Source organism: Kitasatospora sp. NPDC088742 (genome assembly GCF_055584905.1).
The window spans coordinates 64,546-122,216 of sequence record NZ_JBVJLD010000018.1 but is presented as its reverse complement, the minus strand read 5'-3'; the positions used below and the strand labels follow the sequence as shown (position 1 = coordinate 122,216).

The window sequence follows — 57,671 nt, the reverse complement described above, 5'->3', positions numbered from 1 at the left end:
TTGGTGCCCTCCTCGGGGCCCCGGCAGCCCGGGCCGAGGCGGAGGATGCGGGACTCCGGGTCGTGCAGCGGACGGCCGCAGCGGCGGCACCGGAGCACCGGCGGCTCGGCTGCGGCCCGGTCGCCGACGGGGGCGGGGATCAGGGCGGGCTCCTCGGACTGCATCGGCCCAGTCTGACGGACCGTCCGCCCCGGACCACCACCGCCTCCCCCACCTCCCCCTCTGACCGGCTGCCCGGGTGACAAGACGTTTCCGCACCGCCCGACGGGCCGTTGGGAAGGGCATGACGAAGACGTGGAAGATCCTCATCGCCCTGCTGGTCGCCCTCGGCCTCGGCGGCCTCCTGGCCGCCGCCGCGGCAGCCCGGGAGTGACCCGTTCCGCAGCCCGGACGGCCCGTCCGAGGACGGGCCACCGGACGCCGCGCAGACCCGCAGCCGACTCAGTCGAGCTCTCCTCCCGCAGGACCCCCCGCTGCCGCTTCCGCACCGACCGTGTCCGCGCCGACCAGCGCGAGGACGTACTCCTCGGCCTTGACCGCAAGGTGCAGCGGCAACGGCAGACCGAGCGGATCGTAGTCATCGTGGAAGCGCAGCTGATGGGCCAGCGTGGCGTACTCGACGGGACGGTCCGCGGTCACGTCCGTCCGACCCGCCGACACCAGCGCGGCCGTGGACAGGCAGGCCTGGACGGTGAGTTCCAGGAACTGCGGGTTCCAGGCCCGCTTGGACGGCGCGGTCGGCCAGTCCGGATCGGGCACCAGTTTCAGCAGGTCCCGCCGTGCGGCGGCCGTGGCCGGAACGTCGGCCGTGCTGCCGAACACCCGGTTGTCCGGGTCGGTCTCCGGAGCGGTCCAGAGGCCCGTGGTGAGCCCCGGCACCATCCCCTTCCCGGCCGGCGCGTACCACTCGGGCACCTCCTCCCGTCCGCAGTCGTCCCGCACCAGCACCACCCGCAGGTCCGGTCCGTAGGCTGCGGCACGCTGATGGCGCCCCTGGTCCAGCGCGACCATGTCGCGGACCAGCGTGCCGTGCGCCAGCCCCGGCCAACTGCTGCGCAGGTTGCCCACATCGGCGAGCAGCACCGTAGGCCGGTCACGGGTCTGGTAGAGCACCGTCCTGATCTGTTCCGCCGTCACCACCGCCCCGGCGGAGGTGTCACGGCCGAGCCTGAGCAGCAGCTCGGAGTAGGGCACCCACGAGTTCGTCTCCTCGTCCCAGCCACGAACCGGGTGCACCACCTCGTCCGGTCGGATCCGCAGGGCGACCAGCCGCTGCTCCCGGGACCGGCCCCGGCGGTCACCCTGACACCTGATCACCCTGAGCGCCAGGTACTGCAGTTGCTCCGGGAGACCGGACACCCGGTGCTCGGGAGTGATCACCGCACCCAGCTGTCGCAGGCCGTCGAACAGCGCCTTCCTGATCCGGATGCCCAGGTCCGCAACGCCCTCCTCGGGCGGCACCAGGAACTGGCTGAGCCGACCGGCCTCGGCGCAGCCGAGCCGGATCGCCTCCTTGGGATCGGTCCCCGGCTGCCCGAAGGCCTCGGGGCCACTCAGCTCCACCAGGGCCAGGGCCCGTCCGACGGGTGCTCCCAGCAGCTCCGCGGTGGCCCGGGCACGGCGCCGCATCGCCTCGGCCCAGGCGGCCCCCCGACGGCCGTCGCCCGACGGCGCCGGGATCGGCTGCCCCAGGGCTCCGATGCCGACCAACCGGACCTTCAGCCGGACGCCGTCCGCCTCGTGTTCCCACTCCTCGGCAGCCCCCGGCCTGCCTGCCGGGAGACCGACCAACTCTTCGAGGGCAGCTGCCAGTTCCTCCTTGACCTGCTCGGACTGCCAGAGCAGGTCCAGGTGGAGCGGCCCCCCGTCCAGGACGCCCCGGAGTCGCTGACGACGGCCTGCGGCCCTGGCCGCCCCGTCCTTCTTCGCCTCCTTCGTGAGCAGGACGGGCTTGGTGACCTTCGCAGCCCGAACCAGGTCCGGCACCCGGCGCAGCTCCTCGCCCATTCCCTCCGTCACCCAGTCGTCCAACAGCGAACGTTCCAGGGGCATCAGTCCGGTCCGGACCTTGTGCACGTACCCCTTGCCGCCCGAGGCCATGGTGTTGCTGTACACCACGCCGGCCGCGACGCCGTCTCGTCCGAGCAGCCACGGCACCGGCTCGCCGACCAGCTCCTCCGCCTTGGGATAGCTCCGGCGCAGGTCCAGGTCGGGCAGCAGGTCGGCCAGGTGGCTGTGCCGCCGCCAGCCGACTCGCCCCTGGTCGCGGTCGTACCGGACTGAGCTGTCGACCAGCCGGACCCGCTGGACCGCCTGCGGCTGCCACGGAATCGGTGCGTCGACCAGTACGGTCGCCCCCTGCCCCTGGGGGAGCCAGACCGAGTCGGTCGACACCCAGCGCCGGATGCCGGTCGACACGTGCACCCTGAAGCGTTCGGCGAAGGGCACCGTGTGCACGGTGATCGTGACCGTGCCGGAGTAGTACCAGGACCGCTTGCCGACCACGTACTTCCGGGGCGGCCAGCTCACCAGCTCGGTCCCCTGCTCACGGCTGACGATCCGGAACCGGACGTCCACCCCCTGGCTGCGGAACGGCCGGGCGGCCAGTCGGGCGGCGATCCACTCCGGCAGCAAGTGGTAGAGACGCTGGTCCGGCAGGGCGGTGCCCCCGGGCGACAGGGCCGAGGCGGTCAGGTCGATGTCCTCCTGCTGCCAGGACAACTCACCGACTTCCTCCAGGAGTTCGATCGCCCGCAGCTGCTGCTCCTCGTCGCGCCCGGCCACCGAGCCGAGCACCCAGGCGTTGAGCACCGGCCGAACCACGTCCTCCGGGACCGCCTCCCTGGCGTACAGCCAGGCATCCGCGGTGCCGGACCCGACGCCACGGCCGGTCGCGACCACTCCGGGCGCCACCACCCTCAGCAGCGCGTTGAGTTGACGGATCGGCAGCCCGGTCGGCTGCTCGCCGCGTCGCAGGCGCTGTCGGTACAGCTGCTGGAGGCCGGCCCGGAGCGGCTCCGGGAAGGAGATGGTGCTGTGCGGTTCCAGCCAGGGCCCGGTGGCCGGGTCGGGCTCGTGGGCGGTGGTACGGATCACGGGGTACAACCGGGGTCTTCCCTTCGGTCGGTGCCGAGCTGCAGGCAGCGGCTGAGAGCGGCGTGCAACGGGCCGTAGAGGGCCCTGACGATGTAGCGATCGGCGGGGTCGAGTGGTGCGACCGGCCCGGAGGCCGGGCCGCCGGGTTCTGTCGTGCGGTCATCGAGGCAGTACGGGTCGAGGACGTCGACCATGCTGTGCAGCAGGCTCGTCCGCGGGGTGTCGGGTTCCGGTGGAACGGCGGCGAGGCCGGGGGCGAAGGCCGCGTCCACGAAGACGACCCGGGCCGGCACGGCGCCGCGCAGGAGCCGGCCGATCACCTGCCAGATCAGCACCATGAGATCCCAGGTGACCTGCTCGCGGTCGGCACCGAGCCTGCTCCACGCAAGGCTCCGGGCGAGCAGGCGGTGCCACTCGGCGCGCGCCGCTGCCCGGGCCGCCCGAGCCCCCTGGTCCAGTGAGGACTCGCCGGCCACCCGCTCCGCGAACTCACCGCTCGCCACGGCGCGCACCTGCCAGTCGTTGACCGCGTGCACCGCCAGTCCGAGGTCGTCCGGCCTCGGGTTCGGCCGGACCAGGAAGTAGACGGTGCCGATCGCCGCCTGCTGCTCCTTGTTGAGGATGTTGTGACCGCGCTCGACCGCGAGCAGCGGTGCCACCAGGATTTCGGCCGGGGTGTCCGCCAGGGTCTCGACGTCACCTCGGCGGAGCACCCCGGCGTGGTGCTCGTCCCCCTCGATCGGCAGGTCGTCCGGCACCGTGTGGTCGTCGTCCGAGGCGAGCCTGAGCACCCGTCCCCTCCAGCGTGGGCCGAGCCCGTGCAGGGTGTCCGCCACCTCGCGGGCCTCCTCGTAGCTGCCCACCAGGAGCAGGATGTGGCGCCGTTCGTCGGGCAGTTCGGAGAGCTCCCGGCGCAACCGGCTACCGGTTCCGTCGTCCTCCTCGGTCCCCAGGGCGGTGACCATCCGGCACAGCAGGTCGGTCCGCTGGTCCTGGTGGCTGCCGGAGACGGTGGCCGGGCGACCACCGATCTCGGCGAACTCGATCCGGAACTCGCTGAGTTCGGCGATCCGCTCCAGCTCGCGACGGTCGGGCTCGATGATCACACCGATCGGCACCGGTACGTGGTAGCGGCTGGACGTGCCGGCCCAGCTGCTGCCGGACATCAGCAGCACGTTGGTTCCGGGCCGGTTGTCGACCGTCGGCAGACCGGGCAGCAACCGGAGCAGCTCCCGGCCCATCCCACTGCACCGGAAGAACCTCAACTGACCGTTCTGGAGGCCTCCTTCGTCCCGCCCGTGGACCAGGAACTGAAACGCCAGCATGTTGCCCATCGGCTCCTCCGGCACGATCGGCCCGTAGTCCGGTGGCCGGCGGTACATCAGACTGAAGCCCAGGTTGAGTGCCACCTGCACCCTCGGCCACATCGCGTTCACCAACGCCAGCCGGGGCTCCAGCGCGCACAGCAGCAGGGTGAACTCGAACAGGAGGGCCTGCTCGTCCAACCAGTCCTCGGCCGACCTCGGCACGGTGGCCCAGGTCTTCGGTGTACGCCCCTGCGCCCGCCGGAGCTCCCGCTCAGCCGCACGCCGCGCGAGCTCGGCCTCGTGGGCGGCCTCCTTCAGCCGTAGCACGGGCTCCAGGTCAAACAGCCCGACCACGAACTCGGCAAGCCGGGGCCGGGTGTTCGCCTGATAGGTGGTCTGGAGCAACTCGTTCATCAGACGGGTGAGTTCGGGGTCCCCCGGCCTGCTCGGACTGCGGTCGCCGAACGGGTTCTCCCGGAACACCTTCAGCCGCTCGCTGAGCTCCTTCCGGGCCTTGGACCAGGCCGCGGCCACCGCCTCGCCGGACTGCGCGGCCGACGTGGACCCACCGCCGTCCGCGGTCTCCTCCCCGGCTTCCGGGTACCGCATGGCCAGCAGCCCCTCCTGAAGGTGCCGAGCACTGAAGTAGCCGGGGCTGACCCTCTTCCGTAGCCGGGGCTCACTTGCCAGCCGTGCGTACAGCCGGTCGGTGGCCAGGTTCACGGTGCTGACCGCCACCGACCAGTTCTCCACGTCCCGGTTGGACAGCTGGATCCGGCCGCCTCCGGTCAACTCGCGTCCGCGGTGCGCGTTCAGCTCGCTCACCAGATCGTCCCCGTCCACACCGTCGGCCAGCACCACGGCGGGGGCGAACATCTGGTCCAACTGGATCTGCACCCGGTCCACCTCGTCCACGATCACGAGGTCGCTGCGCCGGGCCGCCAGCTCCAGGTAACGGAGCCGCTCACCGTTCTGGGCCCACGGCACCCGGGAGTCGACCAGACCGGCCGGGGTCGCGACCCACACATCGGCGTCCACCAGCTCGCGGGCACCGTGATGACGAGGACAGCGGCTCCAGTAGGGGCAGGCCCGCCGGCGCTCCTGCCAGCGATCACCGCCCGCCGAACGCGACGCACCGGCCGAGCGCGGCCGCAGGGTGGTGCAGGGTGCGTCCGCGAAGGCGAGCAGCTCCGGCACGTCCTCCGGCCCGTCACCGGCCTGCTCCGCTCGCAGGGCGTTCACGGCGCACGAGGTGCTGAGGTACTCGAAGGCCGGGTCGTGGTGTCCGAGCAGGTTGCGATCGCCCCGTCCGGTGAGACGGCGGTGCAGCCGCTCGGCGTGCTGCTCTCGGCTCGATGCCCCGATCACCGGCGCGGCCGACTTCTGCCCCGGCCCGAGATGGAGGTTGTAGAGCCGGACCAGCTTGAGCAGTTCGGCCACGTCGCCGACCACCACGGTAACCCGGAGGCCGAGAAGCGCCAGATGTACCGTCAGGACGTCCCTCAGGGTGGACTTGCCCGCACCCACGATCCCCAGCAGGTGCTGGAGGCCCGCCACCGTGAACCTCTCGGCCGGCTCGAACCCGTCACCACCGGGGGTGGAGAAGGAGATCCGGTCCAGGCGTCCGTGCCAGTCCCGGAACTCCAGCTCGTCCATCCGGGCCGCGGTCACCAGCAGCTCGGCCTTGTCCACGGTCAACGGCGCACCCGCACCCGCTGGGAGCCGCGCCAGGTCGTGGGCGTCCGGCCGGGGTCCCGGCACCTCCTCCAACCGGACGGTGGTGGTGAAGCGGCCGAGGGCGAAGCCGTGCGGACCGGGGCCGGCCACCGGCAGCTCGCTGACCTCCCAGGGTGGGGCCTGCGCCAGCAGCCTGTCGTAGTGGACCCAACGATCGTCCGCCACCGTCAGGTTGACGATTCGACGGGCCGGAACGGCCACGTCGGGGACATCGAACCCCCGTAGGGCGACGGGCCAGCGCTGGTACTCCTGCAGGGCCTCCGCCCAGGCCGCCGGACGGGCGAGGGTCCACAGCGAGTACCTGGCCTTGCGGAGCAGATCGGCGCTCCGGGCGCCGAGTTCGGGATCCCGGGCCGCGAGGTACGGGTGGCCGCTGAACAGCGGCCAGGCCGCGACCGCCGGTTCGCCGGGCAGCAGCCGCTGCTGCAGGTGGAGGCCGAGCTCCACCTCACAGAGCGTCCGCAGCCGTTCCGGCTTCGGCTTCGGTTCCGGCGCACGGTCGTACAGCTGCCCGACCACGTCCCGAAGTGGTTCCACCGTGCTACGCATGTCCCTCCTCCTCTCCCCGGCCCGTGGCCGGCACCGTCACCAAGTGCAGGAACTCACGGACCGACAGCAGCCGGACTCCGGCCGGAAGCCGGTCCTCGATCAGTCGGCGGACTCCCTCGTACTCACGGAGCGTTCGCTCCGGCACCACCACCAGGGCCGTTCCCTCCTGCCCGGTCCGTTCGGTCGACGCCCAGGCCCCGAGCACCGTGGGCTGGGCCCGGTCGTGGATCCGCCACACGGCGGTGCGCGCGTCCGGCAAGCCGACGCGGTACCAGCCGGGCTGGTCGTCGACCGGCCCCGACCGGACCTTCAGCCTGGCCAGCGTGCGGCGCACCCGGCGCTCGGTCCGGCCCGACGCACCGGCGAGCAGCAGCCGTAGCTGAGCGGCCAGCACGCGTGCGCCGGCGGCCGGGAAAGTGTCCACCGGCCCTCCCAGCGGGCAGCTACCGCTCTCGCACCAGAGCAGCCGTCCCTTCGCCGCCAGCGCGGGAAGCCGGCAGTTCGCGCACCGGACCGCCGCCCCTTCGGCCCCCGGGCCGGGTGGGAAGGGCTCGTAGAGCTGACCCACCCGCCGCCAGATCACGGTCGCCCTCGGATCGATCCGCAGTCGCTGGATCTCCGACTCGGTCAGCACCGGACGGTCCGCCAGGAAGTCCCGGCACTCGCCGAATCCGAGGGGCCCACCGCGGACGGTCTCGTTCAGCCGCGCCAGGGCCCGGCGCTCCAGCAGCCCCTCCGCCGAGGCCGCGGCCAGCTCGAAGCAGCTCCGGGTCGGCCGACGCACCACCGGGTCCAACAGCCTGGTGCCCGGCCGCAGGACTCCTGGTGGAAGGGACAACGGCCACTCCTCCACCGGCCGCCGAGCACACCAGTCGAGCAGACCGGGGACGCCGGAGGGCAGCTCCCGGTCACGCCGCACCGCGTGCAGCACCATACGGTCCAGGGTCAGCTGGACCTCGGGCGGATAGGGCAGGGAGAACGAGCCGGAGCCGGCCTCGCCGTCCAGCACCAGGACTGCCCGGGCCACCGCTCCGAGCAGTTCGAGGTCGGACGACCGGTCAGCCGCCCTCACCGCGCCACCGCGCCGCTGATCCGGGCCGAGCACCAACGTCCGACCTCACAGCGGGAGCACTCCGTACCCGGCTTCGCATCGAAGCGGTCGTCGGCGTGCCACGGACCGACGCCGCTCCTCAGCACCTTCTCGGCCGTCTCCAGGACCTGCGGGGAGAGCGGATCGAGGATCTCCAGGTCCACCCCGTCCGGACGCAGCGTCTCCAGTTCCACCCGGCTCCGGTACGGGCTGCCGCCCAACTCACCACGGGCCAGCAGCACGACCGCCACGGCCAGTTGGGGGAAGGCCAGCAGTGGATCCCGGTCCCGGCGGTGAGTGGTCGTGGTCTTGGTCTCCCGCCACACCCAGGAGTCGCCGTCCAGGTAGAGCAGGTCGGGCTCGGCCAGCACGACCAAGTCGGCCGCCGTGTCCTCGAAGACCAGCTTCGGCTCCGACCTGGCACGCCACTCGCCGGCTGTCCGCCGCGGGCAGACCTTCGCGTGATGGCGCAGCATGGCGGTGGCCACCTCGCGTTCCCCATCGGCGAGTTCGTGGCCACCGGTGTCCCAGTCCGCCGCGATCCCAGGCCCGCACGGCCCGCCCCCGTCACCACCGTGGCGACCGGCGAGCCAGGCGTGTACCGCCCGACCGCGCTCGGGGGCACCGGCGTACTCCACCGAACGGTCGACCGGGAGCATCCGCGCCCGCAGGTAGTACCGGGCCGGACAGGCCGCGTGGGAGCGGGCGTTGGTCGCCGACCAGCTCCGCCGGGGCCGCTCGCGGTCCTGGATTCCGAGCAACCCCGGTGCCTTCGGCAGCGCGGGGCAGACCATCGAGTAGGCGCACCCGACGCAGGCCGTACCCGGGCGGTACTCCTCCGCCTCCAGCAGCGCCGCCAGGGCCGGCCGGCCGTGCTCACGGTAGAGCGCCAGGGCAGCGTCCCGATCACCGTCGAACAGGACGTCGGTCTTTCCGTCGGCCATGCCGAACTGCACGATCCGCACCCGCTGTGCGCGCGAGGAGGCCTCGCCCTCGGCCACGACCAGGGCGGCGAGGGCCAGTTCGGCGGGGCTCTTCTCCCTGGAGCCCGAGCGGTTCACCGGCCACCGCAGCTCCCGCACCGCGCCGTCGGGCGAACGGAAGCACCGGCCCCACACGGTGATCTGGACCCGCCGCACCCCGTGCTCGTCCGGCTCCCGCAACTCGTGGTCGTAGACCCAGGGCTGACGGACCGGGACGAGGCCGCCGTCCTGCGGGAACGCTCGCAGGTACCCGGCCACGGCGTGATCGGTCCAGTTTCGGACCCCGTCGTGGAGCCAGGTCCTGCGAATGCCACTGCCCCGCTCGATCCGGTCCAACTCGTCCATGAACGGACCATTGGTGAAATCGTTCAACTGTTCCCTTTTGCGGGCGGGCCGCACGGTGGGGGAAAGGCCGCGCGCCTTCATCGAGTCAGCGGCCGGGCACCGGTACTTCGCCGGGCCGAACATTCCCACGGACACCTTGACGACGGCGGGATCTCCCGTTACTCCGCCGAGGTGATGCCAGGCTGCCATACTGTCCGGACCTTTCTCTCGTCGATGGGGTGGTTGTGCGAGCTGGGGATCTGATCGGCGGCCGGTATCGGCTGCACGAGAAGCTGGGCAACGGAAATCAGGGTCAACTGGTACGTGCCACAGATGAGTTGACCGGGCGACAAGTGGCTGTGAAACTCCAGGCCCTACGGACCTTCGAGTCGACCACCTACTACCGGGAGCTCGGCGACGACCTGGAGTACGAGGGCCAGGTGGGAAAGGCTCTTTCCGACATCGACGGGCTCATCTCGCCTGGCCTGTCAAAGGACCACGCCGGCAGCCGCTATCTGGTGATGGACCTGATCGAAGGTGTGTCCCTGGCCCACCTGATGAGGGACCGGGCACCGTTCGGCGCCGACGTGCTGTCCGCCGTGCTCGGTCAGCTGTGCGAGACCGTCACCGAGATCCACGGCCGTGGCTACGTGCACCGCGACATCAAGCCGGAGAACATCATGGTGCGCTCCGACGGTCGGGTCCTCCTCATCGACGTCGGCATCGCCACCCCTGCGGGCCTCTGCGAGAGTCCGGCCGGCACCGCCGGCTACGCGGCTCCGGAGCAGTATCTCCGAGCCGAACTGACCGGACAGGCCGACGTCTTCGCACTCGGTTGCGTCCTGCTCGAGGCGGGCACCCTGAACCTGCCGTACGAAGGTCACATCGGCCAGCGTCTGACCCCTGGGACACGTCAGTACCCCGAGGGCTTCCGGACCAGCATGAACGAGGAGCTGTACACCCTCGGCCTCGCCATGATCGCCTGGGATCCGGCCGAGCGGCCGAGCGGCGCCGCCCTGGTCCGCGAGTACCTCCAGCCGCTGCTGCCCCGGCGCGGGGAGCCGGCCAATCCGAAGGCCCCGAAGCCCGACCCGACCGCCTGGTACCGGGACTGAGCATCCCTCACTCCCCTCCTTCCAGTGCGGCGAGCCGGTCAGCCGCCTCCTCCGCCTGCTCCCCCAACCCCAGCCGCCTGAACAGCTCCTCCCCACGGCGGAGGGGCTCGACAGCGCCTCCCGTGTCTCCCGCCGCCATCAGCGCCTCCCCGAGCAGGACCCTCGTCCGGGCCTCGTTCCGGGTGTAGCTGAGCGTCCGGTACCGCTCGGCCGCATCCGCGTACCGCTCGGCTGCACCCCGGTGATCCCCCTGCCCGGCGCTGATCCGTCCGAGTTGGACCAGGGCGTCCGCCAAGCCGTTGGTGTCCGTGGTCGAGCTGAACAGCACCACCGCGCTCTCCAGGTAGTCCACGGCCTTCCGGGGCTTGCCCAACTGGCCCCAGACGTACCCCAGACCGCTCATCGCCCCGGCCTCCGCGACCGGGTTCCCCAACTGGTTGAACGTCATCACGGTGCGCTCGAAGCTGCTCAGCGCCTCCTGCAGCTCCCCGTGCTCGCTCTGCAGGATGGCCAGGGCCTTGAGGCCGAACGCCTCCCCGGCGGCATCCCCGCCGTCCTTGCTCAGCCTGATGGCCCGGACCAGGTTCGCCTTCGCCAAGCTGTACTGCCCCTCTCCCAGACCGCGCCGGGAACCGGCCAGCAGCCGCATCATCGTGGCCTGTTCGGCCAGGGTCGCCTCGGGCTCGGCCATCTGCTTGACCCGCTCCAGGTTCTGCACGGCGTCCCCGTGACGGTTCCGCCGCCACTGGTAGGTGACCAGCACCATCGAGAGCAGCCAGGCGTACCGGTTCAGACCCTCCTCGCCGGCCAGCCGGATAACCTCCTGCAGGCCCGGGTACTCCCGGTCGAACCAGTCCATCGCCTCGCCGGCTCCCAGCAGCTCCACGGGTTCGAGGCCGGCCGGTGGCGTACCGATCGGCAGTGACCGCCCCGGCACCAACTGCCGGTCACACCACCAGGCCTGCTGCAACGACAGCTCCAGGAGCCGCTCCAGCACACCCCGACGCTCCTCCGGCGTCCGCTGCCCGGCCAGCTCCACAGCATGGTCCCGGACCAGATCGTGCAACTGGTACCGGTCGTACTCCGGGCAGGAGAGGAGGTGCAGGTCCATGAGCTCCCGAACTGCGGCGGCCACGCCCGGCCGTTCGCCCTCCGGGGTCAGCCCGGCGAGCGCGTGCAGCCCGGCGGCCGACCCCGGATGCACGCCGAGCCTCCAGTACAACTGCTGCGCGGCGTGCGAGAGTCGGCGATGGGTGCTCCGGAGCGCCGTCCGCACGCCGGTCGACTCGCCCCAGATCTCGAGCGAGTCCAGCCGTCGGCCGGGCGCGCGCATCGACCTCCCGAGCTCCTGAAGTCCGGGATCACTGATGCCGTGAAAGCCGGAGGCGAGCACCGAGAGCGCCAGCGGCAACCGGTCGCACCGCTCGGCGAGCTCAGCGAGCAACGGCCCGTTCCTGCGCACCATTCCGGGGTCGAGCGGCCGGGTCAACATCCGGACGGCCTGCACCGGAGTCAACGGGGTGACCTCGACCAACCGTGCCTGCTCCCGTGCGACCAACCCTCCGAGCCGCCGGCGACTGACCACCAGCGTCGCGCAGGACCGACCACCCGGCAGCAGCGGACGCACCTGGTCGGCACTCACGGCATTGTCCAGGACCACCAGTACCGCACGCCTCGCCAGGGCGGACCGGTAGCTCCCCACCATGCCCTCCAGGGTGCGGGAGGCGGGATCGACCCCGAGGTCGTGCAGGAACCTGGGCAACACCTGGGCCGCGTCCAGCGGCTCCCCGTTCGCGGTGAACCCCTGGAGGTCGGCGTACAGCGTCCCGTCCGGAAACGCCTCGTCCTCGACCCGGACTCCCCAGCTCGACGCAGCCGTGGTCTTCCCGACCCCGCCCGGGCCGACCAGAACGGCCAGCCTCGTCTTCTGCCCCAGCAGCGCGTCGTCCAACTGCTGGTAGGTCCCCCGGAGTCCCACCAGATCCGGTGCCACGAAGGGGAGCTGACGCTGTACCAAGGACCCCGACCGAACCGCGGTCAGCTCACGGTAGACGGCCTCCAACCGCCGGCTCGGAACGTTCGGCCAAGCGCTGTACACCTGCCTGATCCCGGCCCGGTCCTCCCCCATGAGCCGCAACTCGACCTCGAACAGCGACTCGTCCGACGGCCACCGCGCACGCAGCCACCCCATCCGTGCCGCCACCTCCTCGACCACCCCGGCACGCATCTCCGCGTTCAGCCAGCGCACCCATCCCTCGCGCCGCTCGTCCTCCAGCCTCCGCCTCCACTCGTCGAATGCCCCCGGCAAACCGTCGAGTGGCACTTCCCCCCACCCTTCGAGCTCCGTTCGCAGTTCGGCACGGGACGCCTGGTCGCCGTCACCTATCAGGCCTGCCGCCGCGCGTCGGTACCTGAACACGTCCACATCGGAATCGACTACTTCGACCCGGAACATCCCCTTCCGATTCCTCGCCGGAATGACCCCTGGAAGCCGCCTCCTCAGCGAGCGCACGTGTTCCCGGAGGTTTCCCGGGGTCCATTGGCCCCCGGGCCAGAGGTGCTCTGCGATGACCTCGTGCGAGACCTCGCATCCTTCCGAGAGGAGGGCAAGAACCAGAATCACCCTTCCGGAGGGCGGCAGTTCAACCGGAACTCTGCGGGCCATCACCTCGACGCGTCCCAACAGGCGGAACTCCACAATGCACACCTCCCCTGGTACTGGGCCCTCTCGACGTCCCCGGTCACCCGAGACGAATCATGCCATCTCCGAAATCGAGCGTCCTGACGTTCCCCTGACGTTCTGGGTCGGTGCGATGTCCGCCGCCACTGCCACACTGACCGCAGTCGGCCTGACCAATCGGCCGCGAATCACCATTTCACCTGGAAAAGGAGCACGCCATGACCTACCCGCCGCACCGCAAGCGCCGCCGCACCGAGCGTCCGAAGCCCGGCGCGCCGGCCCCGCAGCCGCACCCCACCGAGGAGGAGGCCCCGACCACGAACGCCTGAAACGACGTCAGTGGCGGTGCGGCCGGAGCCGCACCGCCACTGATGGAGCGCCGTGGTCAGACGGAGACCAGGGTCCGTTCGGGACGGTTCTCCGCCGACTCTTCGGAGGCTGCCGCCTCCGGCTCGGTGTTGAGTTCGGTGAGCATCTGCCGGGTGAAGCCGAAGAAGTAGGTGGCGAGGAAGCCGACCAGGTAGCCGGTGAACAGGCCGCCCGCATAGACCGCGACGGTGGCGGCCAGGCTGCCCTCGCCCTGGAGGAGCGGGAAGAGCGCCCAGCCGGAGGGGCCGATGGCGGTGGAACCGACCGCGGTGCCCAGCTGGTTGAAGAGACCGACGAAGGCACCGCCGGCCGCGCCGCCCACGCAGGCGGTGACGAAGGGGCGGCCGAGCGGGAGGGAGACCCCGTGGATCAGCGGCTCGCCGACGCCCAGGAAGCCGGCCAGGAGGGCGGACTTGATGGTGGCCCGGATCGAACGGTTGTGGCGCAGTGGTTCGGGGTCGGGGTCAGACCGCGAGCAGCGCTGCGCGCAGGTGACCGTGGTGTTCGGTGAGGAGGCGGGCGGCGGTGGGCCCGTCGACGTCGGCGAGCACCACCAGGACGGCGTTCTTGACCTCGCCGCCGGTGGCGGCCAGGGCGGCCTCGACGGTGGCGTCGTCGGCTCCGGTGGCCTGGGCCACGATCCGCCGGCAGCGGGCGCGGAGCTTCTCGTTGGAGGCCCGCAGGTCCACCATCAGGTTCCCGTAGGTCTTGCCGAGCCGGATCATGGTGACGGTGGAGAGCAGGTTGAGCACCAGCTTCTGGGCCGTGCCGGACTTCAACCGGGTGGAGCCAGTGAGGAGTTCGGGCCCGACCACCACCTCGACCGGGTGCTCGGACGCGGCGCCGAGCGCGGAGTCCGCGTTGCAGGAGAGCCCGATGGTCAGCGCGCCGAGACGGCGGGCGTACGCGACGGCGCCCACCGCGTAGGGGGTGCGGCCGGAGGCCGAGATGCCGACCACCACGTCATCGGGGGTCAACTCCAGTGCGGCCAGGTCGGCTTCGGCCAGCTCCACGCTGTCCTCGGCGCCCTCGACCGCCGTGACCATGGCCTCCCGGCCGCCCGCGATCAGGCCGACCACCTGGCCGGGCGCGGTGTTGAAGGTGGGCGGGCACTCGCTGGCGTCCAGCACGCCCATCCGCCCGGCGGTCCCGGCGCCCGCGTAGACCAGCCGCCCGCCCCGGGCCATCCGCTCGGCGGTGGCGTCGATCGCGGCGGCGATCTCCGGCAGCCTCCGGGCCACCGCCTCGGCCACGGTGCGGTCCTCGCCGTTCATCAGGGTGGCGATCTCCAGGGTGGAGAGCCGGTCGATCTCGGCCAGTTCGGGGCGGAACGCCTCGGTGGCCAAGGTCTCCAGCTGGGCCCGGAGTTCGGCGTAGGGGGCGCTGCCGGTCCCGGCGGCGGGCTGACTGGTCATCGGGAACGGCCTCTCTCGGGGGCGGCACGGCCATGACGGGCGGGCGCTCACCTCTGAAGATACCTACCGGAGGGTGACCGGCTGGGTGCGGTAGCCGCGCAGGACGAGGCGGTCGGTGCGGGTGCGCATCCCGGCCGGGGCCAGGCGGGGGAAGCGGCGGAGCAGCTCGGGCATCGCCAGCGCGGCTTCCTGGCGGGCGAGTTGGGCGCCGAGGCAGAAGTGGGCGCCGGCGCCGAAGCTGAGCGGCTGGCTGTCGGTGCGGTACGGGTCGAAGCGGTCCGGGTCGGCGTAGCGGGACGGGTCCCGGTTGGCCGCGCCGATCAGCAGGAAGAGGGCGGTGCCGTACGGGGTGGGGACGTCGCCGGCGGTCAGCTCGTCGCTGAGCGAGATCCGGGAGGTGAGCTGCACGGGCGAGTCGAAGCGCAGCACCTCGTCCACGAAGCCGGCCGGGCTGAGGGCGCCGGTGCGCAGTGCCTCGCGCTCGGCGGGGTGCTCGAAGAGCAGGGCCAGGCCGTTGCCCAGCAGGTTGGTGGTGGTCTCGAACCCGGCCACCAGGAGCAGCACCAGATTGGCCAGCAGCTCCCGCCCGGATATCCGGCCCGGGTCCTCGGCCGCGACCTGGACCAGCGCGCTGACCAGGTCGCCGGTCGGCTCCTTGGCCCGACGGGCGGCCAACTCGGTGAAGTAGCCGGAGAGTTCGTCCGCCGCCCGGTCGGCGGCGGTCAGCTCCTCCTCGGAGACCAGCAGCTCCAGCGCCGCCGTGAGGTCGGAGGCCAGCGGGCGGAACCGGTAGCGGTCCTCCTCCGGCACCCCGAGCAGCTCGCAGATCACCCCGACCGGCAGCCGGAAGGCGAAGGCGTCCATGAAGTCCACCGGCTCCCCGCCCGCGCCCGCCTCCGCCAGCTCGTCCAGCAGCCCCGTCACCGCCGCCCGGACGGCCGGCTCCAGCGCGGCCACCCGGCGGGCGGTGAAGACCGAGGCGATCAGCGAGCGCATCCGGCTGTGGTGCGGGGCGTTGGTCTCCAGGACCGAGCGGCTGAACAGGGTCTTGGAGCTGTGGTCGAGGAAGCCCTCCTCCCAGCGCTCGCGCAGCACCGCGTCCGGGACGTGGAACGCGGTGGAGCGCAGCACCTGGTTGACCTCGCGGTAGCCGGAGACCAGCACCGCGTTCTCCCCCGCGGCGGCGGCCGGCCCGAGGCCGTGCGCCATCCGGTAGAGCGGGTACGGGTTCGCCCGGCCCTCCGGGCCCAGCAGTTCACCGATGATCTGTTCGCCGTCCATGGACGCCCCTCCCCCGGTTCGACCGTCTGCACGGCTCAACCGGCGTACGCGGCGGCGAGTTCCCGGCGCGCGGCGGTGGGCTGGGTATGTTGGGCTCCATGGAGATCTGGATCAACCCGCGCTGCACCAAGTGCCGCGTCGCCGTCAGTGAGCTGGACGCCGCCGGGGCGGAGTACACCGTCCGCCGGTACCTGGAGGACCCGCCGAGCGCCGCCGAGTTGGAGCAGGTGCTGGAACGGCTGGCACTGGAGCCCTGGGACATCACCCGGACCGACGAGGCGGTGGCCAAGGAGCTCGGCATGAAGCAGTGGGGCCGCACCCCCGGGGACCGGGACCGCTGGATCGCGGCGATGGCCGAGCACCCGATCCTGATCCAGCGGCCGATCATCACCGCGGACGACGGCCACGCGGTGGTGGCGCGCACCCAGGAGGCCCTGGACTCGGTGGTCCCCAGGGGCTGACGGCCCCACCGGGGGGACGGCCCCTAGTGCCGGGCACGGCACTAGCGACGGCGGAACTCCCGTACCACGGCGCCCGGTTGCCAGATGCGGATGCGGAGTTCGTCGCCCTCGACCTCGGTGAGGACGACGGAGGTGGGTTCGAGGCGGAAGGCGTGGAAGGGGCCGGGGGCGGCTTCGGGGAGGTCGGCGAGGTAGGCGGTGAGCTCGGCCTCGTCGGTGATCTCGCGGGCGGTGCCGGAGACCTTGGCGTCGCCGCCGGCCATGCTGGAGTCGCCGGGGTGACTGTGCAGGGCGAACCGCCCGTCCCGCTGGAGGTCCAGGGCCTTCACCGCGCCGTACATCGAACCGATCGTCAGATCGGCGCCGCCGAACCGCACCTCGGTCCCGCTCACCCTCGGCGCCCCGTCCTTGCGGAGGGTGGCCAGCACGTGGTGCCGGTTGGCCTCGAAGCGGGCCCGGACCGCCGGCGCCAGATCGGGCGCCTCCTGCTCGAAATCCTGCCAGGTCGTCATGGTCGACAGTGTCCCAACGCTCCGCTGACGGTCCGGCCTGCGACACTGCCCGCATGACCGAGAGCTACGTCGCGTTCCTCCGGGCGGTCAACGTCGGCGGCCGGACGGTGAAGATGGAGCGCCTGCGCGCCCTCTTCGCCGATCTGGGCCTCGCCGAGGTCCGCACCTACATCCAGACCGGGAACGTCTTCTTCACCACTGACGAGACCGACCGCGCCGCCCTCACCGGCCGCATCGAGCAGCACCTGGAGCGCGAACTGGGCTTCCCCGTCCCGGTGATGCTGCGCACCGTGGACGAGGTGGCGGCCGTGGTCGAGGCCGATCCCTTCGCCGCCGTCGAGGTGACCCCGGACGTCCGCCTCTGCGTGGTCTTCCTCTCCGAACCGCTCCCCGAGGACCTCGAGTTCCCGGTGCGGGACCCGAAGGGCGGCTGGGAGATCCTCTCCGCCACACCGGGCGCGGCCTTCACCGTCTTCCGCCTGAAGAACGGCCGCCTTTCCGGAGATCCGGCCAAGTCCTTCCCCAAGTCCTACCGGGGCCAGGGCACGTCCCGCTTCTTCCACACCACCGTCAAGATCCTCGCCGCCGCCCGCAAGGCCTGACCGCTCCCGGCCCGGCTCAGTGCGGGAACTGGCGGGGCGGCCGCTGGGCGGGGAGCTCGTCGCGGAACTCCTCGATCACGGTGCTGATCTGACGCATCAGCACGGTGCGCTCGATCCGGTCGAGGTAACGGTTGCGGGCGGCCAGGGCCTCGACGGTGACGGTGAAGTACATCGTCATCAGCGGGTTCACGAAGAGCTTGGTCCCGTTGGTGCGGTCGGTGAAGCGGACGTCGCCGAACTCGCCGCGCAGGGCGGCGGCGACCGAGCCCTGGACGATGCTCGGGTGTTCGGGGCAGGCGGCCCTGGCGTGCTCGACGGCGTCGAGGTAGAGCTGCCCGGAGGTGCTGCCGCGGGTGAGGGAGAAGGCGCCGAGGTAGCCGCCGTCGCGGTCGAGGGCGGCCAGGTTCTCCAGCACCAGGGAGTGGTTGACGCCGTGGTAGTTGTCCACCCCGAAGCCCAGGCAGGCGACCAGCCGGGTCGCCACCTCGGGCATCCCGGCCACCGCGGCGAGGCTGGCCATGTCCTCCTCGGGGGTGCCGAGGCCGGACTCGTCGCCGCACATCAGGATGTCGGTGCCGCCGTCCACCAGCACGATCGCATCGATGTCCAGGTGCCGGACCAGCGCCCGGTACGCGGCCCGCAGCGGCTTGACGCCGACCGAGCCGAAGGCCCAGACGGTGTCGGGGAGTCCGTGCAGCCGCAGCCAGCGGGCCAGCGTCCGCTCGGGGAAGTACCGTTCCGCCGAGGCGGTGTCCGGGGTGATCCTGGCCAGTTCGGGGGCCTGCCAGACCTCGTTGGGCAGGCCGTAGAGGTGGCTGAACGACAGGTTCGCCAGGTGCACCTCGTGCCCGGCCTCGCGCAGTTCCAGGGCGAGCGGCAGCCCGGCGTAGACGTCGAAGCCTCCCCCGGCCCCGGCCACCAGCACTCGCCGGGCATCCTTCAGACGACTCATCAGCAACGGCTCGAACGACATCCGCGCATCGTAGGCCACCGCCCCGGTCGGCCACGCCCCGGTCGGCCACGCGGCGGACGGTTACGGGCGCGGGCCCCAGAGCTCGTCGGTGCAGCGGGCGTAGGTGTCGCGCCAGTGCGGCCAGTGGCGGGCGGTGGTGTCGTCGCAGTCGGCGAGCAGCTGGTCCACCTGCTCGGGCTCGACGCCCTCCAGCAGCCAGGCCAGCGCGTCCGAGCTGCCCGGGCCGTCGGCCGCGCGGATCAGGTCGAGCAGCTCCGGCAGCGTGCCCATCCGCGAACCGGCCGGGAAGATCCCGTCCATCCGGGGCAGCAGCTGCCGCTCCTCGATCCGCAGGTGGGTCTCCAGCCGGGCGGCCAGCTCCTCCACCGCGTACGCCACCGACCAGCTGCTGGCGGGGTCCCGGGTGGCGATCCGCACCAGGGTGGTGACCCGGGTGAAGGAGTGGTCGAGGTTGTGGTGGTCGGACTCCAACCAGTTGAGCAGCAGCCGCAGTTCGGGGGCGAAGCGGCGCAGCAGCGGCCAGAGCCGGCTGTCCTGCTGCTCGTGGTGGCAGGTGAGCATGGCGGTCAGGAAGTCCCAGTGCCGCTGGATCGCCTCGGCGGTGGCGGTGTCGTCGGGCTGGAGCAGCCGCAGGGCGTTGGGGATCCGGGCCAGGTCGCGGCGGAGTGCGGCGTGCACCAGGCGCAGCCCGGCGAACGGGATCGCCTCGGCGGAGGGCTGCGTCTCACGCGGCGCGCCCGCCTGGGCGGGGACCTTCGGGGATTCGACGGGCAGCAGGTGGCTGGGCATGGCACTCTCTTCACGACTGGCTGAGACCGGGCCGGTCGGGCGCCGCACTGGACGGCGCCCCGGCATGGTCTCCAGGGTGCTGACAGCTCATCAGGGTCGAATCAATGTCTGATTGACGCGCAGGTCAGCGACCTGACGGTGGTTCAGCACCCGCTCCGCTCAGTCGGTCTCGGGCCCGGCCAGGTTCTTGGAGAGCCACTCCAGGGTCACCGGGATCATCTTCTTGAAGTCCGAGGTCAGGTGCTTGCCGCCGGGCTGCTCGTAGTACTCGACCGTGGTGGGCGCCGCCGCCTTGGCGACCCAGTTCTTCACCAGCTTGATCTCGTACGCGTTGGCCCCGCCGGCCGTGGCGAGCATCCGCACGTCGGCCTTGGCGCCCGCGATCAGCTGGTCGGGACTGTTGGCCAGCCGCTCGGCGTCGTGGCCCTTCCAGAGCGGGGAGTCCGGGTTGAAGTAGCCGTCGATCGGGACGGCGGCCTTGAACACGTCGGGGTGCTGGAGCGCCAGCTTGGCGCTGCAGAACGCACCGGTGGAGGCGCCCATCAGGCCCCAGCCGTCCCGGCCCTTGACGGTGCGGAAGTTGGCCTTCACGAAGTCCGGGATGTCCTGGGCCATCCAGGTGCCGATCTTGGGCTGGCCCGGGATGTCGCTGCACTCCAGCGCCTTGGACTCGCTGGTCTCGAGGTTCTGCACCGGCATCACCAGGATGAACGGGTGCGCCTTGCCCTCCTTGGAGAGCTGCGCGCCGATCTCCTGGATCGGCAGCTGGTTGTCCGTCCAGGTGTTGTAGCCGGCGCTCTGGCCGCCCGCGTACAGGGTGAGCACCGGGAAGCCGGTCTTGGCGAACTTGGGGTCGTTGTACTCCGGCGGCAGCCAGACCCAGACCTTGCCGCTGACACCGGACTTGGCGCCGGTCAGGGTGGTCATCATGATCGGGCCGGCCGCGGTGTCCCGGACCTTCTTCAGGTCGGCCGCCGGACCGGCCGGCATCAGCACCTTGCTCGGCTTCGGCGGCGGGGTCGGGCTCTGCGAGGCGCTCGGGCTGCCCGAGGAACCGTCCTTGCCGCCGCTCTTGCCGTCCTGGGCGGGCGGTGCCGGGGTGCTGCCGCAGGCGGCCAGGCCGGCGGCCAGGCCGAGGACGCCGACGGCTGCCAGGACGGAACGGGCGGGCTTCAGCAACAAGGTCTTCTTCTCCGAGCGGTCGATCGCCCGGGCGGCTCCGGACGAGGGCCCCGGGGTGGGGCCGGGCCGGGCTGCTCCTGCGGCCACCGGAGAGGTGTCCGGAGCGCCGACCCTGGTCGGCGACCCGCGCCCGGCGGGGCAGGTGTGCCGTCCGTGATCCTACGACGCGGGTCCGATGGAGGCCGGTTGCGATCTTCCCGCCCCGGCCCCGGCCTTCCCCCCGTTCGACGGGGGACACCCCCGCCGGTCGGCGGGGGTCGGACCGGGTTCGAACGGCCCGGACCCGCCAAGGGCGCCAACCCGGCCGACCGGGCGCGGAGTTGACGTGACGAGGCTCACACCGCCGGGCGGGAGCAAGGTCACACCCGAGCGGTACGGGAAGGCGGGCGGGTCAGAGCTGGGAGCGGAGCAGGCCGAGCGCGGTGAACGGCTCGGTGATCACCCGCTCCAGCACCGGCACCGCCGAGGAGCGCACCAGCGTCCGCGAACCGAACACCGCCGGCAGGATGTCGTCGGCCACCGCCAGACCCCGGTGGCTGCGGCGGCCGACCTCGGTGCGCAGCTCGTCCAGGTACTCCTCGGCGACCAGGATTCCGCCCGCCAGCACCACCTTGCTCGGGTTGAGCAGGTCCACGATCCCGGCCACCGCGCGGCCGACCTGACGGGCCCGGGTGCGCAGCAGCTCCTGCGCCCGCTCGTCGCCGCTGCCCGAACCGGCCGGACGGGCCAGCGCGATCAGCCGCTCCAGGGCCAGCGAGTCACCGCCGTCCGAGTCGTCCGCCCGACTCCGGTGGGGCAGCACCCCGAGCTCCCGGGCCCGGGCCACCAGGGCGGTGTCCGAGGCCGTGACGACCAGACAGCTCGCGCCGCAGACCGGGCAGCGCGGGGCGTCCGGGTCGTCGGTGGCGAGCAGGTGCTCGATCGCCCCGGCGGCGGCGCCCGGGCCGCGGTGCACGGTGCGGTCCACCACGATCGCGGCGCCCAGCACGTTGCCGATCATCACCAGCACGAAGTCGTCGGTCTCCCGGCCGGCGCCGAACCAGAGCTCGGCCCGGGCGATCGCGCGCACCGTCTGCTCCAGCACCACCGGGCCGGGCAGCCGGCCGTTCAGCAGCTCCAGCAGCCTGACACCGTGCCAGCCCAGCGGGCCGTGCTCCACCACCAGACCGCGCGCGCCGTCCACCCAGCCGCCGACCGTCACGCCCGTGCCGACCAGGCGTCGCCCGTCCAGACGGTCCTTCAGGAACGCGTCGACGCCCTCGACCGCCTGCTCGACGATCCGCTCCGGGGAGAGGTCCGGCAGTTCGTGGTGCGGGAGTTCGCGCTCGGCCACCACACTGCCGTCCGGGCCGACCAGGCCGAAGGTGGTCCGCAGCAGGCCGATGTGCAGGCCGAGCGCCACCACGTGGTCCCCGTCCAGCGCCAGCGGCACCCGGGGGCGGCCCTGGGTCGGCTCCACCGGGGCCAGCTCGGTGAGCAGTTCCGCCTCGATCAGGGCGGCGGTCAGCTTGGTCACGCTCGGCGCCGAGATCCCGGTGTGCCGGGCGATCTCGGCCCGCGACACCGGGCCGTACGCCAGCACCGCGCGCAGCACGGAGGAGGCGTTGCCCTGCCGCATCAGTTCGGCGCGCTGTCCCGAGGTGACCAGGCCCGTCGGCCGGCCGTCCTGCTTCTCCACTGTTCTCCCTGCTCTCCCTCCCGGACACTGTAGCGATCACCCCGGGCGGGCCCTGTGGCGCGCGTCACCTCCCCGTACGTCCCGCCAAGCCGGCCGCCCCTCCCCCGACGCGCCGCTGTCCGCTCCCACCAGAGACTTTCCGTCCCTCCGTGCGCGATCATCGAGGCCCCTCACCTCGCCCGGGAGTTCAGCCATGGATCAGCAGGTCGCCGTCGTCACCGGAGCCGGCAGCGGGGTCGGCCGCGCCGTCGCCCTCGAACTCGCCGCCCACGGCTGGCGGCTGGTCCTCGCCGGCCGGCGGGCCGAACCGCTCGACTCCGTCGCCGCCGAGACCACCGCCCCCGCCCTGGCCGTCCCCACCGACGTCACCGACCCGGCCGCGGTGGACGCGCTCTTCGCTGCCGCCGTCTCGGCCTACGGCCGGGTCGACCTGCTCTTCAACAACGCCGGCAGCTTCGGCACCCCCACCCCCGTCGAGGACCTCAGCGTCGCCGACTGGCGCGCGGTGGTCGACCTCAACCTCACCGGTGCCTTCCTCTGCGCCCAGGCCGCCTTCCGCCAGATGAAGCGTCAGTCCCCGCAGGGCGGCCGCATCATCAACAACGGCTCCATCTCCGCCCACACCCCCCGCCCCCACTCCATCGCCTACACCGCCACCAAGCACGCCGTCACCGGCCTCACCAAGTCCCTCTCCCTGGAAGGCCGCCCCCACCACATCGCCTGCGGCCAGATCGACATCGGCAACGCCGCCACCGACATGACCGCCGCCATGTCCACCGGAGTCCGCCAGGCCGACGGCCGCACCGCCCCCGAACCCACCATGTCCGTCACCGACGTCGCCCGCACCGTCCGCCACATGGCCACCCTCCCCCTGGAGGCCAACATCCAGTTCGCCACGGTGATGGCCACCACCATGCCGTACATCGGCCGCGGCTGACGGACCGTCGGAGACGGAACCGGCCGCCCCTCCCCCGTGCGCTGGGGGTGGGGCGGCCGGCCGTTCTCGGGGAGGGTGTCAGGGGCGCCAGGTGTCGTTCAGGGTGAGGGTGCCGCCGGCCGGGACGGTGGCGGTGCGGTTGGTGCCGGACTCCCAGGTGACGGTGCCGTTGGACTCCTTGCGGATGTACTTGTACTCGAAGGAAGTGCCCGCCGGCATGGGGACGTTGAGTTTCCAGACCGGGTAGGTGGCGGAGGAGAGCGGGAGGGCCTTGGAGGTGTCCCAGACGCCGAGGGTGGTGGTGTTGCCGACGACGTAGATGTTCTGGCCGAAGACGGTGGTGGCGTTCACCGCGAAGGCGGCGGCGGTGGCGGTGGTCGGCGAGGGGGTCGGGGTGGGGGTGGCGGTGCTGCCGCCCCTGGCGCCGACGTGGAGGGCGACGGCGTCACCGGCGCCGATGGTGGCGGTGAACTTGCCGTCCGGGCCCACGGTGTAGCTCGGGCCGGAGCAGGCGGAGCCGGCGAAGTCGCCGTGCTGGACGTCGCAGTAGGTGCCGGCCGGGAGCGAGGTCTGGAAGGTCTGGGTCAGCGGGCCGCTCTCGCGGTTGATCGCGACGTAGCCCTTGTCGCCGCGGCCGAAGCCGATCGCGTTGCTGCCGTTGGACCACCAGTTGACCAGGCCGGTCCCGGCCACCGCGTTGCGGAAGCCGACCATGTTGGCCACCTGCCGCCAGGCGTGGGTGCAGTTCCAGCCGTCGGTGTAGCAGGAGTTGACGGTGCCGCCGTTCGGCGGGCCGGCGTCGTGGTCGGTGAAGGCGTACCCGGAGTAGACGTTGGGCGAGCCGTAGGGGTGGGCCAGCATGAAGACGTTGGCCAGGGTGTAGGCGGAGCCGTCCTTGTAGGTGAGGGTGGAGCCGTTGCGCTCGGTGTCCCAGTTGTCGACGAAGGTACGGGCCTGGGAGCTCGCCAGCAGACCGTTGCCCCAGGTGGAGAGGTCGGAGATCCGGCCGCCGTTGAAGGCGCTCTTCAGCCAGGTGCCGGAGCGGAACTCGTCCACGTCGCCGTTGCCGGTGTACTCGGACGGCTGGACGGGCTCGCCGGAGCCGTAGATGACCTCCTGCGCCCAGTAGGCGTTCGGGTTGCTCATCTTCGCCTTGATGCCGGCCAGGTCGGCGGCGGCGATGTGCTTGGCGGCGTCGATCCGGAAGCCGTCCACGCCGAGCGAGAGCAGGTCGCTGAGGTAGTTGGCGATGGTCTGCTGGACGTACGCGGAGCCGGTGTTGAGGTCGGAGAGGTTGACCAGTTCGCAGTTCTGCACGTTGGAGCGGTCGCCGTAGTTGGAGATCGCGGTGCGGCAGGAGTGGAAGTCCTGGTCCTGGTAGAAGCCGGGGTAGTTGTACTTGGTGTAGTTGGTGCCACCGGTGCCGGTGCCGGAGCCGGCCGACATGTGGTTGACGACCGAGTCGGCGATCACCTTGACGCCGGCGGCGTGACAGGTGTTCACCATCGCCTGGAACTGGGCGCGGTCGCCCAGCCGTCCGGCGATCTTGTAGCTGACCGGCTGGTAGGAGGTCCACCACTGCGCGCCCTGGATGTGCTCCTGGGGCGGGGAGACCTCGACGTAGCCGTAGCCCTTGGGGCCGAGGGTGTCGGTGCAGGCCTTGGCGACGGAGTCGAAGCGCCACTCGAAGAGGGTGGCGGTGACGTCCTTGCCGCCCGGCGGGGTGGCCTGGGCGGTGGGGGCGAGCGAGAGCCCGGTGGCGAGCGAGAGGACCAGGGCGGCGGACGCGCCGAGGGCGCCGGCCGCGCGGCGGGGCGAGCTGGGGGAGGTGACCACGGTGTCTCCAGGGGGCTGGGTGGGGCAGCCTGGGACCGTCCGGACAGCACCGATGGCGTGACGCACCGTCAGTGCACGCACGGATCGGACGGGGTGGGGGCGTTGGGGCTGGGGGAGCCCCTTGCTGCAAGACCGTTGAAACTTGCTGGAAACTTGCAACGCGCTGAACCTACGACCGCCCCACCGGACCGTCAAGACTCCCGGAGGACACGGATCGGTCACCTGATCGGGTCTCGGCCAGATCCCCGCGTTCCCGTTGACGCGCGGACCCCGCCACCGCTTCGATGATCACCGTCCGCACCCGTTCCGTCACCGACCGGAGAGTGCCCCGCCCATGAGGATCCGTCAGGCCCTGCTGGCCATCGGCATGACCGCGACCCTGTTCACCGGCAGCGTGCTGGTGGGCACCACCACGAGCACCGCGGCGACCGCCACCACCTCCGTCTGCTCCACGGAGGACTTCCACGGCGACAAGCGCCTCGGCCCCGAGCAGCTGCCGACCACCGGCGCGGTCGGCCGCCAGCTCCGGGGCTACCAGCGCACCGGCGGCCTCGGCGAGCAGCGGTTCCTGGACACCTACTACGACGGCGCCACCGGCTTCTGGCGCTACCCGCCCGCCGACGGCTACGTCACCCTGCCGGACGGCACCCCGCTGGAGATCCAGCAGACCCTCCTCCCCGGCCAGCGGATCGACCGCTACGGCAGCGAGTACGGCTCGTACCTGGCCCCCGAGGGCCTCCCCTACCCGAGCCGCGCCCTCCCGCCGCAGTCCCTGGACAGCGACCCGGCCGCCCCCTGCAACTACCACGTCTACAAGGTCGCCAAGTCCTTCACCGTGGACGCCGGCCCGATCGCCCCGTGGTTCGGCCAGCCCGGCCTCGGCTGGCAGTTCCAGCTCGACGCCCGGCACGTGCCCGGCTCGCCGGCCCGGCTCACCGTGCTCTGGCTGATCGACAACGGCTACCTCGCCCGCACCTGACGCCGCTCCCTGCCCGCCCGTGCGAAGTGGTGTGATACCTCTCGTCCTCCCGGAGCGTCAGGTTGCATGACGTCAGCGGGAACCACGGTCGGGCAGGGGCATGGAGTTCGAGGAGTTCGCGAGTACCAGGAGCAGACGCCTGTTCCAGATCGCGTACCTGATGTGCGGGGACTGGCATCAGGCACAGGATCTGGTGCAGATCACGCTGGCCAAGATGTTCACCATCTGGGGGCGGCTGCGGCGTGGCCGGGACGAGCCCGGGCTGGACGCGTACGCCCGCAAGGTGCTGCTGCGGATGTACCTCTCGCAGCGCCGGCTGCGGCGCTCCTCGGAGGTGGTCTCCGCCGAGCTGCCGGAGCAGCTGACGCTCGGGAGCGAGGAGTCCGACCTGCGGGTCACCCTGGTCGCCGCGCTGGCCCAACTGCCGCCGCGCAACCGGGCGGTGGTGGTGCTCCGGTACCTGGAGGACCACAGCGTGGAGTCGGTGGCCGAGCTGCTCGGGTGCTCGCAGGGCGCCGTCAAGACCCTCACCACCCGTTCGCTGGCCAAGCTCCGGGGCATCCTGGGCGCGGACCGCGAACTCCTGCTGAGTCTGTGACGGAGCCATTCATGACCAGGAGCACGGACAACATGCCGCACGACCCCGGACACGACGAGATCAGCGAACTCTTCGACGCGGTCCACCTCATCGACGCCCCGGTCGCCACCATGGTGGCCGAGAGCCGGCGCCTCGGGATCCGGCTCCGGCGCCGCCGCCGGCTGCGGATCGCCGGCGCGGCGCTCGCCGTGGCCGCACTGGCCACCGTGGCCACCCCGAACCTCTGGCAGACCGCCCCGGGCGACGACCGGGCCACCGTGGCCGCGACCCCGGCGCCGGTACCGCCCACGCCCACGGCCACGGCCACCGCCACCGCCACCGGCTCCAGCGAACCGACCGTCCCGCTCAGCCGGGAGGCGATGTTCACCCTGCTGAGCCGGATGCTGCCCAACCCGGGCGCGGCCACCCTGCTCCCCGCCGACCTTCCCAGCGCACTGGCCCGGACCCGCTGGCGCCCGGCGGACGGCTACTACGAGATCGTCGTCCGGTACACCGACTACGACGGCACGTCGGAACTGCGCGTCGCGCTGTCCCGGATGTCGGCCGAGCAGTTCGAGTGCACCAGTGACTCGACCTGCTCCCGCCACGTCCTCTCCAGCGGCGAACGGCAGTTGGTGGACGTCGCCGACCGGAAGGGCGAGCGCACGGTCACGGTCCGCCGGGAGCGGCTGGACGGCATGGCCGTCACCGTGATGGCGGGCAACTGGGTGAGCGACCCGGACGGCACCCGGCACCGGTCACGGACCGAGGTGCCGATCACGGAGGAGATGCTCTGGGCCTGGACCGGCGCCCAGGAGTGGCAGGAGCTGGTGCCCCGGCGCCTGACCGAACAGGCCGGCCGGAGCTGACGGAGCCTCAGACCGCGTCCGGGCCGCGCTCGCCGGTCCGGACGCGGACGATGCCGTCCACCGGGACGACCCAGACCTTGCCGTCGCCGATCTTGCCGGTGCGGGCGGCGGTGACGATCGCGTCCACCACCAGGTCGGCCTCCTCGTCCTCCACCACCACCTCGATCCGGACCTTGGGCACCAGGTCGATCCGGTACTCGGCGCCCCGGTAGACCTCGGTGTGGCCGTGCTGGCGGCCGTAGCCACTGGCCTCGGTGACGGTCAGTCCGTGCACGCCGTGCGACTGCAGGGCGGTCTTCACCTCGTCCAGCTTGAAGGGCTTGACGACGGCGGTGATCAGCTTCATGACTGAGGGGCCTTCAGGAAGGAGGGGGCGGAGGCCAGGTGGGCCGAGGCGGTGGCGCTGCCGTGGCCCAGGACGCCGTGATCGTACGCCGTCTCGGCGTGCACGGCGAGGTCCAGGCCGGTGAGTTCCTGCTCGGCGCTGGCCCGGAATCCGATGGCGCGGTCGATCGCCTTGCCGATCCCGTACGTCACCGCGAAGGCGTAGCCGCCGACCACCGCCACGGCCAGCAACTGCTTGCCGAGCTGCCCGAAGCCGCCGTGCAGCAGGCCGGTCGGGCCGCCGGTCATCACCGCGGAGGCGAAGACGCCGATCAGCACGGTGCCGATCACGCCGGCCACCAGGTGCACGCCCACCACGTCCAGCGAGTCGTCGTAGCCGAAGCGGAACTTCCAGCTGACGGCGTAACAGCAGACCACGCCCGCCGCCGCTCCGATCGCCAGCGCGCCGAGCAGGTCCACCGAGCCGCAGGAGGGGGTGATGGCGACCAGCCCGGCCACCGCGCCGGAGGCGGCGCCCAGGGTGGTGGCGTGGCCGTCCTTCTTCTTCTCCACCAGCAGCCAGCCGAGCAGGCCGGTGCAGCCGGCCGCCTGGGTGTTGAGCAGCACGGCGGCGGCGGTGCCGTTGGCGCCGAGCGCGGAGCCCGCGTTGAAGCCGAACCAGCCGAACCAGAGCAGGCCCGCGCCGAGCACCACCATCGGCAGGTTGTGCGGGCGCATGGCCTCCTTCTTGAAGCCGAGGCGGGGGCCGAGCACCAGGGCCAGGGCCAGGCCGCTGGCCCCGCAGTTGACCTCGACCACCAGGCCGCCGGCGAAGTCCAGCACGCCGAGCCTGGTGAGCAGCCAGCCGCCGGGTGCGAACACCCAGTGCGCGACGGGCACGTAGACCAGCAGCGTCCAGACCACCGTGAACAGCACCCAGGCGCCGAACTTGGCGCGGTCCGCGACCGCGCCGGAGATCAGCGCGGCGGTGACGATCGCGAAGGTCAGCTGGAAGGTGGCGAACAGCAGGGTGGGGACCTTGCCGGTGAGCGAGGCGGGGGTGATCCCGGCCATCCCGAGGTGGTCGAGCCCGCCGATCAGGCCGAGGCCGCCGAGGTCGGGGCCGAAGGCCAGCGAGTAGCCGGCCACCAGCCAGACCACCGTGACGGTGGCGATCGAGACCAGGCTCATCATGATCATGTTGAGCGCGCTCTTGGTGCGGACCATGCCGCCGTAGAACAGCGCCAGGCCCGGCGTCATCAGCAGCACCAGCGCGGTGCTGGCCAGCAGCCAGGCGGTGTCGCCGGTGTCCGGCCCGGCGGGGGTCTCTGCGAGCAGCATCTGCGGCCTTCCCGGGGTCACTCGACGCGCCGGGGTGGGGTTGCGCGTCGGCTGGGAGCCGAGTCTGGACGGAGCGGATTTCCGGATGCGGACGTGCGTGTTTCGGTGGCGTTTCGTGTTGCCGGGCGGTTTCCGGCTGCTCACGGACGCGCCCCGGCCCGGTGGAGCGAGCTCCACCGGGCCGGGGTGTCAACTACCGCTGAGGGTGCGTCAGCTGGTGGTGATGGAGGTGTCGTCGATCAGGAAGCTGGTCGCGAGCGACGCGTCCTCGACACCGTTGAACTTGAGGGTGACGCTCTGGCCGGCGTAGGCCGAGAGGTCGAAGGTGCGGAGCTGGTAGCTGGAGACGGCGTCCACGTTGGAGTAGGTCTTCAGCGCGGTGCCGTTCACCGTGACGGTGAGCTTGTCGTACTGGGTGGTGCCGGTCTCGGCGGTGTCGATGCGCAGGTAGAAGCCGAGGGTGGCCTTGCAGCCGGTCGGGATGGTGACGGTCTGCGAGGCGCTGTCGGTGTGGGCGGAGCCGTAACCGTTCAGCCAGGCCTTGTAGGAGCCGGTGCGGGCGGGCTTGCTGGTGCCGCTGTCGATCACGCCCGAGGTGGTGGTCCAGGTGGTGTTACCGGACTCGAAGCCCGCGTTGCCGAGCAGCTGCGCCGGGGTGCAGGTGTTGGTCACGTTGTTCACGGTCCAGGTGAAGCTGGCCGAGCCCGACTTGTTGGCGGCGTCCGTGGCGGTGACCGTCACGTTCGAGGTGCCCTCGGTGGTCGGGGTGCCGGTGATCTTGCCCGAGGTGGAGATCGACAGGCCGGCCGGCAGGCCGGTGGCCGAGAAGGTCAGCGGGGCGGTGCCGCCGCTGGCGTTGACCTGCAGGCTCACCGCGGTGTTGACCTTGGTGGTCTGGTTGCCGGGGCTGGTCACCGTGACGGTGCCCGGGTTCGGCGGCACGGTGCCGACCGCGACGCCGGCCCACGCGGTGCCGACCTGGTAGAGCTCGGTCGAGCCGGCGCCGTACAGGTCCTTGGCCGCGTTCTCGGTGGCGGTGCGGGCCTGGGCGTAGTTGGTGCTGGAGGTCATGTAGACCGTCAGGGCGCGGTACCAGATGGCCGCGGCCTTGTCGCGGCCGATGCCGGCGACGGTGATGTTGTTGACGGTCGGGCTGTTGTAGCTGACGCCGTTGATGACCTTGGCGCCGCTGCCCTCGGCCAGCAGGTAGAAGAAGTGGTTGGCCACGCCCGAGGAGTAGTGGACGTCGACGTTGCCCACGCCCGAGTACCACGAGTCCTTGGAGGAGCCGTCCTTGGAGGGCTTGTCCATGTAACGGAGCGGCGTGCCGTCCCCGTTGATGTTGATCTCCTCGCCGATCAGGTAGTCCGGCGGGTCGGCGGGCAGGTTGGCGTACCACTCGACCATGGTGCCGAAGATGTCCGAGGTGGCCTCGTTCAGGCCGCCGGACTCACCCGAGTAGGTCAGGTTGGCGGTGTTGGAGGTGACGCCGTGGGTCATCTCGTGGCCGGCCACGTCCAGGGCGGTCAGCGGGGCGTTGTTGCCCGAGCCGTCGCCGTAGGTCATGCAGAAGCAGCCGTCGTCCCAGAACGCGTTGACGTAGTTGCTGCCGTAGTGGACCCGGCTGAACGCGCCGACACCGTCGTTGCGGATGCCGCTGCGGTTGAAGGTGTTCTTGTAGAAGTCCCAGGTCGCGCCCGCGCCGTAGTGCGCGTCGACGGCGGCCGACTCCTTGTTGGAGGCGAGGCCGTTGCCCCAGGCGTCGGTGGCCTTGGTGAAGAGCGTGCCGTTGCCCGAGGTGCCGTTGTTCAGGTTGGTGGTGTACTGGCCACCGCGCGCGGTGTCCTTCATCTGGTACGTCGAACCCGACAGCGAGGTGCCGATGGTGACGTTGCCGACGAAGACGCCCTGGCCGGTGCCCTTCTTGATGCCCTCGTACTTCTGGATCAGGGCGCCGGTCTGAGCGTCCGTCACCACGTGCATCCGGGACGGGGTGCCGTCCGCCTCGACGCCGGAGACCACGGTCTCGTAGGCCAGGCGCGGGGCGCCCTCGGCGACCCAGACCACCAGGCGCGGGGCGGTGTCCAGACTGGAGCCCTGCTCGGCGGAGAGCGCGGCGGACTGCGCGGCCGGGGCGGCCAGCTTCGGCGTGGTGCTGAAGCCGGTCAGCGCCTGCGAGCTCGCCTTGTCCACACCCTTGGTGAGGCCGCCGGCGGTCTGGTGGACGACCAGGTCGCCACCGAGCACCGGGAGGCCGCCGTAGGTGCGCTCGTAGCGCAGGTGACGGGAACCGTCGGCGTCGACCACGACGTCCTTGGCGACCAGCTTCTCCTGGGCACCGAGGCCCAGGGACTGGACCAGGCCGGCACCCTGCTGCTCGGCGGAGGCGAGCAGGCTCGCCTTGCCGGCCGCGATCGGGTTGACCTGGGAGGGGGCCTGCGGGGACGCCTGCGCCATGGTGGGCACGGCCGTCACCACCAGGGCGGTGGCGGCGGCGAGCGCGGCCATCGTCACCCGGGCGTGGGTGTAGCGGGACATGCGGACTCCTTTTCCGACCGTCCGCGGGGTGCACGGGCGGTGGAGAGAACCTGGCCGCGGGGTTGCGGCACAGCGGGGGCCCCGGGCTGCCTGTGCGACGCCCGGGTCGGTGCGTTGAAAGGAGTGGTGCTTGGTAGCGCCTTGCCTGCGCTGGAACGCCGCAGCGGGGGGGTTGGGGCCCATCTCGTCGGCGGCAGGGGGAATCGTGGCAGCAAACCCTCCGTGAATGACAGATGCACGTCATGGATTGGCCGATATCCGCCCCAGGCACGCGGCCCTCGCCGTGGTGCCAACTCCCTTGGTGCGCAAGGGGCCGGCGAAAACGCTTGCCATCTTCCGGAAGCGCTTCGCATCCGGCAGATCCGCACTGAACAGCGGCAGGATCGCGGCCCGCCCGGACGGTCGGTCGGTTGCCGCCGCAGACCGTCCGTGGACCCCGAAACAGCGCCGTCCGGCGCCCGGGTGTCACCACGACGGGGCGCCAGACGGCGATTTCCAGCCATCCGACTTGACGATGACTCGTATCGGCCGCATGTCGCGCGTGTGAACGCGACGGCCGCGTGTGAACGGGCCCGCCCGCTGTGAACGGACGGGCCCCTGTGGACGCGTGGGGCCGGTCAGCCCTGGACGAAGACCGCCACCGTCCGGGCCGGCACGGTGAAGGTCCCGGTGGCCGCGTCGAAGCGGGCACCCTTCACCACCGGGTCGGCCCCGTCCGCCTGCACCCGGTGCAGGGACTGCGCGCTGCCCTTCAACCCGCCCACCGTCTGGCGCTGTTCGGCCGGGGTCGCGTTGAACACCACCGTGACGGAGCGCTCCGCGCCGGGCAGGCCGGCGCCGTCCAGGTGCAGGGTGATCACGCCGGGCTGCTCACCCGCCGTACCGGAGAGCGGGAAGGAGAGGCGGCGCTGCACCTCGGCCGCGGTGGAGAGGGCGAACAGCGGCGAGGACTGCTTGATCCGGACGAACTGCCGGTACTGCGTGGCCGCCGAGGAGATCTCGTTGCAGCCCACCCGCAGCTTCGGGTCGGCCAGCAGCTGCTTGGCCGTCGGCCACATCTCCTTGTTGTCGGCCGCCATCGGCAGCCCGCGGCCGAAACCGTTGCCCTTGGCGCAGTCCCACTCGATCGCGTTGAACCAGTCACCGGAGTCGTAGGAGTTGGCGTCCAGCGACTTGGAGCGCAGCCGGTCGCTGCCGGCCTGGACGAAGCCCGGGCCCTGGCTCAGCGCGGTGAGCGAGAGGCCGAGCGCCTGCATCCGGGCCCGGTCGGCCGGCGCGGTGGTGACGGGCAGCTTGTAGGCCAGCGCGTCGAACAGGTCCGCGTTGTCGTGCGCGTCGAGGTACTCCAGTGCCTCCCCGGGGTTGGCCGCGTAGCCGGTCGGGGCGCCGTTGTAGTCCACGCCCGCACCGGTGACGGTCCGTCCGCTGCTGTCGGTGAAGGAGTACCCCGCCAGGTTCCCGGTCAGTCCGACCTTCACCTGGTCCATCTGACGGAGCAGCCGGGCCTTCTGCTCCTCGGGCGTGCCGTTGGCCGCCGAGCCGTTCGGGTCGGTGAAGAGCCCGGACGCGAAGCCCTGCTGCGGCGCCGAGTTCAGCATGAAGTTGCCGCCGCGCACCGCGTCCCGGATCCGGTCGTTGAAGGTGGCGATGCCGGTTCCGGCCATGTTGGTCTGGGTGGCCTGGACGAAGCGGGCGTCGTTGGCCACCACGCCGAAGTTCCAGCCCTCGCCGTAGAGGAAGAGGTCCTTGCCCGAGACCCCGTCCTGGCGGCGCGTCAGCCCGTCCAGCGCGGAGCGCACGTCCAGCATGGTCTGCTTGGGGTCCAGGCCCATCAGGTCGAAGCGGAAACCGTCGACCCGGTACTCGCGGGCCCAGGTCACCACCGAGTCGACCACCAGCTTGTTCATCATGGCGTGCTCGGGCGCGGTGTCCGCGCAGCAGGAGTCGGTGGTGACCTTCCCGGTGTCGCTCAGCCGCTGGTAGTAGCCGGGCACCACCTTGTCCAGCACCGAGTGCTCGGCCTGCCCGGAGGCGGCGGTGTGGTTGTAGACCACGTCCAGCACCACCCGCAGCCCGGCCTCGTGCATCGCCTGCACCATCTCGCGGAACTGCACGGTGCGGGCCAGCCCGTTGGGGTCGGTGGCGTACGAGCCCTCCGGCACGGTGTAGTGCAGCGGGTCGTAGCCCCAGTTGTAGGCGTCTCCCGCCTGGACGGCCGCCACGCACTCCTGCTGCTTCTCGCCGTCGGCCGGCAGCGAGGCCAGGTCGCAGGCGGGGAGCTGCTGCTGGGCGCGGTTCTCCCGGATGGTGGCGATGTCGAAGGTGGGCAGCAGGTGGATGGTGGTGACGCCCGCCGCGGCCAGCTCCTTCAGGTGCTTCATCCCGGCCGACTTCGACTCGGTGAAGGCCTTGTAGGTGCCGCGCTCGGCCACCGGCACCGTGGAGTCCGCGACCGAGAAGTCCCGCACGTGCAGTTCCTGGATCTGCTGCTTCTGCGGCGGCACGGCCTGCGGGGAGCGGTGCTGGTCCCAGCCGCGCGGCTTGGTGTCACGGGCCGTCAGGTCGGCGACCAGGGAGCGGGTGGAGTCGGTGGAGAGGGCCACCGAGTACGGGTCGGTGACGGTGTTGGTGACCACCTGGCCGACGCTCGGCGCCCAGACCTTGACCTGGTAGAGGTAGTACTTGCCGTCCAGCTCCCGGGTGTCCCCGGTGAGCGACCAGACGCCGGTGGCCTCGTCCCGGCGCAGCGGCACCGTCCTCGGGGTGCCGCCGGCGGGCCCGTCGAAGAGCTGGACGGAGACCTCGGTGGCGGTCGGCGCCCAGAGCGAGAGCGTCACCCGGCGCTCGCGCCACCAGCCCCAGCCGCCTGCCTCCCGGTACACCGGGCCGAGTTGGGCCTTGGCCGCCCCGGCCGAGTACAGGTCGTCGAGCACGCCGGGGAGCTGCACGCCGGTGGCGGCCAGTGCGGCGCCGTTCGGCAGGTGCTCGGTGAAGAGCAGCTGGCTGCGGAGCGCCTCGGTGGTCCGGCGGGCGTCGCGGGCGTCCACGGTGAAGGCGCGGTACCCGGCCAGGTGCGGGTACTTCTTCTTCTGGTCCTCCGTCAGGGAGCCGGGGCTGAGCCGGATCCACTGGCCGGGCTTGCTGATGACCCCCTTGTCGACGGTGATCCCGCCGGCCGGGTCGTAGACCAGCTGGGCGCTGGTGCCGCCGTTCAGCGCGGCGTCGCCCGCGCCGTAGTTGGCGGGCACCACGACGGTCTTCGCGTCGATCCACTGGGCGCGCGCGCTGGAGAGGTCCAGCTGCGAGGAGGCCCCGGCCGACTGCGGCAGCAGGTGGCCCTCCTGACCGCCGATCAGCCAGACCTCGCGGCCGCTGGTGGCGAAGTCCAGCGACTGGTCGTTCGGCAGGTCCTTGTCGTTGCCCTTGTGGAGGATGTAGCTCAGGCTGGTCGCGCCGGGGGCCAGCGGCACCTCGAAGACGGCGCCGTAGGAGTCCTTCCGGGCGGGCGTCAGCGGATTGCCCCAGTCGGTGGGGGTGGCCGCGCCGGTCCAGTCGTGCAGACCCCAGCCGTCGTAGTCGCCGTCGGCCCGCTGGTAGTGGATGACGGCGGTGTTCGCCGGCACCGGCGTGACCGGATCGGGGTTGCTCGGGTAGACCTTCGGGTCGCCCTCCTTGACCCAGACCTCACCGGTGGAGCCGAGGTCGACGTGCCGGTCGCCGTCGGTGTCCTTGGTGCCGTTGTTCTCCACCACGAACCCGACGTCGGCCGCGCCGCTCTTCAACTTGACGTAGGCGAAGGCCCCGTAGCCGTCCCGCCCGGTGAACGCGTGCCCGGCCGGCCACGGGGTGGACTCGCCGTCGGCCAGGTCGCCCCAGGCGTACATGTTCCAGCCGTCGTAGTCGGCGTTCTTCCGCTGGTAGTGCACTACCGCGTAGGGCCGGGAGGTGGCGCTCGGCGCCGGCTTCGGCGCGGGGGTGCCGGTGGTGAAACTCCCGGTCGCGGAGCGGAGGTTGCCGCTGCTGTCGCGGACCACGGCCTTGTACCGGACCACGGTGCCGGGGGCCACCCCGGTCAGGTCCTGGGTGACCTTGTACGTCCCGTTGTCGGCCGAACCGAGCTGCTGCCAGGCCCCGTTGCCGATCTGCGCGGCGAAGGAGACCCGGTTGAAGCCGCCGCCCGGCACCTCGGCGCCGACGGTCACCGTGCCGGTGGAGCCCTCCGCCGGTGCGCGCAACGTCAGTTGGGGCGCGGCAGTGCTCTTCACCAGCTTCTTGGCGGCCCTGTGCACCACCGAGGAGTACGCCGGGACGGTGACGGTGACCTTGCGGTCGGCCCCGCTGGTGAGCTTCTCCCCCGCCGCCGGGTAGATCCGGTCGAAGTCGGCGCCGGCCGAGAAGGTGTCCAGCGTGACGGTCTTCGGCTCGGCCGAGTTGTTGACCGCGACCAGGTACTCGATCTGCTCCTTGGCGTCGATCCGGGAGAAGGCGTACACCCCGGCGCCGTCGGCAGCGTACCGCTCGACCTGCGCGCCGTCCGCCAACGCCGGGTGCTGCTTGCGCAGTTGGGCCAGTCCGGCGATGCCCTGGTAGAGCGCCCCGCCGGTGCCGTAGCGGTCGGCCGGGCCCTTGGTGCCGCCGATCACCTCGTCCGCGTTGTACGAGGCGGTCTTCGAGGCGAACAGGTCGTGCCGGGCGTCCTTGTCGCCGCCGGCGCCGGTGAAGCCCTGCTCGTCGCCGTAGTAGACGACCGGTTGACCCCGGGTCAGGAACATCAGCTCGTTGGCCAACCGGTCCTTGGCGAGCAGCAGTTCACCGCCCGCGCCCTTGTTGTCGGCCTGCAGGAAGCTGCCGAAGCGGCCCATGTCGTGGTTGCCGAGGAAGGTCGGCAGCTCGTAGGCGTTGGTGTCGGCGGTGGTGTAGCGGTAGTCCTGCGCGTACAGCTCGGAGAGCGCCCTGGCCGAGCCGCCCTGCGAGACGTACCCGCGGGCGCCCTCCTGGAAGCCGAAGTCCAGGGTGGCCTGGAGCCTGCCCTTGGTGACGTACGGGGAGGTGACGGCCGGGTCGCCGGAGTAGACCTCGCCGAACATGAAGAAGTCGTCGTTGCCCAGCTTGGCCGCGTAGCCCTTGAGCTCGGGCGCCCACTGGGACCAGAAGGCGGTGTTGACGTGCTTGACGGTGTCGATCCGGAAGCCGTCGACCCCGGTCTCCTTCACCCAGGTCTTGTAGATGTCCTGCATGCCCTTGACCACCCGGGGGTTCTGGGTGTCCAGGTCGTCCAGGCCGGAGAAGTCGCCCTCGGTGGCGGACTCGCCGACGAAGGTCGAGTTGCCCCGGTTGTGGTAGAGCGCGGGGTCGTTCAGCCAGTTGGGGGTCTTGGCCTTCTTGTCGGCCTCGGTGCGGAAGACCGGGCTGTACGGGAAGGAGTCGGCGGTGACCTTCGGCCACTGGGCGGCGGCGTCGGCGATCGCGGTCTCGTCCACCGGGCGGCCGTCGGCGTCCAGGGTCGGGTAGGCGCCGGCCGAGCGGTAGTCGTACTTCTTCTCCTTGGAGTCGACCACGTCGGCGGTGTGGTTGGTGATGACGTCGAAGAAGACCTTGATGCCCTTGGCGTGCGCCTTGGCGATCAGCTCCTTGAGCTGCTCGTTGGTGCCGAAGTGGGGGTCGACCTTGGTGAAGTCGGTGATCCAGTAGCCGTGGTAGCCGGCCGAGGCGTCCGCGCCGGTGCCCTGCACCGGGCGGTTCTCGAACAGCGGGGCCATCCAGATCGCGGTGGTGCCCAGGCCCTGGACGTAGTCCAGCTTGTCGATCAGACCCTTGAGGTCACCGCCGTGGTAGAAGCCCTTGTCCGCCGGGTCCAGGCCGTTGGCCATCCGGTCGCCGGGGATGCCGCCGGTGTCGTTGCGCCGGTCGCCGTTGGCGAAGCGGTCGGGGAGGACGAAGTAGAACTGCTCCCTGGTCAGGTCGTGCCGGTCGGCCCGCTCGGCCATCGCCCGGTCCGAGGGCGGGGCGGCCGGCCCGGGAGCGGCCACCGCGAGCGGGGCGGCCCCCAGTCCGGTCGCCAGCAGCGAGGCGGCGATCAGCGCGGCCGTCCGGCCGGGTCGCTGGTAGGGGGTCGTGCTCCGTGGGCGGCGGGGCTGGACTTCGGCCACAGCTGGGCTCCCTTGAGGCGGCTCGTCGTCGAGTGGGTGGCTGGACGCTAGCGATTGCAAAATGTTTCAGCAAGATGCAGAAATCGTTGCAGGCGCAGTCTTGACCGAACCGTTGCCTCCTCCCGGGGGCCGCGTCGACCGGCCGTACCCGAAGGGGCCACAATGGACTCCATGTCAGCCTCCGGTACCCGACCCCCTACCCCCGAAGGGGGACAGGCGGTGAAGAATCCACTACCGCAGGATGAGCAGGCAGCCACAGCACGTCTGGCAGACTTCTCGTCCATGGGGGAACCGACCGACATCCGCACCGCCGACGCCACGAGCGCCCCGGCAGCGGCCCGGGCAGGTTCCGTCCCTGGCGAGGCCCGTACGAGCCACCAGCCGGACGGAGCCACCCTGGCCGCCCAGTCCACCGGCGCCGCGCTGCGCAGCCGCATCCGGGGGCAGCGACGCTCCCCCGCCCGGCCCAGGCTCTGGTTCGAGCTCGCCCTGATCGGCATCAGCTACTGGATCTACTCGCTGGTCCGCAACGCGGTGCCCGAGCACGAGACGACCGCCCAGAAGCACGCCTCCTGGATCTGGGACCTGGAGCAGACCCTCGGCATCGCGGTCGAGCGCTCGGTCAACCACGCGGTCGACTCGGTGACCTGGCTCATCGTCGGGATGAACTACTACTACGCCACGCTGCACTTCATCGTGACCATCGGCGTGCTGATCTGGCTCTACCGCTCGCATCCGGGCCGCTACGCGGCGGCCCGCACGGTGCTCTTCCTGACCACCGGCCTGGCCCTGATCGGCTTCTACTTCTTCCCGCTCGCCCCGCCCCGCCTGATGACCGGCGGCGGCTTCATCGACACCGTCAAGGTGCACGACACCTGGGGCTCGATGGCCTCCGGCGCGGCGGCCAACGTCTCCAACCAGTACGCCGCGATGCCCTCGATGCACATCGGCTGGTCCCTCTGGTGCGGCCTGACGATCTTCTTCCTGGCCCGCCCGCTCTGGGCCCGCCTGCTCGGCCTGCTCTACCCCACCGCCACCCTGCTGGTGATCGTCTCCACCGCCAACCACTTCTGGATGGACGCCGTCGGCGGCATCATCTGCCTGGCCGCCGGCTTCGCCGCCGCCCGCGCCGTCTACCACGTCTGGGCCTACCAACTCCCCCGCGTCCCGGGCACCCCGGCGGACGACACCCCGGTCACCGTCCCCGCCGACTGGAGCGAGAAGGCCGCGGCCTGACGCACCCCGAAGGGCCCGCCCCGTCGATCAGCCGTAGAACAGGCGCTCGACGACGGAGCGGGCCCTTCGTGTGGTGCGGCGGTAGTCGTCGACCAGTTCGCCGGTGTGGCCGCTGCCGTAGCCGAGGTAGCGGGCGACGCCGGCGAGTTCGCGGGCGTCGGCGGGGAAGCTGTCGCCCGGGCGGCCGCGGACCAGCATGACCGCGGCGCGGACGCGGGAGGCCAGGACCCAGGCGGCTTCCAGCACCGCCGCGTCCTCCGCCGCCAGCAGCCCGGCGGCCTCGGCGGCCGTCAGGGCGGCCCTGGTCCGGGTGGTCCGCAGGGCGGGCAGCCGGTGACCGTGGATCAGCTGGAGCAGCTGGACCGTCCACTCGACGTCCGCCAGGCCGCCCCGGCCGATCTTGGTGTGGGTGGTCGGGTCGGCTCCGCGCGGCAGCCGCTCGGCCTCGATCCGGGCCTTGATCCGGCGGATCTCCACGAGGTCCTTCTCCTGCACGCCGCCCCCGGGGTAGCGCAGCGGGTCGATCAGCGCCCGGAACCGCTCGCCCAGCTCCGCGTCGCCCGCCACCGGCTCGGCCCGCAGCAGCGCCTGCGCCTCCCAGACATGCGACCAGCGCCGGTAGTAGGCCTCGTACGAGGCCAGCGTGCGCACCAGCGGGCCCTGCCGGCCCTCCGGCCGCAGGTCGGCGTCGACCAGCAGCGGCGGCTCGGTGGAGGGGGCGCCGAGCAGGGTGCGCAGCTGGTGGACGACGGCCTGGGCGGCCTTGGCCGCGTCCTGCTCCAGCGCGCCGAGCCGGGGCTCGTGGACGAAGAGCACGTCGGCGTCGGAGCCGTAGCCCATCTCGCGGCCGCCGAAGCGGCCCATCGCGATCACTGCGAGCCTGGTCGGCAGCTCGCCGTTGGCCGCCTCCCACTCGGCGGTGCAGGCGCGCAGGGCGCCCTGGAGGGTGGCCGCGTTGAGCGCGGTGAGCGCCTCCCCGGCCGCGTCCACCGCCTCGCCCGGGTCCTCGCCGAAGCGCCCGAGCACATCGGCCGCCGCGGTCCGGAACAGCTCCCGCCGCCGGACCGAGCGGGCCGCCGCCACCCCGGCGGCGGCGCTGCCGGCCCGGCCGACGGCGGCCAGCACCTCGGCCTCCAGGGCGGGCCGCCCGCGCGGCGACAGCCCGTTCGGGTCGCCGAGCATGGCGACCGCCTCGGGGGCGCGCAGCAGCAGGTCGGGGGCGAGCCGTCCGGCCGAGAGGATCCGGGCCAGCTGCTCGGCGGCGGCGCTCTCGTCCCGTAGCAGCCGCAGGTACCAGGGGGTGCGGCCGAGCGCGTCGGAGACCTGACGGAAGTTCAGCAGCCCGGCGTCCGGGTCGGCCGAGTCGGCGAACCAGCCGAGCAGCACCGGGAGCAGGGTGCGCTGGATGGCGGCCTTGCGGCTGACCCCGGAGGCCAGCGCAGTGAGGTGGCGCAGCGCGGCGGCCGGGTCGGCGTAGCCGAGCGCCTCCAGCCGGGCCTTGGCGGCGGCCGTGGAGAGGCCGATCGCCCCGGCCGGCAGCTCGGCGACGGCGTCCAGCAGCGGGCGGTAGAACAGCTTCTCGTGCAGCCGCCGGACCTCCATCGCGTGCCGCCGCCACTCCCGCTGGAGCGCGGCCACCGGGTCGGCCCGGCCCGTGGAGGTCAGCCCGGTGTCGTTGATCTGCGGGGCCAGCGAGCGGGCCAGTCGCCGCAGGTCGGCCGGGTCGGTGGGCATCAGGTGGGTGCGGCGCAGCCGGTGCAGCTGGATGCGGTGCTCCAGCGCGCGCAGGAAGCGGTACGCGGCGTCGAGTGACGCGGCGTCAGCCCGGCCGACGTAGCCGCCGTCGCTCAGCTGCGCGAGCGCCTGGAGGGTGTTGGAGCTGTGCACCCCGGGGTCGGTGCGGCCGTGCACCAGCTGGAGCAGCTGGACGGAGAACTCCACGTCGCGCAGCCCGCCGGGGCCGAGCTTGAGCTGGCGGTCCAGCTCGGTGGCGGGGATGGCGTCCACCACCCGGCGGCGCATCTGCTGGACGTCGGCGACGAAGTTCTCCCGCTCGGCGGCCTGCCAGATCAGCGGGGCGACGGCCTCGGCGTAGGCGGCACCGAGCGCGGCGTCCCCCGCCACCGGACGGGCCTTCAGCAGGGCCTGGAACTCCCAGGTCTTGGCCCAGCGCTGGTAGTACGCCAGGTGGCTGGCCAGGGTGCGGACCAGCGGGCCGTTGCGCCCCTCGGGGCGGAGGTTGGCGTCCACCGGCCAGATGGTGCCCTCGCCGGTGGTGTCGGAGCAGAGCCGCATCAGCCGGGCGGCCAGCCGGGTGGCCGCCTGGAGCGCCTTGTGTTCCTCGACCCCGTCCCGGGCCTCGGCCACGAAGATCACGTCCACGTCGGAGACGTAGTTGAGCTCCCGGCCGCCGCACTTGCCCATCCCGATCACCGCGAGCCGGCACTGCCCGGCCGCCTCCGGGTCCTCCTCCTCGGCGATCTCCAGCGCGGTCTGCAGGGTGGCCCCGGCCAGGTCGGCCAACTCGGCGCCGGTCTGCGGCAGGTCGGCGGTCCCGCTCAGGTCCCGGGCGGCGATGGCCAGCAGGCAGCGGCGGTAGGCGGCCCGCAGCGCGTCGGCGCGCGACGCCTCGCTGCTCGCCACCCGCCCGCGCAGCACGTACAGGAAGTCCTCCCGGCCGGGGTGCACGTCGCGCAGTTCGAAGGTGACCAGGGCGTGCCAGTCGCGCGGGTGCCGGGCCAGGTGGTCACCGAGCGCGGCGGAGGCGCCGAGCACCGAGAGCAGCCGGTCGCGCAGCGGTTTCGAGCTGGTCAGGGTGTCCCGCAGGGTGTGCCGCTCGGGCTCGTCCAGCGCCTCCAGCAGCCGGGCCAGGCCGAGCAGCGCCTGGTCCGGGTCGGCGGTCGCGCCGAGCGCGTCCAGCAGCAGCGGGTCCTCGGCCAGCCCGTCCAGCCAGGGCTCGGCCAGCCACCGGACGGCGGCGTCCGGGTCGGAGAACCCGCGCCGCACCAGCCGTACTTCCAGCCGACTGCTCCGCTCCGCCACTGCGGCCGCCTCCCTGTTCGCACCTGGTACGAGCGTACGGGCAGACGGTCGACGGTGCGTCAGGTGGTGCGGCGTCAGGTACTGCGGCAGCAACCTGAGCGCCTTCCGCACCGTTGGGCCCGGTGTGCGTCTCCCCTCCCTCACCGGCCTGCGGTTCTGGGCCGCCCTGCTGGTGGTGCTCTACCACCTCTCCCGCCAGCTGGGCGAGCTCCCGCTGATCAGCCCGCTGGTCTGGTACGGGCGCAGCGGGGTGACCTTCTTCTTCGTGCTCTCCGGCTACGTGCTGGCCTGGACGTACGCCGACGCCGCCGTGCCGGTGACGGTCTTCCTGCGCCGCCGGCTGGCCCGGATCTGGCCGCTGCACGCGCTCACCACCCTGCTCTCGCTGGCCGCCTACGCGGCGATCGGCACCGCCCTGCCGCTGGCCGCCGCGCTCTGGTCGCTGCCGCTGCTGCACGCCTGGCTGCCCGCGATGGCCAAGGGCGGCAACCCGGCGAGCTGGTCACTGGGGGACGAGGCCTGGTTCTACCTGCTCTTCCCCTTCCTGCTCGCACTGCTGACGGGGAGTCGGCCGGCCTCGGGGAGCACGTCGCCGAGGAAGGGGAACCCCCTGACGGGGGGTCGGCCGACGGCGGGGAAGGCGCTGCCGACGGCCGGTGGGCCGCTGACGGGGCGTCGGCTCCGGGCGGTGGCGGTGGTCTGTCTGCTGAGCGGCCCGCTGCTCTGGCTCGCCGGCGCGGCGGTCGCCGATCCGGCGCTGCGCGGCTGGCTGCTGGACTACCTGCCGCTCACCCGCACCCCGCAGTTCCTGCTCGGGGTGGTGCTCGGCCTGGCGGTCCGCCGAGGCACGCTGCCCCGGGTGCCGCTGCTCCCGGCCGGGCTGGCGGTGCTCGGCTTCCACGCCGCCCTGATCCCCTGGCACCTGGCCGTGCCGGACCGGCTCTGGTACGGGCCGTACTGCGCCTCGCAGTTGCTCTCCGCCCCGCTCTTCGCGGCCCTGATCACGGCGGCCGCCCAAGCCGACCTGCGCGGGCAACGGGCGTTCGGGCAGCGGCCGTTGGTCCATCTCGGCGAGTGGTCCTTCGCCTGGTATCTGGTGCACGAGATCGGCTTCCGCTGCTGGCTCGCGGCGTACGGGCGGCCGGCCGGCGGCTGGGCGCTGCTCGGCGTCTGGCTGCTGCTGGCGGGCGGCTCGCTGGCCGTGGCCGCCGCGCTCTTCCGGTACGTGGAACGCCCGTTGGAGCGGGCGCTCCGGGGCCGCACGCAACTGCCGCGCCCCCGCCGGGAGACGGCGGAGACGCGGCAGCGGTCGGCGGCCTGACGGGTCAGCCCTTGGGGGCCAGGCCCTCCTGCGACTCGTCCATGTTCACGTAGGCGTAGAAGACGCCCAGGTTGTAGCCGTCCTCGTCGGTGTCGACGGTGGCGGTGATGTCGGTGTCACCGTTGCGCAGGATCTTCGAGATGTCCCAGCGGTTGGAGTCGTAGCCGAAGTTGTTCCGGTTGTACGGCACCCGGACGAACTGGTCCGACGGGGTCAGCTCCTCGATGGTGGAGTTGAAGGCGTCGCCGGGGAAGTGGTTCTGGTCGGTGAACTCGGTCTTCGGGCCGTTGGTGGACTTGGCGAAGAAGGTGTCGCCGGTCCACTTGAGGTCACCGTCGTAGACCACGTAGCCGAGCTTGGCCTGGATCGGGCCGGTGGCGGGGGTGACCAGGCCGTCCAGCTTGAGGTTGATCGCCGGGCTGTTCGGCAGCTCGGGCACGAAGCCGTCCCAGAGGTGGATGTGGCGCAGCGGCTTGCAGTCGTTCTCGTACGCGACCACGATGGTCCAGCCGCCCCAACTGTGCGGCTTCACCACGGAGTCCATGTTGGCCACGGTGTAGGTGCCGTTGCCGTGCTTCTTCACCATCTCGGTGATGTCGGCCGAGGCCTGGTAGCTGCTCTCCGCCTGGGTGGTGATGTACCCGATGCTCGGCTGGTCGTTGGCGATGTTGGTGTACTGGGTGTCGCCCGGGAGCTTGAGGTAGACCTCGTCGATCTGGCTCTGCGGCAGCACCACGTCGTCGATGCCCCGGGTACCGCCCCAGTACAGGCGGGCGTACTTGACCTTCGAGCCCTCGATCAGGCCGAGGTCGGCGGAGCTGGCCGAGTAGATCTCGTCGCCCTCCGGGCCGATCGAACCGGGATCGATGTTGATGTACTTCATCTGGTACTTGTTGTTGATCGGGCGCGACCCCTCGCCCGTCCGGGCCTGCTCGCAGGGCGGCTGGGCCGGGTCGACCGGCGGCTTGGTCTCGTCGCAGGTCATCAGCGAGTTGCTGATCCGGGTGATCGAGCCGTGGAAGAGACCGTCGAACCTGGTCTTCATCGGCAGGATGTTCTCTTCGATGGTCTCGTGCGGAGCCCGGCGCTCGCCGGAGCCGGAGCCACGAGCGTCGGCGGCGGGGATCGTCATCATCTGACCCGCGACGGCTACCAGTGCCGCACTGGCGACGGCGAGTCGGCGCACGGTGCGGCGCTTCCCGGGGGCACGGCTGACGGTGGAGGGCATGGGTACCTCTCGGTTCAGGCGGCCGGGCGCGAGGCGCTCCCCCGCCGACATCTAGGGTTGACGTCACCCATCGGAACACAACTCTCCGCAACATTCTCGTCACGTACCGCCATCAGGGGGGACGGTGGCGCACCCGCGCTGACCACCCGTCAGCTCCTCACCCGACCGGGCTACCCACGACGCCCCACAGGCCCGTACCCTCACCCGAACGGACTGATCAGGACGGGGGCGTGGCAACCATGACGGGCCATCAGGAACCACCCGAGGACGCCGCGCCCCACTCCCCTGCCGACTCCGCCCACCGGCTCCCGACCCCCTGGACCAGGACCACCGGCCTGCTCGCCGCCCTGGCCACCCTCGCCTACCTGCTGTCCGTCGCCGTGACGCCCTGGCAGCCGTCGGTCCGCCCGCTCCCCCTTGCCTTGCTCGGCGCCGCCGCCGCGACCACCGCCGCCTGGGTCACCGTCAGCTGGTTCGCCCCGGCCGCACCCGCTCTCCCCGCCCGGCCGTCATGGCGCCGGGCCGCCCGCCACGCCGTGGTCGGCGGGCTCGCGACCGGCGCGGGGCTCTCACTCCTCGTGCCGTCCGGTCCCACCACCGCCCGGACCTGCCTCGGCGTCTGCCTGCTGGCCGCCGCAACCACCCTTGCCGCAAGCCGAGTTCGACAGGCCCGGACCCCGCCGGTCCCCGTCAACCGCGAGCTGCGCTGGATCTCCACCGTCTACCTGGCCGCCTGGCCGGCCGCCTGGAGCGCCTACCACCTGCTCGCCCCGGGCGACGGCCCACTGCCCCTGCCCGACCGGCTCGGGCAGCTCCTCCTCATCCCGTCCCTCGCCTCGATGGCCGTGGTCGGCCTGGCCGCACTCGGCACCGCCCTCCACCGCCTGTTCCGGCGCCACGACAACTGACCCACCAGCAAGCCTTGGCCACCTGTTCACCCCCACAACGCGCCTCGGCCCGCCCCCGCCGGCGAATACGCCGTCAGGGAGCGGGCCGAAGATCGGGCTTGACGCGAGGTCAGAGCACCTGGAGGTTCTTGCGGAGCTCGAAGGGGGTGACCTCGGAGCGGTACTCCTCCCACTCCTGGCGCTTGTTGCGCAGGAAGAAGTCGAAGACGTGCTCGCCCAGCGTCTCCGCCACGAGCTCGCTGCGCTGCATCAGGTCGATCGCCTCGCCGAGGTTCTGCGGCATCGGCTGGATCCCGAGCGCCCGCCGCTCCGCGTCCGTCAGCGCCCACACGTCGTCGTCGGCGCCCGGAGGAAGCTCGTAGCCCTCCTCGATGCCCTTGAGGCCGGCGGCCAGCGTCACGGCGTACGCCAGGTACGGGTTGCAGCCGGTGTCCAGCGAGCGGACCTCGATGCGGGTCGAGCCCTGCTTGCCGGGCTTGTACATCGGCACCCGGATCAGCGCGGAGCGGTTGTTGTGGCCCCAGCAGATGTACGACGGCGCCTCGCCACCCGCACCGGCGGTCCGCTGCGAACCGCCCCAGATGCGCTTGTACGAGTTGACCCACTGGTTGGTGACGGCGGCCGTCTCGGCGGCGTGCTTGAGCAGGCCCGCGATGAACGAGCGCCCCACCTTGGAGAGTTGGTACTCCGCGCCCGACTCGTGGAAGGCGTTGCGGTCGCCCTCGAACAGCGAGACGTGCGTGTGCATCCCGGAGCCGGGGTGCTGCGAGAAGGGCTTCGGCATGAAGCTGGCGTGCACGCCCTGCTCCAGCGCGACCTCCTTCATGACCAGACGGAAGGTCATGATGTTGTCGGCGGTGGAGAGCGCGTCCGCGTACCGGAGGTCGATCTCCTGCTGGCCCGGGGCGCCCTCGTGGTGGGAGAACTCCACCGAGATGCCCATCGACTCCAGCATGGTGATGGCCTGCCGGCGGAAGTCGTGGCCGACGCCGCGCGGGGTGTGGTCGAAGTAGCCGGACTGGTCGGCGGGGAGCGGCGGGGTGCCGTCGCCGGGGAGGTCCTTGAGGAGGAAGAACTCGATCTCGGGGTGGGTGTAGAAGGTGAAGCCGAGGTCGGAGGCCTTCTCCAGGGTGCGCTTGAGCACGTACCGCGGGTCGGCGTACGAGGGCGAGCCGTCCGGCATCATGATGTCGCAGAACATCCGGGCGGTGCCGGGAGTCTCCGAACGCCACGGCAGGATCTGGAACGTGGTCGGATCCGGCTTGGCGATCATGTCGGACTCGTAGACCCGGGCGAAGCCCTCGATCGCGGAGCCGTCGAAGCCGATGCCCTCCTCGAAGGCCTGCTCCAGCTCGGCCGGCGCCACGGCCACCGACTTGAGGAACCCGAGTACGTCGGTGAACCACAGCCGGACGAAACGGATGTCACGCTCTTCGAGCGTACGAAGCACGAACTCCTGCTGCTTGCCCATGGGGACAGTCTCACCTCTGCTCTTTACGTCCGTGTTACGCCCGGTCGTCCGCTCGTAGCGGCCCGGCAACGAATGCCCCCATCATGTCGGATCTTCGTCCGGAGTCCAGCCCGGGAGGCCGGTGATCCGGACGGAGCATCAGCCGAGGGGCTCGAACGGGTCGATCACCGGTACACCGGTCCGGGCGACATCCTTGACGTTGCGGGTCACCAGCGTCAGCCCGTGCACCTTGGCCGTGGCAGCGAGCAGACCATCGATCGTCGGGAGCGGGTCCGGCACGGTCAGCAGGGCCCAGGCCTCGGCGATCTCGGTGGTCACCGGGAGGATGCGGTCGGCATAACCGCGCCTGACGGCCGCGATCCACTCGTCCAGCCGCTCCGCCTGCGCCGGGTCACGGCGGCGAATGCGTTCCACGCCCCGTCGGATCTCGCCGATCACCAACGCGCTGGTGAAGACCGGGCCGTCACCGACCGAGCGGAGCCAGCTGGTCACTGCCCGCTCGGGGTCCCGCTTGCGCAGCTCGGACAGCACGTTCGTGTCCAGCAGATAGCCCATCAGTTCTCCCCGAGGTCAACCTGTCGCGGATAGTCGCGCTCGGCGACGATCACGTCCAGCTCGTCCGCCAAGGCGTCATCGGAGGAGGGTCCACGCTGGAGCAGGAACTCCTCGAAGGACACCTCCTCACCCTTGAGCCTGCGGTACTCCCTTATGTCGATGACGACCGCGACCTCGTCGCCGTGGCGGGTGACGATCTGTGGACCCTCCGCCTCCGCCAGGCGGAGCACCTCACTGAACTTCTGTTTCGCTTCTTGGACCTGCCATGCCATGCGAAAAACCTCCGTCTAGTCTGTCCAGACTCCACTGTAGGGCAGAAGGCACTGCAGACATAGTGTCAGTTGGACGATAAGCTGGGTGGCATGCCGAATCTCCGCCTCGCCCTCTGCCAGACCGACCCCTGGGTCGGTGCCATCGAGCGCAACTGCGAGGAGGTGGTGCGCTGGACCAGGCGGGCCGCCGAGGCCGGGGCGCAGTTGGTGGCGTTCCCGGAGATGGTGGTGACGGGGTATCCGGTGGAGGACCTCGCGCTGCGGGGGTCGTTCGTCAACGCGTCGCGGGAGGCGCTCGCCGGGCTGGCCCGGACGCTCCGGGACGAGGGGCTCGGGGAGCTTCCGGTGGTGGTCGGGTACCTCGGGCGGTCGACGGAGCCGTGGCGCGGCCGGCCTGCCGGGGCGCCGCAGAACTGTGCGGCGGTGCTACACCGGGGCGAGGTGAAGGGCCGCTTCGCCAAGCACCACCTGCCCAACTACGGGGTCTTCGACGAGCACCGCTACTTCGTCCCGGGTGACCAGCTGCCGGTGCTGCGGCTGCACGGGGTGGACGTGGCGCTGGCGATCTGCGAGGACATCTGGCAGGACGGCGGCCGGGTCCAGGCCGCCCGCGAGGCCGGGGCCGGGCTGCTGCTGGTGCTGAACGGGTCGCCGTACGAGCGCGAGAAGGACGACACCCGCCTGACCCTCGTCCAGCGGCGGGCGCAGGAGGCGGGCTGCGCGCTCGCGTACGTCAACATGGTCGGCGGCCAGGACGAGCTGGTCTTCGACGGGGACTCCCTCATCGTCGACGCACAAGGCCAAGTCCTGTCCCGTGCACCGCAGTTCGAGGAGCACCTGCTGCTCACCGACCTCACCCTCCCGGCCGCCACCACCACCCTCACCGACGGCCTGCCGCTGAACGACGGACTGCGACTGGTCCACACCGACCTGGGCGGCGCCCACGGGGGACAGGAGCGGACGGAGCGTCAGGAGCAGGCACCACGGCTGGGCGACGAGGCCGAGGTGTACCAGGCGCTGGTGGAGGGCACCCGGGCGTACGTCCGCAAGAACGGCTTCCGTTCGGTGCTGATCGGGCTCTCCGGCGGGATCGACTCCGCACTCGTCGCGGCCATCGCCACCGACGCGCTCGGCGGGGCGAACGTCTACGGGGTCTCGATGCCGAGCCGGTACTCCTCGCAGCACTCCAAGGACGACGCCGCCGAGCTGGCCCGCCGCACCGGGCTGCACCTGCGGACGGTGTCGATCGCCCCGATGTTCGACGCCTACACCGCCGCGACCGAGCTGACCGGGCTGGCGGAGGAGAACCTGCAGTCCCGGCTGCGTGGCACGCTGCTGATGGCGATCTCCAACCAGGAGGGCCACCTCGTGCTGGCCCCCGGCAACAAGAGCGAGCTGGCGGTCGGGTACTCGACCCTCTACGGCGACTCGGTCGGCGCCTACGGGCCGATCAAGGACGTCTACAAGACCCTGGTCTTCCGCCTCGCCCGCTGGCGCAACGCCACGGCGGCGGAGCGCGGCGAGCTGCCCCCGATCCCGGAGAACACCATCGCCAAGCCGCCCTCCGCCGAGCTGCGGCCGGACCAGGTGGACTCCGACTCCCTCCCGGACTACGACCTGCTGGACGCCGTGCTCGACCTCTACGTGGAGGGCGACCAGGGGCGGGACGCGATCGTCGCGCAGGGCTTCGACCCGGCCGTGGTGGACCGGATCGTCCGGCTGGTGGACACCGCCGAGTACAAGCGGAGGCAGTACCCGCCGGGCCCGAAGGTCTCCGCCAAGGGCTTCGGCCGCGACCGCCGGCTGCCCGTCACCAACCACTGGCGGCGAGGCTGACAGAACTGAGGTGCGGGGGCGGCCAGGGCTCTGCGAGCATGCACGGATGTCCGAGCGTCTCGAAGCCCTGGTCCTCCAGCACACCCACCGCGTCCCCGCTCCCACCGGCCCACAGGGCCAAGGGGCCACCGCCACCCGGCAGTTGGACGCCGCGCTGATGTCCGTTGGGTTCAAGCTCTCGGCCGAGCTGTTCGAGTACCTGTCAGGGCTGACCCACGAGACGGTGGTCACCACCGCGACCACCACCCTGGCCACCGTCCGGGAGCTGGTCGGCGACCACGTCCGGCACAACACCTACTTCGTCGACTTCCCGGCCAACGTGCCCGCCACCCGGGACTTCTGGGTGCACTGCATCACCGAGGCGCTCGCGGACGGGGCCTCCCGCGCCCGCACGCTGGAGCAGCTCAGCTTCGGCACGATCGACCTCCTGAGCCTCCCCGGCTACGGCCGCTACCAGCACGGCTACGACGAACTCCTGGAACGGCACGGCGAGTTGATCGCCGCGGCCACCGACCGGGTGACCGTGCTGCACCTGGGCACGCCGCTGCCGGAGGAGGTCACCGCGCTCTACCTCGCGCTGGCCGGCAGTGCCACCCCGCTCGGCCCGGACGGCCTGCGCGACCTCGCCGTGCTCGCCCCGCTCTGCCACGACGGGCCCCAGCCCGCCGCGATCCCGGTCCGGGAGAACCGGGCCGTGGTCAACCACGCCCGGCTGCACGCGGGTTCGGGCCTGATCCTGGACACCGTCACCGACGTGCTCCGGCTGGCGTACCTGCTGGCGGACGGCGACCCGTCGCTGACCGAGCCGGTCCGGCTGCCCTCGCTTCGCCGCCCGGTCCGCCGGGCCCTGCTGGCCGGGCTGGACGCGGTGGTGGCCGCCGCGCCCGGCAAGCTGGCGGACGTGCACGCGCACCGCGAGCAGTTCAAGCGCCTCGGCGAGCGGCTGCACCCGCACGAGTACCCGCAGTGGCCGCACGCCGCCCGGGTGTTCGCGGTCGCGCGCGGTGAGTTGAAGGCCCCGACCCTGACCGGCCGGTTCGAGGCGCTGTTGGACGAGGACAGCGTGCCCGAAGCGGCCCGGCTGCTGGCCGGCGCCGCGCCCGGCCGGCTCTTCCGGGCGCTGGACCGGCTGCTGACCGCCTGCACCGACGAGGAGCAGCGGCGGACGGTGCTGGCCGCCGCCGGGCAGGCCGCGCCGCAGGTCTCCGGCCGGGTGCTGCTCTCGCTCCGGGAGCATCTGCTGAACCGCACTCACCTGCCGTACCGCAAGCGGGTGTTCACCAACCGGCTGGGCCGTGCCTGGGTCGCCGACGACACCCGCTCCGGCCTGCCGGCGGCAGCGCGCGAACAGCTGGCCGCCCTGCTGGACGCCGAGACCCGCCGACGCCTTCCGTCCCCCGCCCACCTGCTGCTCGACCAGGCGGTGCTGGACGTCGCGGTGCCGCTCAGCGGGAAGGCCACGGCCGGCGGGTTCGGCGTGCTGCCCCGGGGTTCGGTCTCCCCGGTGGAGGGCGAGCTGCTGCGCTTCTTCGTGTACTGGCACCAGTCCAGGACCAGCACCGACTTCGACCTGTCCGCGCTGCTGCTGGACGAGCGGTACCACTCCCTCGGCTGGCTCTCGTACACCGAGCTGAAGACCGTCGAGGGCGTGCACTCCGGCGACATCACCGACGCCCGGCACGGTGCCTCGGAGTTCATCGACCTCCGGCTGGGCGCGGTGCGCGGCACGTACATCGTGCCGCAGGTCAACATCTACGACGGCGAGGGCTTCGAACAGGTCAAGGAGTCCTTCTTCGGGTACCTGCTGCGCGAGGCCGAGCAGCAGGGCCTCCCGTTCGAGGCCCGCACCGTCCGGATGAAGTCGGAGCTGCGCGGCCCGGGCCGGGTCGCCCTGCCGCTGGTCTTCCTGCGGGACGAGACCGGCACCTGGTGGGCCAAGTGGCTCCACCTGCACCTCAAGGGCAGCCCGCGCGCCAACCAGGTGGAGGGCAACCGGATCTCGGTCGCCACCCTGGTCCGCGGCACCGTGGAGCGGCGGTACCTGACGGTGCGCCACCTCACCGGGCTGATGGGCGCGGCCACCACCACCCACTGGGACGGCACCACCGTCCCGGACGGGCCGGTCACCTTCGTCGGCCTGGCCCGCCCGGAGGGGCTGCATCCGGACTCCACCGTCATCACGCCGGAAAACCTGCGTGAGCTGATCCCCGCCTGACTGCTAGCGTGTGCCACGGCGAGGCCATGGACGGGCTTCCTTCTCACTTCCTGTAAAGAACTAGCGCGTCCGCTCTCCTCGCCCTCCACACGTCAGAGCCTGAACGCGGCGGCCACCGCCCGGTGGTCGCTGCCGGTCCTCGGCAGCAGCCAGGAGTCGGTGGCGGTGAGCTTCCCCCGGCTGAGCACGTGGTCGATCCGGACCATCGGGAAGGCCGCCGGGAAGGTGAAGCCGAAGCCCTGGCCGGCCGTCTCCTGAGCGGCGGTCAGCTGCTCGGTGAGGGGCGCGAAGGCACGGTCCGTCAGACTGCCGTTCAGGTCGCCCATCAGCAGCACCCGCTCCTCCCGCTCGCTCCGCAGGGCGGCGCCCAGCGCCTCGACGCTCGCGTTCCGCGCGTCCGAGCCGAAGCCGCTGCGCGGGGTGACCCGGACGGAGTCCAGGTGGCCGTAGTAGACCGCCACCCGCCCCTTGGGGGTCTCCACCACCGCGCGGGCCGCGGTGCCGACGTGCTGGACGCCGTCCTTCTCGACGAAGCCGCCCGGCTCGATCGGATACTTGGACCACAGGCCGTCGGAGGTCGAACCGCCCAGGTAGTAGGGGTAGTCGGCGGCCAGGCCCCGCCGGTACCCGTCCAGTGCGGCCGACTCCATCTCCTGGAGGGCGATCAGGTCGGCGCCCGAGTCCTTGAGCACCTTCAGCGTGCCGGCGTGGTCGAGGTTGGCAGCCGCCACGTTGTGGCTCACCACCGTCAGGTCGCCCTTGCCGCTGCTGCCGTCCGCCACCACCCCGCCGTACGTCGCCAGCCAGACCATCCCTGGCAGCGCCGCCGCCACCAGCGCGGTGGCCGAGCGGCGCAGCAGACCGGCCAGCAGCAGAACGAGCACCAGCAGGCCGCTCCACGGCAGGAAGGTCTCGACCAGGCCGCCGAGGTTCCCGGCGTCCGGTATCAGGCCGTGCCCCACCATCACCATCGCCGTCAGCACCGCCGCGACGGCGAGCAGCCGCCCCCGCCGCCACCGGCCGCGACGCCTCCCCGGCGAGGACGGCGGGGACGACCGCTGCGGGGCACTCCCGGAGGTCCGTACCGGCGCGACCGTCTCCAGCTGGGTCATTCATCCCCCTTGTGACGTTATGTCAGCATTACGAGGGATCAGACGCGCACGAACGCCCCGAGGGTTCCGCCCTCAGTAGCGGTACTCCGCCGCGATGGCGCGGTGGTCGCTCCCGTCCGCGGGGAGCACCCAGGAGTTGGTCGGGGTCAGCCCGCCCTTGCTGAGGATCTGGTCGATCCGGGCCATCGGGAAGCCGGCGGGCCAGCTGAAGCCGAAGCCGTCCCCGGCGGCGCCCTGGGCCGAGCGCATCTGGGAGGTGACGGGGGCCAGCGAGCGGTCGTTCACGGTGCCGTTGAGGTCGCCGAGCAGCAGCACCTTCTTCACCGGCTCGGCCTCGATCGCGTCGCCGAGCGCCTGCGCGCTGACGTCCCGCCGCCCGGCCGTGAAGCCGCTGTCGAACTTCAGCCGGACGGAGGGCAGGTGCGCGACGTAGACGGCGAGCGGGCCCTGAGGGGTCGTCACGGTGGAACGGAAGGCCCTGGTCCAGCCGATCTTGATGTCCACCACCCGGGTGTCGGAGAGCGGGTACTTGGACCAGAGCCCGACGGTGCCCTCCACCACGTGGTACGGGTACGCGGCGGCCAGGCCCTTGCTGTAGGTGCGGACACCGTCCGCGGCCAGCTCCTCCAGGGCCACGATCTGGGCGCCGGAGTCGTTGAGCAGCTTCACCGTGCCGGCCGGGTCGGTGTTGGCGGCGGCCACGTTGTGGGTGAGCACGGTGAAGTCGCCGGTGCCGGTGCTCTTGTCGGTGAGCAGGCCGCCGAAGAGGTTGAGCCAGACCGCCGCGGGCAGCAGCACGGCCACCAGCGCGGTGGCCGAGCGGCGCAGCAGGGCGAGCGCGAGCAGCAGCGGGACGGCCAGGCCGAGCCAGGGCAGGAAGGTCTCCAGCAGGCTGCCGAGGTTGCCGAAGCCGTTGGGCACCGAGGAGTGGAGGACCAGCAGCAGGGTGGTGAGCAGGGCCAGCGCGGCGATGATCCAACCGCGCCGCCAGGTCCCCACCCGCCAGGTGCCGGACCGCCAGGAGCGGCGGGGCCGCCGGACCGGGGTGTCCCCGCCGTCCGCCGGAGCCACTGCCTCGTCCGCCTGCGCCATGTACCGTCCTCCGAGCTGTTCCACCGTCACGAACCGAGTCACCGGCCGAGCCACGACCGGCCGGTTTTGTCGGATTCTCGGCTCAGCCTATGACGGCATTGACGTGGGCTCGGCCGCGCCGGGTTCCGGCACGCCCCGGATCAGTGAGATTCGCCACCGGACGGCGGCACCGGGGGACGGACCGCCGCGCCCTGCAGCACCGCGTCCACCATCCGCTCGGCCAGCTTCTCGTCGTCCAGCGGGGCGTCCTCCCAGAGCAGGGTGCGGATCAGGATCGGCCCCATCACCATCTCGGCCAGCAGCTCCGGTTCGAGGTCGTCGCGCAGCACGCCCTCGTCCACCCCGCGCTGGATGATCTGCCGGGCCAGCTCGCGGCGGGGCCGGACGATCCGGTCCTTGTAGAGGGCGCGCAGCTCGGGCCAGCTCTCCAGCTGCCCCATGGCCGACCTGAGCACCCACCGGGAGCGCTTGGCCAGGCCCCGCCGGCGCATGTACTCGATCATCGCGATCAGGTCGTCGCGGACGCCGCGGCCGGTGACGACCACCGGGTCGGGGGCCTCCAGCCGGGCGAACACGTCGACCAGCAGGGCCTCCTTGTTCGGCCAGCGCCGGTAGATGGTGGCCTTGCCCACCCCGGCCTCGGCGGCGATCCGCTCGATGGAGAGCTCGATCAGGCTGGCACCGCCCTCCATCAGACGCTCCACCGCCTCGACGATCGCCTGCTCGGCCGCCTCGCTGCGCGGCCGCCCCCGCCGGGGCGCGCAGGGCGACCCGTCGGGGGCGGAAGCGTCGGTGGTCTCGGTCTGCATGGCCCCATTCTGCCCGGCGGGGCTCGAGTACCGGTCCACCGTCATGACGCAGCCTCAGCCCTTCGCCGGGGCGAGTTCGGTGGCGGGCGCGTCCGCCGCGCCCTGCGGACCGCCGGCCGGAGCGGCCGGGGCCTTGCCGGGCAGCAGGAACCAGGCGAGCAGCACGCCCACGAAGGTGACGCCGGCCGACAGGCCGGCCACCACGTGCATGGCGGTGATGAAGGAGTCCTCGGCGGGGGCGACCAGCCCGGTGGCCCCGGTCCGCTCGGCCACCGCGAGGGTGGCCTCCAGCGACTCGCCGGCCTTGTCCCGCAGCGGGGCGGGGAGTTGGGCCAGGGTGTCGGAGACGCCGTCGCGGTAGACGGTGGAGAGCACCGCGCCGAGCACGGCGACGCCGAGCGAGCCGCCGACCTGGCGGAAGGTGTTGTTCAGCGCCGAGCCGGCCCCGGCCTTCTCGCGCGGCAGCGAGCCCATGATGGCCACGGTGACCGGCGGCATCACGTGCGCCATGCCGGCACCCATCAGGAAGCCGAGCACCACCAGCAGCCAGATCGAGGTGTCCCGGCCGAGCAGCAGGTAGCCGAGGAAGGCGACCACGATCAGCGCCATGCCGCCGGCGCAGGTGGCCCGGACGCCGAAGCGGTCCACCACCAGCCGGGCCCGGGGCGCGAAGACCAGTTGGGCGACGGCCAGCGGCAGCATCAGCACACCGGCCTGCAGGGCGCTGTAGCCGCGCACGCTCTGGGTGTAGAAGACGCCGAAGAAGGAGACGCCCATCAGCGCGAAGAAGACCAGGCCGATCACCGTGACGGAGGCGCTGAACACCTTGTTGCGGAACCAGCGGACGTCCATCGCCGGGTGCTTGGTGTGCCGCTCCCAGAGCACGAAGGCGGTCAGCACCGCCACGCCGCCGAGGGTCGGGACCCAGGCGCCGGGCGCGGTGAAGTCGGCCAGCTCGCCGCCCTTGATGATGCCGTAGATCAGCGCCACCAGGCCGATGATCGAGAGCAGCACGCCGACCGGGTCGAGCCGGCCGGGGTTGGGGTCCTTGGAGTCCGGCACCAGCAGGGCCATCGCGACCAGGGCGACCAGCACGATCGGCACGTTGACCAGGAAGACCGAGCCCCACCAGAAGTGCTCGATCAGCAGACCGCCGGTGATCGGGCCGATGGCGATGGCCAGGCCGACCGCGCCGGCCCAGATGCCGATCGCCTTGGGCTGCTCGTGCCGCTCGAAGACGTTCATGATGATGGCCAGCGTGGCGGGCATCACGAAGGCGCCGCCGAGGCCCATCACCGCGCGGTAGCCGATGAGTTCACCGGGCGAGGCGGCCAGCGCGGAGAGCAGCGAGCCGAGGCCGAAGACCACCATGCCGCCGAGCAGCGACCACTTGCGCCCGAGCCGGTCACCGAGCAGGCCGGCCGTGAAGAGCAGGCCGGCGAAGACCAGGGTGTAGGAGTTGATGGACCATTCAAGGTCGCTCTGGGTGGCGCCGAGGCCGGTGGGCGCGGGCGAGGCGATGGTCTTCATCGCCACGTTGAGGATCGAGTTGTCGAGGACGACGACGAGCAGGGCGAGCACCAGGGTGCCCAGGATCGCCCAGCGTCGGCGGTGCACTGCCTCGGGGATCCGGGGCGGTGTGGCGGTGGTCATGCTTCTCCCCCATGCAAGGTTCATAACGAGACCGTGGCGTCTCGTAAATCAGCCTAGCGGGATTTTCGATACGAGACGGACCCGTATCGCAAACTCTCGGCAAAGATGCGCCTGCGCCCGGTCTTTGCGAGCAGGGGCGGGCGTGCAAGCATGGGAGCAGATCCGGGGACGCCGCACGGCGCCACGAGACGACAACCCATCAGGAGCCTGTTCCATGAACGCTTCTCCGCTTCAGCCTGCCCAGGGGTCCGCGCAGACCCTGTACGGCGGGATCACCAACCGCCGCGTCACCGTCCGGGACATCGCCGCCGCCAAGCAGCGGGGCGAGCGCTGGGCGATGCTCACGGCGTACGACGCGCTCACCGCCGGCGTCTTCGACGAGGCCGGCATCCCGGTGCTGCTGGTCGGCGACTCGGCCGGGAACTGCCACCTCGGCTACGAGAACACCGTGCCGGTGACGATGGACCAGATGGTCATGCTGTCGGCCGCCGTGGTGCGCGGCACCAAGCGCGCCCTGGTGGTCGGCGACATGCCGTTCGGCTCGTACCAGGAGTCGCCCGGCCAGGCGATGCACAACGCGGCGCGGCTGATGAAGGAGGCGGGCGTCGGCGCGGTCAAGCTGGAGGGCGGCGAGCGCAGCGCCCGTTCGATCGAGCTGCTGGTCGAGGCCGGCATCCCGGTGATGGCCCACATCGGGCTGACCCCGCAGTCGGTGCACGCGTTGGGCGGCTACCCGGTGCAGGGGCGCGGCGACGAGGCCGCGCACCAGCTGCTCCGGGACGCCAAGGCGGTGCAGCAGGCGGGCGCCTTCTCGGTGGTGCTGGAGGCCGTGCCGGCCGAGCTGGCGGCGCAGATCACCGAGCAGCTGGCGATCCCGACGGTCGGGATCGGCGCGGGGGCGGGCACCGACGCCCAGGTGCTGGTGTGGACCGACATGGCCGGGATGACGGCGGGCCGGGTGCCCAAGTTCGTCAAGCAGTACGCGAACCTGCGCTCCGTCCTGGGTGAAGCCGCCCGGGAGTTCGCCGCCGAGGTGGGCGCGGGCACCTTCCCGGCGCCGGAGCACACCTTCAAGTAGCGGTACGCACAACGCGGGAGGAGCGGGGGCCCGGCCCCGGCGCCCCGCCCCCCCCCCCCCCCCGCGCGGCGGGCGGCGCCGCCCCCCCCCCCCCCCGGGGCCCGCGGGGTGTTGCCACCCGCCCCGGGCAGCCGGGAGGGGGGGGGGCGC

General features: G+C 71.9%; 40 protein-coding genes and 1 pseudogene (1 of these 41 running past the window's edge). 13 read left to right on the top strand and 28 right to left on the bottom strand.

Annotation, left to right across the window (positions count from 1 at the left end):
- The 5 genes from ACZ6ZR_RS16785 to ACZ6ZR_RS16765 all read right to left on the bottom strand — a co-directional run.
- Positions 1-164 carry the 5' portion of a DUF6011 domain-containing protein gene (locus tag ACZ6ZR_RS16785; RefSeq protein ID WP_465642919.1) on the bottom strand. Its footprint begins 40 nt before the window's first position, so 164 of the gene's 204 nt are visible here — the first part of the coding sequence; it begins with the start codon at positions 162-164; the stop codon falls past the left edge of the window.
- A gap of 277 nt (positions 165-441) precedes the next feature.
- Positions 442-3,096, bottom strand: coding sequence for a pPIWI_RE module domain-containing protein (locus ACZ6ZR_RS16780; RefSeq protein WP_465642918.1), 2,655 nt, complete (start codon positions 3,094-3,096; stop codon positions 442-444).
- Complete coding sequence (locus ACZ6ZR_RS16775) at positions 3,093-6,689, bottom strand: pPIWI_RE_Z domain-containing protein (protein ID WP_465642916.1); 3,597 nt, start codon at positions 6,687-6,689, stop codon at positions 3,093-3,095. Before ACZ6ZR_RS16775 ends, ACZ6ZR_RS16780 begins: the two co-directional genes overlap by 4 nt.
- Positions 6,682-7,761, bottom strand: a complete 1,080-nt coding sequence (locus ACZ6ZR_RS16770) for a pPIWI_RE_Y domain-containing protein (protein WP_465642914.1) — start codon at positions 7,759-7,761, stop codon at positions 6,682-6,684. Before ACZ6ZR_RS16770 ends, ACZ6ZR_RS16775 begins: the two co-directional genes overlap by 8 nt.
- Positions 7,758-9,107, bottom strand: coding sequence for a PD-(D/E)XK nuclease family protein (locus ACZ6ZR_RS16765; protein WP_465642912.1), 1,350 nt, complete (start codon positions 9,105-9,107; stop codon positions 7,758-7,760). The genes ACZ6ZR_RS16770 and ACZ6ZR_RS16765 overlap by 4 nt, the downstream gene beginning before the upstream one ends.
- Positions 9,108-9,325: 218 nt before the next feature.
- On the opposite strand from ACZ6ZR_RS16765, the gene ACZ6ZR_RS16760 reads away from it, so the two are divergent.
- Positions 9,326-10,201: a serine/threonine-protein kinase gene (locus tag ACZ6ZR_RS16760; RefSeq protein WP_465642910.1), complete on the top strand. Its 876-nt coding sequence runs from the start codon at positions 9,326-9,328 to the stop codon at positions 10,199-10,201.
- A 7-nt stretch (positions 10,202-10,208) separates the two neighbouring features.
- Here the strand turns inward: ACZ6ZR_RS16760 and ACZ6ZR_RS16755 are convergent, their stop codons facing one another.
- The 4 genes and pseudogenes from ACZ6ZR_RS16755 to ACZ6ZR_RS16740 form a co-directional block, all read right to left on the bottom strand.
- Entirely contained in the window at positions 10,209-12,449 is a 2,241-nt protein-coding gene (locus tag ACZ6ZR_RS16755) for a hypothetical protein (RefSeq protein WP_465642908.1), read from the bottom strand.
- A gap of 817 nt (positions 12,450-13,266) precedes the next feature.
- Positions 13,267-13,698: pseudogene (locus ACZ6ZR_RS16750) on the bottom strand (PTS transporter subunit EIIC); the annotation flags it as partial.
- 16 nt (positions 13,699-13,714) lie between these two features.
- A complete protein-coding gene (gene murQ / locus ACZ6ZR_RS16745; RefSeq protein ID WP_465642906.1) occupies positions 13,715-14,665 on the bottom strand; it encodes an N-acetylmuramic acid 6-phosphate etherase in 951 nt (316 codons plus the stop codon).
- 63 nt (positions 14,666-14,728) lie between these two features.
- Positions 14,729-15,946, bottom strand: a complete 1,218-nt coding sequence (locus ACZ6ZR_RS16740; protein WP_465642904.1) for a cytochrome P450 — start codon at positions 15,944-15,946, stop codon at positions 14,729-14,731.
- A 98-nt stretch (positions 15,947-16,044) separates the two neighbouring features.
- Between ACZ6ZR_RS16740 and ACZ6ZR_RS16735 the strand changes: the two genes are divergently transcribed.
- Positions 16,045-16,407 (top strand): arsenate reductase family protein, encoded by a 363-nt coding sequence (locus ACZ6ZR_RS16735; protein ID WP_465642902.1) that lies wholly within the window; start codon positions 16,045-16,047, stop codon positions 16,405-16,407.
- 41 nt (positions 16,408-16,448) lie between these two features.
- Here ACZ6ZR_RS16735 and ACZ6ZR_RS16730 read toward each other — a convergent pair whose 3' ends face one another.
- Positions 16,449-16,919, bottom strand: a complete 471-nt coding sequence (locus tag ACZ6ZR_RS16730) for a pyridoxamine 5'-phosphate oxidase family protein (protein ID WP_465642900.1) — start codon at positions 16,917-16,919, stop codon at positions 16,449-16,451.
- A 53-nt stretch (positions 16,920-16,972) separates the two neighbouring features.
- On the opposite strand from ACZ6ZR_RS16730, the gene ACZ6ZR_RS16725 reads away from it, so the two are divergent.
- Positions 16,973-17,521 (top strand): DUF1697 domain-containing protein, encoded by a 549-nt coding sequence (locus ACZ6ZR_RS16725; protein ID WP_465642898.1) that lies wholly within the window; start codon positions 16,973-16,975, stop codon positions 17,519-17,521.
- A gap of 16 nt (positions 17,522-17,537) precedes the next feature.
- Here the strand turns inward: ACZ6ZR_RS16725 and ACZ6ZR_RS16720 are convergent, their stop codons facing one another.
- The 4 genes from ACZ6ZR_RS16720 to ACZ6ZR_RS16705 all read right to left on the bottom strand — a co-directional run bounded on the left by ACZ6ZR_RS16720 (position 17,538) and on the right by ACZ6ZR_RS16705 (position 22,143).
- Positions 17,538-18,494 (bottom strand): DUF1152 domain-containing protein, encoded by a 957-nt coding sequence (locus tag ACZ6ZR_RS16720; protein ID WP_465642896.1) that lies wholly within the window; start codon positions 18,492-18,494, stop codon positions 17,538-17,540.
- Positions 18,495-18,554: 60 nt separating this feature from the next.
- Positions 18,555-19,283 carry a hemerythrin domain-containing protein gene (locus ACZ6ZR_RS16715; RefSeq protein ID WP_465642894.1) on the bottom strand — a complete coding sequence of 243 codons (729 nt, stop codon included), beginning with the start codon at positions 19,281-19,283 and terminating at the stop codon, positions 18,555-18,557.
- 159 nt (positions 19,284-19,442) lie between these two features.
- The gene (locus ACZ6ZR_RS16710) at positions 19,443-20,552 is read right to left on the bottom strand and encodes an alpha/beta hydrolase (protein WP_465642892.1); all 1,110 of its coding nucleotides are present in this window, start codon (positions 20,550-20,552) and stop codon (positions 19,443-19,445) included.
- Between the two features lie 304 nt (positions 20,553-20,856).
- Entirely contained in the window at positions 20,857-22,143 is a 1,287-nt protein-coding gene (locus tag ACZ6ZR_RS16705; protein WP_465642890.1) for an ROK family protein, read from the bottom strand.
- A 193-nt stretch (positions 22,144-22,336) separates the two neighbouring features.
- On the opposite strand from ACZ6ZR_RS16705, the gene ACZ6ZR_RS16700 reads away from it, so the two are divergent.
- Positions 22,337-23,080, top strand: coding sequence for an SDR family oxidoreductase (locus ACZ6ZR_RS16700; RefSeq protein WP_465642888.1), 744 nt, complete (start codon positions 22,337-22,339; stop codon positions 23,078-23,080).
- A 78-nt stretch (positions 23,081-23,158) separates the two neighbouring features.
- Here the strand turns inward: ACZ6ZR_RS16700 and ACZ6ZR_RS16695 are convergent, their stop codons facing one another.
- On the bottom strand, positions 23,159-24,916 hold the full coding sequence (locus ACZ6ZR_RS16695; RefSeq protein ID WP_465642886.1) for a carbohydrate-binding module family 20 domain-containing protein: 1,758 nt from the start codon (positions 24,914-24,916) through the stop codon (positions 23,159-23,161).
- A gap of 334 nt (positions 24,917-25,250) precedes the next feature.
- Here ACZ6ZR_RS16695 and ACZ6ZR_RS16690 point away from each other — a divergent pair, with 334 nt between their 5' ends.
- The 3 genes from ACZ6ZR_RS16690 (at position 25,251) to ACZ6ZR_RS16680 (ending at position 27,341) form a co-directional block, all read left to right on the top strand.
- Complete coding sequence (locus ACZ6ZR_RS16690; RefSeq protein WP_465642884.1) at positions 25,251-25,895, top strand: TNT domain-containing protein; 645 nt, start codon at positions 25,251-25,253, stop codon at positions 25,893-25,895.
- A gap of 100 nt (positions 25,896-25,995) precedes the next feature.
- Positions 25,996-26,493 carry a SigE family RNA polymerase sigma factor gene (locus tag ACZ6ZR_RS16685; RefSeq protein WP_465642882.1) on the top strand — a complete coding sequence of 166 codons (498 nt, stop codon included), beginning with the start codon at positions 25,996-25,998 and terminating at the stop codon, positions 26,491-26,493.
- Between the two features lie 11 nt (positions 26,494-26,504).
- Entirely contained in the window at positions 26,505-27,341 is an 837-nt protein-coding gene (locus ACZ6ZR_RS16680; protein ID WP_465642880.1) for a hypothetical protein, read from the top strand.
- Between the two features lie 7 nt (positions 27,342-27,348).
- On the opposite strand, the gene ACZ6ZR_RS16675 is transcribed toward ACZ6ZR_RS16680, so the two are convergent.
- The 4 genes from ACZ6ZR_RS16675 to pulA form a co-directional block, all read right to left on the bottom strand.
- Entirely contained in the window at positions 27,349-27,687 is a 339-nt protein-coding gene (locus ACZ6ZR_RS16675) for a P-II family nitrogen regulator (RefSeq protein ID WP_465642878.1), read from the bottom strand.
- Positions 27,684-29,006: an ammonium transporter gene (locus ACZ6ZR_RS16670; protein ID WP_465642876.1), complete on the bottom strand. Its 1,323-nt coding sequence runs from the start codon at positions 29,004-29,006 to the stop codon at positions 27,684-27,686. Before ACZ6ZR_RS16670 ends, ACZ6ZR_RS16675 begins: the two co-directional genes overlap by 4 nt.
- Before the next feature lie 210 nt (positions 29,007-29,216).
- Positions 29,217-31,544 (bottom strand): M4 family metallopeptidase, encoded by a 2,328-nt coding sequence (locus tag ACZ6ZR_RS16665; protein ID WP_465642874.1) that lies wholly within the window; start codon positions 31,542-31,544, stop codon positions 29,217-29,219.
- A 617-nt stretch (positions 31,545-32,161) separates the two neighbouring features.
- Positions 32,162-37,693, bottom strand: a complete 5,532-nt coding sequence (pulA, locus tag ACZ6ZR_RS16660; protein WP_465642872.1) for a pullulanase-type alpha-1,6-glucosidase — start codon at positions 37,691-37,693, stop codon at positions 32,162-32,164.
- Between the two features lie 282 nt (positions 37,694-37,975).
- On the opposite strand from pulA, the gene ACZ6ZR_RS16655 reads away from it, so the two are divergent.
- A complete protein-coding gene (locus tag ACZ6ZR_RS16655) occupies positions 37,976-38,929 on the top strand; it encodes a phosphatase PAP2 family protein (protein ID WP_465642870.1) in 954 nt (317 codons plus the stop codon).
- A 27-nt stretch (positions 38,930-38,956) separates the two neighbouring features.
- On the opposite strand, the gene ACZ6ZR_RS16650 is transcribed toward ACZ6ZR_RS16655, so the two are convergent.
- Positions 38,957-41,971, bottom strand: coding sequence for a bifunctional [glutamine synthetase] adenylyltransferase/[glutamine synthetase]-adenylyl-L-tyrosine phosphorylase (locus tag ACZ6ZR_RS16650; RefSeq protein ID WP_465642868.1), 3,015 nt, complete (start codon positions 41,969-41,971; stop codon positions 38,957-38,959).
- 124 nt (positions 41,972-42,095) lie between these two features.
- Here ACZ6ZR_RS16650 and ACZ6ZR_RS16645 point away from each other — a divergent pair, with 124 nt between their 5' ends.
- Positions 42,096-43,292 carry an acyltransferase family protein gene (locus ACZ6ZR_RS16645; RefSeq protein WP_465642866.1) on the top strand — a complete coding sequence of 399 codons (1,197 nt, stop codon included), beginning with the start codon at positions 42,096-42,098 and terminating at the stop codon, positions 43,290-43,292.
- 4 nt (positions 43,293-43,296) lie between these two features.
- Here the strand turns inward: ACZ6ZR_RS16645 and ACZ6ZR_RS16640 are convergent, their stop codons facing one another.
- Positions 43,297-44,520: a hypothetical protein gene (locus ACZ6ZR_RS16640; RefSeq protein WP_465642864.1), complete on the bottom strand. Its 1,224-nt coding sequence runs from the start codon at positions 44,518-44,520 to the stop codon at positions 43,297-43,299.
- A 230-nt stretch (positions 44,521-44,750) separates the two neighbouring features.
- Here ACZ6ZR_RS16640 and ACZ6ZR_RS16635 point away from each other — a divergent pair, with 230 nt between their 5' ends.
- Positions 44,751-45,428, top strand: a complete 678-nt coding sequence (locus tag ACZ6ZR_RS16635; protein WP_465642862.1) for a hypothetical protein — start codon at positions 44,751-44,753, stop codon at positions 45,426-45,428.
- A 109-nt stretch (positions 45,429-45,537) separates the two neighbouring features.
- Here the strand turns inward: ACZ6ZR_RS16635 and glnA are convergent, their stop codons facing one another.
- The 3 genes from glnA to ACZ6ZR_RS16620 form a co-directional block, all read right to left on the bottom strand.
- Complete coding sequence (glnA, locus tag ACZ6ZR_RS16630) at positions 45,538-46,899, bottom strand: type I glutamate--ammonia ligase (RefSeq protein WP_465642860.1); 1,362 nt, start codon at positions 46,897-46,899, stop codon at positions 45,538-45,540.
- 138 nt (positions 46,900-47,037) lie between these two features.
- Entirely contained in the window at positions 47,038-47,454 is a 417-nt protein-coding gene (locus ACZ6ZR_RS16625; protein WP_465642858.1) for a PIN domain-containing protein, read from the bottom strand.
- Entirely contained in the window at positions 47,454-47,726 is a 273-nt protein-coding gene (locus ACZ6ZR_RS16620; RefSeq protein ID WP_465642856.1) for a type II toxin-antitoxin system Phd/YefM family antitoxin, read from the bottom strand. The genes ACZ6ZR_RS16625 and ACZ6ZR_RS16620 overlap by 1 nt, the downstream gene beginning before the upstream one ends.
- A 90-nt stretch (positions 47,727-47,816) precedes the next feature.
- Between ACZ6ZR_RS16620 and ACZ6ZR_RS16615 the strand changes: the two genes are divergently transcribed.
- The gene (locus tag ACZ6ZR_RS16615; protein ID WP_465642854.1) at positions 47,817-49,562 is read left to right on the top strand and encodes an NAD+ synthase; all 1,746 of its coding nucleotides are present in this window, start codon (positions 47,817-47,819) and stop codon (positions 49,560-49,562) included.
- 46 nt (positions 49,563-49,608) lie between these two features.
- Positions 49,609-51,777, top strand: coding sequence for a TerD family protein (locus ACZ6ZR_RS16610; RefSeq protein WP_465642852.1), 2,169 nt, complete (start codon positions 49,609-49,611; stop codon positions 51,775-51,777).
- A gap of 92 nt (positions 51,778-51,869) precedes the next feature.
- Here the strand turns inward: ACZ6ZR_RS16610 and ACZ6ZR_RS16605 are convergent, their stop codons facing one another.
- From ACZ6ZR_RS16605 to ACZ6ZR_RS16590, 4 genes are all read right to left on the bottom strand, one after another.
- Complete coding sequence (locus ACZ6ZR_RS16605; protein WP_465642850.1) at positions 51,870-52,889, bottom strand: endonuclease/exonuclease/phosphatase family protein; 1,020 nt, start codon at positions 52,887-52,889, stop codon at positions 51,870-51,872.
- A 72-nt stretch (positions 52,890-52,961) separates the two neighbouring features.
- Positions 52,962-53,981, bottom strand: coding sequence for an endonuclease/exonuclease/phosphatase family protein (locus tag ACZ6ZR_RS16600; protein WP_465642848.1), 1,020 nt, complete (start codon positions 53,979-53,981; stop codon positions 52,962-52,964).
- A gap of 140 nt (positions 53,982-54,121) precedes the next feature.
- Positions 54,122-54,790: a TetR/AcrR family transcriptional regulator gene (locus ACZ6ZR_RS16595; RefSeq protein WP_465642846.1), complete on the bottom strand. Its 669-nt coding sequence runs from the start codon at positions 54,788-54,790 to the stop codon at positions 54,122-54,124.
- A 54-nt stretch (positions 54,791-54,844) separates the two neighbouring features.
- Positions 54,845-56,443 carry a DHA2 family efflux MFS transporter permease subunit gene (locus ACZ6ZR_RS16590; RefSeq protein WP_465642844.1) on the bottom strand — a complete coding sequence of 533 codons (1,599 nt, stop codon included), beginning with the start codon at positions 56,441-56,443 and terminating at the stop codon, positions 54,845-54,847.
- Between the two features lie 214 nt (positions 56,444-56,657).
- On the opposite strand from ACZ6ZR_RS16590, the gene panB reads away from it, so the two are divergent.
- Positions 56,658-57,521 (top strand): 3-methyl-2-oxobutanoate hydroxymethyltransferase, encoded by an 864-nt coding sequence (gene panB, locus ACZ6ZR_RS16585; RefSeq protein WP_465642842.1) that lies wholly within the window; start codon positions 56,658-56,660, stop codon positions 57,519-57,521.
- The last annotated feature ends 150 nt before the right edge of the window (positions 57,522-57,671 follow it).

Coding starts and splice junctions, on each gene's coding strand:
- ACZ6ZR_RS16775 (WP_465642916.1), bottom strand. CDS start 6,689: ATGCGTAGCACGGTGGAACCACTTCGGGACGTGGTCGGGCAGCTGTAC.
- ACZ6ZR_RS16765 (WP_465642912.1), bottom strand. CDS start 9,107: ATGGACGAGTTGGACCGGATCGAGCGGGGCAGTGGCATTCGCAGGACC.
- murQ (WP_465642906.1), bottom strand. CDS start 14,665: ATGACCAGTCAGCCCGCCGCCGGGACCGGCAGCGCCCCCTACGCCGAA.
- ACZ6ZR_RS16740 (WP_465642904.1), bottom strand. CDS start 15,946: ATGGACGGCGAACAGATCATCGGTGAACTGCTGGGCCCGGAGGGCCGG.
- ACZ6ZR_RS16735 (WP_465642902.1), top strand. CDS start 16,045: ATGGAGATCTGGATCAACCCGCGCTGCACCAAGTGCCGCGTCGCCGTC.
- ACZ6ZR_RS16730 (WP_465642900.1), bottom strand. CDS start 16,919: ATGACGACCTGGCAGGATTTCGAGCAGGAGGCGCCCGATCTGGCGCCG.
- ACZ6ZR_RS16725 (WP_465642898.1), top strand. CDS start 16,973: ATGACCGAGAGCTACGTCGCGTTCCTCCGGGCGGTCAACGTCGGCGGC.
- ACZ6ZR_RS16720 (WP_465642896.1), bottom strand. CDS start 18,494: ATGTCGTTCGAGCCGTTGCTGATGAGTCGTCTGAAGGATGCCCGGCGA.
- ACZ6ZR_RS16715 (WP_465642894.1), bottom strand. CDS start 19,283: ATGCCCAGCCACCTGCTGCCCGTCGAATCCCCGAAGGTCCCCGCCCAG.
- ACZ6ZR_RS16700 (WP_465642888.1), top strand. CDS start 22,337: ATGGATCAGCAGGTCGCCGTCGTCACCGGAGCCGGCAGCGGGGTCGGC.
- ACZ6ZR_RS16690 (WP_465642884.1), top strand. CDS start 25,251: ATGAGGATCCGTCAGGCCCTGCTGGCCATCGGCATGACCGCGACCCTG.
- ACZ6ZR_RS16685 (WP_465642882.1), top strand. CDS start 25,996: ATGGAGTTCGAGGAGTTCGCGAGTACCAGGAGCAGACGCCTGTTCCAG.
- ACZ6ZR_RS16680 (WP_465642880.1), top strand. CDS start 26,505: ATGACCAGGAGCACGGACAACATGCCGCACGACCCCGGACACGACGAG.
- ACZ6ZR_RS16675 (WP_465642878.1), bottom strand. CDS start 27,687: ATGAAGCTGATCACCGCCGTCGTCAAGCCCTTCAAGCTGGACGAGGTG.
- ACZ6ZR_RS16670 (WP_465642876.1), bottom strand. CDS start 29,006: ATGCTGCTCGCAGAGACCCCCGCCGGGCCGGACACCGGCGACACCGCC.
- ACZ6ZR_RS16665 (WP_465642874.1), bottom strand. CDS start 31,544: ATGTCCCGCTACACCCACGCCCGGGTGACGATGGCCGCGCTCGCCGCC.
- ACZ6ZR_RS16655 (WP_465642870.1), top strand. CDS start 37,976: ATGGGGGAACCGACCGACATCCGCACCGCCGACGCCACGAGCGCCCCG.
- ACZ6ZR_RS16640 (WP_465642864.1), bottom strand. CDS start 44,520: ATGCCCTCCACCGTCAGCCGTGCCCCCGGGAAGCGCCGCACCGTGCGC.
- glnA (WP_465642860.1), bottom strand. CDS start 46,899: ATGGGCAAGCAGCAGGAGTTCGTGCTTCGTACGCTCGAAGAGCGTGAC.
- ACZ6ZR_RS16625 (WP_465642858.1), bottom strand. CDS start 47,454: ATGGGCTATCTGCTGGACACGAACGTGCTGTCCGAGCTGCGCAAGCGG.
- ACZ6ZR_RS16620 (WP_465642856.1), bottom strand. CDS start 47,726: ATGGCATGGCAGGTCCAAGAAGCGAAACAGAAGTTCAGTGAGGTGCTC.
- ACZ6ZR_RS16615 (WP_465642854.1), top strand. CDS start 47,817: ATGCCGAATCTCCGCCTCGCCCTCTGCCAGACCGACCCCTGGGTCGGT.
- ACZ6ZR_RS16610 (WP_465642852.1), top strand. CDS start 49,609: ATGTCCGAGCGTCTCGAAGCCCTGGTCCTCCAGCACACCCACCGCGTC.
- ACZ6ZR_RS16605 (WP_465642850.1), bottom strand. CDS start 52,889: ATGACCCAGCTGGAGACGGTCGCGCCGGTACGGACCTCCGGGAGTGCC.
- ACZ6ZR_RS16600 (WP_465642848.1), bottom strand. CDS start 53,981: ATGGCGCAGGCGGACGAGGCAGTGGCTCCGGCGGACGGCGGGGACACC.
- ACZ6ZR_RS16595 (WP_465642846.1), bottom strand. CDS start 54,790: ATGCAGACCGAGACCACCGACGCTTCCGCCCCCGACGGGTCGCCCTGC.
- ACZ6ZR_RS16590 (WP_465642844.1), bottom strand. CDS start 56,443: ATGACCACCGCCACACCGCCCCGGATCCCCGAGGCAGTGCACCGCCGA.
- panB (WP_465642842.1), top strand. CDS start 56,658: ATGAACGCTTCTCCGCTTCAGCCTGCCCAGGGGTCCGCGCAGACCCTG.